This window comes from Zavarzinia marina (genome assembly GCF_021568905.1).
In the GTDB taxonomy this organism is placed as follows: Bacteria; Pseudomonadota; Alphaproteobacteria; order Zavarziniales; family Zavarziniaceae; genus Zavarzinia; species Zavarzinia marina.
Genome location: NZ_JAKGSB010000009.1, coordinates 1 through 56,810, shown reverse-complemented (window position 1 = coordinate 56,810; position 56,810 = coordinate 1). Strand labels below are relative to the sequence as shown.

Genomic DNA, 56,810 nt, shown 5'->3' with positions numbered 1-56,810 from the left:
CCATGCTGCTGCGTCCCCGCCAGAAACAGTTCGTTGAGCGCAGCGTCCGCGCGCTCGACGAACACGGAAACACCCTGGGCGTCGCCCCGACCGGAGCCGGCAAAACGATCATGCTCTCGGGCGTCGTCGGTCGCATGGTCGGCGAAACGCCGAAGAGAACGGGCGCCAAGGCCTGCGTGCTCGCCCACCGCGACGAGCTGACCGCTCAGAACCGCAGCAAGTTCGGCCGGGTGAATCCCCGCATCACGACCTCGGTTGTCGACGCGAAGGAGAAGTCCTGGGCTGGCCAGGTCACCTTCGCCATGGTGCCGACGCTGGCGCGCGCCGGTAATCTCGGCCAGCTGCCCGCGCTCGACCTCCTGGTGATCGACGAGGCGCACCACGCGGCCGCCGACAGCTATCGCCGCATCATCGACGCTGCACTGCAGCGCAATCCCGAGTGCCGGGTCTACGGCGTCACGGCGACGCCCAATCGGGGCGACAAGCGCGGTCTGCGCCCGGTGTTCTCCAACGTCGCCGATCAGATCCGGATCGGGGAGCTCATCGCGTCGGGGCATCTCGTGCCGCCGCGAACCTTCGTGATCGATGTCGGCGTCCAGGACCAGCTCACCAAGGTGCGCCGCACGGCCGACGATTTCGACATGGCCGAGGTCGACGCGATCATGAACCGGTCGCCGGTCACGGACGCCGTCATCCGCCACTGGCGGGAAAAGGCGGGCGAGCGCCAGACGGTGGTGTTCTGCTCGACCGTGGACCACGCGCGCAACGTGACAGCCGCCTTCAACGCGGCCGGTGTCGCCGCTGGGCTGATCCACGGCGACATGGCCGATACCGACCGCAAGACGACCCTCGACGGCTACGCCGCTGGAGAGCTGCGGGTCGTCGTCAATGTCGCGGTGCTGACCGAGGGCTGGGATCATCCGCCGACGGGCTGCGTCGTGCTGCTGCGGCCGAGCTCCTACAAGTCGACCATGATCCAGATGGTCGGTCGCGGCCTGCGCACGGTCTCGCCCGAGGAGCATCCCGGCTTCGTCAAGACCGACTGCATCGTGCTGGATTTCGGCACCTCGACCCTGCTGCACGGTTCGCTGGAGCAGGACGTCGACCTGGACGGTCGCGAGCCCTCCGGCGAAGCGCCCACTAAGGATTGCCCGGACTGCGGCGCCATCGTGCCGCTCGCCACCATCGAATGCCCGCTGTGCGGTCATGTCTGGGAGCGTCCCGAAGGCGGCGAAGCAGCGCTGCTCGGCGACTTCGTGATGTCCGAGATCGACCTCCTGAAGCGGTCGAGTTTCCGCTGGTGCGATCTCTTCGGCGACGATGCCGCGCTCATCGCCAACGGCTTCAATGCTTGGGGCGGTGTCTTCTTCCTGAACGGCCGGTGGTACGGCATCGGAGGCCTCCAGAAGCAGCGCCCTCATCTGTTGGCCGTGGGCGAACGCACCGTTTGCCTCGCGGCGGCCGACGACTGGCTCAACGAGCATGAGAGCGACGAGAGCGCGCACAAGACGCGCCGCTGGTTGAACCAGCCGCCCACCGACCGGCAGCTCGCATTCCTGCCGCCGGAGTATCGGCAGGACTTCGGGCTCACCCGCTACCAGGCCTCGGCGCTGCTGGCCTTCCGCTTCAACCGCGACGCCATCCGCTCCCTCGTCTTCGGGGCGGCCGATGCCGCGCCCGAAGCAGCCGTAGGGAGGGCGGCATGAGCCATGGCATTTGTTTCCCCCACCACGGCCGAGGACCGGCGGCGGCTCTGGCATCCGCATGGAACGCTCTGTGCTGTCTGCCGGCGACCCACCCGAGGCTTTGGCTGGTTCGACCCGGTGCGGTCGAAACAGCCGCGCCCCTCGGTCTGGTTCTGCTCGATGGCCTGCCAAGGCTTCTGGACGCGCTTGGCGCGGGAGCGCTGGGCCATGGTTGATCTCACCGAACAGGAGAAGGCGGCGATCCGCGCCGCCATGAAGCCGGTCGCCGAGATCATGGAGGAGATCGGCTGGCAGACGCGCTTCTCCGACCTCACGGAGGCGCAGGTGCTCACGCTCATCGAGGTCGCCGTCGGCGGCTTCCAGGACGCCATGCACGCCATGGCAGCCGACGCCGACGCGGAGGTGCCGTTCTGATGCTCGACTATAACCACCGCCCCACCTGCGCCGAACGCATCAATGCGGTGATCGACGAGGCGATCGCCGCTGAACGCGCGGCGATACCGCCGAGAACCTATCTCGGGGGCTCCCGCCTTGGACACGGCTGTGAGCGCGCTCTGCAATTCGAGTTCGCGGGTGCGCCGAAGGATGAGGGCCAGGAGTTCTCCGGGCAGACGCTGCGGATCTTCGAGATCGGACACGCGCTCGAAGATCTTGCCATCCGCTGGCTGCGCGGTGCCCGGTTCGATCTCTATACCCGCAAGGGCAACCGTCCGGACGGCGAGCAATTCGGCTTCTCGGTCGCTGGTGGCCGCATCCGCGGTCATGTCGATGGGATCATCGCCGCCGCACCTCAGCTGCTGGGCATCGGCGTTCCCGCGCTCTGGGAATGCAAGACGATGAACGCCAGGAACTGGCGCGAGACCGTGGCCAAGGGCGTGGTCGTGGCGAAGCCGGTCTATGCGGCCCAGATCGCCCTCTACCAGGCCTATATGGAAGCGCAGGTTCCCGGCATCTCCGACAATCCCGCGCTCTTCACCGCCATCAACAAGGACACCGCCGAACTGCACCACGAACTCGTGCCGTTCGACGCGGGGCTCGCCCAACGCATGAGCGACCGCGCCGTGCGGATCCTCCAGGCGACGGATGCAGGGGATCTGCTGCCGCGGATCGCCACGACACGCGATTTCCACGAGTGCCGCATGTGTCCATGGGCGGAACGCTGCTGGGGGCTGGCGGCATGAGCGAGAACAACATCGTCTCCCTCGATGCGTGGCGTGATTTCAACGACGCCGAACCCCAGGCCGATCCGTTCGACATCGAGCCGGATCCCGAGCAGATCGCCATCTTTCTCGACGTCGTCTTCGGTTACTGCGAGGGCTGGGTGCCCCTGCGCGGGTTCGTGGACAAAGGCCAAGGCATTGACGGCCGACCCCACAACGCCTGGATCGAGATCGACGACAGTTTGCTGGAGAAGGCGGTTTCCTTTGCCGGTTGGGCAGCACGCGAAGGGGCGGCCTTCTATGTGGTGCCGGGAACGGTCGCCGAGACCGGCAAGGCCAAGGCCGCCGATGTCCAGCAGATGCAGACGGTCCTGGTCGACCTCGACGCCGGAGACATTGCGGCCAAGCTCGACCACCTCATCCGGCATCTCGGCGAGCCGACACTGCTCGTCGAAAGCGGCGGCCGGACGCCGGACGGTCTCGACAAGCTGCATGTCTGGTGGCGCTTGAGCGAACCGGCCGAGGGCGAGGACATCGCGCTTCTCTGTCGGCTGCGCGGCGACATCGCAGTCAAGGTTGGCGGCGACACGCATTTCCGCTCGGCCCACCAGCCGATCCGTCTGGCCGGCTCCGTCTATCACAAGGGCGGGTTCAAGCGGCTGGTCAATATCCGCCGCCACAGCCCGCGGGTCGAGGTCCATTTGCGCGACTTCGCCGAGCTCGTCGCCGACATGCCGCCGCTTGCCGGCGTGGGATCAGAGCCAGGACCATCGAGCGACAAACCCTCGATCACGGAGATCCTGACCACCCCGGTCCGTGAAGGCGGCGAAGACGACTGGACGCGCTTCCATGGGGCGAGCGCCGCGATCGGCCACTACGTCCGCATGGCGCATGAGGGCCGCATGAGCCGCGACGACGCGTGGGAGGCAATCTGCCAGTACAACGCCGCCCAGCTCCGTCCCAGCTGGCCGCTCGAACGCCTCGCCTCGGAAGCACAGCGGCTCTGGCGGCTGCACGAAGAGCGCCATGGGCCGGCCCTCGAACGGATCGCCGTGCCGCCGATGTCCGCGCTGCCGGTTTTCACGCTCGGCGCACTGCTCGACGACGTGAGCCCGATGCCCGACGACATCATCGCGCCGCGATTGCTGACGCCCGGTGGGATGCTGGTGCTTGGCGGCGCGCCCAAAGTCGGCAAGAGCGACTTCCTGATCAGTCTGCTCGTCCACATGGCGGCGGGCGTTCCCTTCCTCGGTTTTGCGCCAAGCCGGCCCTTGCGGATCTTCTATCTGCAGGCGGAGATCCAGTACCATTACCTCCGGGAGCGCCTCCAGGCCATCCGGATCGAGCCGGCGCTCCTGGCCGCGGCGCGCGATAATCTCGTCGCTACGCCGAAGGTCCGCATGCTGCTCGACGCCGGCGGCGTGGGCCTGACCATCGCCGCGGTTCGCGCCCACTACGGCTATGGCGCGCCCGACATCCTCTGCATCGACCCGATCCGTAATCTCTTCGATGGGGGGCCGGACGGCGGCGGGGAGAACGACAACACCGCGATGCTCTTCTTCCTGCAGGAGCGGGTCGAAGCGCTGCGGGACGCCGTAGCCCCGGATGCCGGCCTGATCCTCTGCCACCACACCCGCAAGATCACCAAGAAGCAGCTCGTCGAGGACCCGTTCATGGCGCTCTCGGGCGCGGGCAGCCTCCGCAGCTTCTACACCTCCGGGGTGATCATGCACCGGCCCGACGAGGACCGACCGGAGCGGATGCTGCATTTCGAGCTCCGCAACGGCCCCGGCATCGAGCCGATGATCGTCGACAAGGCGGACGGACGCTGGATCGCCATCGACCGCTCGGAAAAAAGGCTCGTGCGTCGTGAGTTCGGCGAGAAGCTCGACGCCGAGCGCGCGCGCAAACACGACGTGATCCTTCAACTGCTCTTCGATGAGGCCGAGGCCGGCCGACTCTATACCGCGCTGCAGTTCGCCGAGAGCTTCGAGAACCAGGCTGGGCTCGGCGGCAAGGACACGATCCGCGAACGGATCAGCGTGCTGGCCACGAAGGGTTTCATCAAGTTCGTTCGCGATGGCGCGCCGTTCGGTCTGCCAACATCGCGCTCCAAGTTCGGCTATCTCTGCGTCGAGGGCATGACGTTCCCGACCGGTGAAGAGACCGCAGACCCCGACACCGGCGAGGTCGTGTCCGTCCGGATCCCGGTCCTTCCCAGCACCTACAAATGCCCGCAGAGCGGTGCGGCGCTGCCGGTCGAGAACCCCCTGGTCTGGGTCTATCAGACGGAGGAGACCTCGTGATGCGCCAGCTCATCCCGACTACGCGGACTTACGCAGGATCAAGTTGTGGCAAGTTGCGGCGAGCTGGGCGGCCAGCTTCCCAACTACTTTCGTTGCTTTTCGCGCCGCCGCGCTCCGCCCAGCCATCCCGCGCAAATTCAAGTTGGGAAAGCTCGTCCCAACTACCTTGGCTCCCGCGCGCTCCGTTGCGCGGCCTTTCGCAGATTCAAGTTGGGAACGCGACCCACGCCATGGGCTGTCCCAACTTCGATTTCTTCAAACGATTCAAAGCGTTGATGCGCTCTCGAAGTTGTGGGGGTGAAAGCCACCCCCTTCGGGGGTGGGGGAGAACCGCGCCGAGCGGGTTCTCCCACTCCCACCCCCAGGGGCTTCGCGCGCGCGGTCGCCGTGCCGTCCATCCCCTCACCGACATCAGACGAGAAGGACCCACCACCATGAGCCAGTGCCCGTCACCCCTCCCTAAGAGCGCGCCCCATCCGGCCCCGGTCATCTCGACATCCGCGGGCGGCGCCATTCTCGCCTTGGATCTCGGCACCACCACGGGCTGGGCGGGCCTGGCGGGCGGGATCGTGCACAGCGGAACCGCCAGCTTCCGCTCCGGCCGCTTCGACGGCGGTGGCATGCGGTACCTGCGTTTCCAGCACTGGCTTGGCCAGTTGGCGAACGACTGTGGCGGCCTGGCCTCGGTCTACTTCGAGGAGGTCCGGCGACATGTCGGCACTGATGCCGCCCACCTCTACGGCGGTTTCCTGGCGACGTTGACCGCCTGGTGCGAGCGTGAGGGCGTCGCCTATCAGGGCGTTCCTGTCGGCACCATCAAACGCTTCGCCACGGGCAAGGGCAACGCCGGCAAGGAAGCCGTGCTCGCCGCGATGCGCCAGCGCGGGTTCCAACCCGCCGACGACAACGAGGCTGACGCGATCGCGATCCTGCTCTGGGCGCTGGAGACCCGGGGAGGTGTGCTGTGAGGTGGACGCCACGCGGATATGGCGGCCAGCGCCGCACCCCCGATCAAATCAAGCGCGATGGCTGGCGCGAGCAGCGTGTCCTCGCGGTATCTCTCGATGACGACCGGCTGACCTGGCCCGAGCGTGAGCTCGTCCGGCAACTCGGCGAGAAGCTCTATGGCGACCGCGATCAGGCGAAGGAGGCACGTCGATGACCCAGTGGACACCGAGCCTCGTCGAGGAACGTCTCGCGGAAGCGGCCTTCGTGCTCAAGCGCCTGCCCGAACCCCGGCGGCAGGGATATTTCAGCGTCTGGCCGGAGGTCATCCATAGCTTCGCCGACAAGGTCGGACAGGAGCCAAAGCCGATGCGCGTCATCCCGTCACCCGCCGCGATCAGCCGGATGGAGGAGACGCTCAGCTGGACGGTGGGGCTCGATCCGATCGACGGCAAGATCGTCTGGCTGCGCGCCTACGGCGAGCGATGGAAAACCATCTGCTGGACCGTCGGATTGCAGCGGTCGGCGGCGCACGAGCACTGGCTCTATGCGCTCTGCGTGATCGCATTCCGGCTTAACGGTCGGCGGCTCAACCGCACCCTGTCGAAGCGCAAAGTGATTGAGCTGGCTGGCGCGTCGCAGCGGTGAGCGGTGACGAGGAAGGTGTCCGCCGGACAGTTTTCGAACGGACATAAACGGCGGATCGGACTAGGTTTTTGACTATCCTCGGGAGAGGCGCGCGCGTCGCGGCCTTGGTCCCGCTTCCAGACGAGTTCACGGGTCCTTCCTGGCGGAAATCGTATGCTGGCGGGCGAGGCGCGATGGATCGCCAGCGACAGGGCCGGATTTTTGGGAAGCCACCCGGTATCCGGATCCACGCCAATCCCGAGAAACCAACAACGAACACGCGCCTTATGGTCGGACGCCCGTCGCGCCCGCTGGACCCCGCACGGAGTCCAGCGCGGCCTCCGGAGTCCAGGACCACAGGTGTCCACTTAGATCCACGGACCCATCCGACCCATGACGCTGAGCTTCGCCCCCGAGCGGATCGAGACCTGGCCGCTTTCGCGCCTCCAGCCCTACGCCAGGAACGCGAAGGTGCACGGAGCGGACCAGGTCGCCAAGATCGCCGCCAGCATGGCCGAGTTCGGCTGGACCGTGCCCTGCCTCGTGGCCGAGGACGGGGAGCTGATCGCGGGCCACGGCCGCGTTCTGGCTGCCACGCAGCTCGGGCTGACGGAGGCGCCGGTGATCGTGCTCGGTCATCTGACCGAGGCGCAGCGCCGGGCCTACCGCATCGCGGACAACAAGCTGACGGAACTCGGAAGCTGGGACGAGGCGTTGCTGTCCGCCGAGCTGCAGGGACTGCTGGCCGAGGACTTCGATCTGTCGCTGGTTGGATTCTCCGACGGCGAACTCGACAAGCTCCTCGCGCTCGATCCGGACGGAGACGATGAAGACGGCGGGGCTGGCGGCTCGGTTCCGCCCGTGACCATCCCCGAGCCGCCGCGCAATCCGGCCTCGCGCAAGGGCGATCTATGGATCCTCGGCGATCACCGGCTGCTCTGCGGCGACAGCACGAACCATCAGGATGTACGCCGTCTGATGAACGGCGAGCGCGCCGTGCTGTTCGCGACCGACCCGCCATACCTCGTCGATTACGATGGCTCGAACCACCCGACCCGCAACAAGGACTGGTCGGCGTCCTATGGCACCACATGGGACGACAGCTCGCAGGGCGCGGAGCTCTACGATGGCTTCATCGCTGCGGCCGTGGCCGAAGCAATCACCGAGAACGCCGCGTGGTATTGCTGGCACGCGTCCCGCCGCCAGGCGATGCTGGAAGCATGCTGGGAGAAGGCTGGCGCCTTCGTCCATCAGCAGATCATCTGGGTGAAGGACCGCGGCGTCCTGACCCGGTCCCATTACCTTTGGAAACATGAGCCCTGTTTCATGGGCTGGCGCCGCCCGAACCGCCCACCGAAGGTCGCCGAGGAGACGCTGCCCTCGACCTGGGAAATGCCCAGCTTCGCGAAGGATGAGCGTCCCGACCACCCGACGCCGAAACCGCTCGAAGCGTTCGGGATCCCGATGCGCCAGCACGTGGCCCGTGGCGGGCTCTGCTACGAGCCGTTCTCTGGCTCCGGCTCGCAGATGATGGCGGGCGAGGCCAACGGCCGGCGTGTCTTCGCAATGGAGATCAGCCCGGCCTATGTCGATGTCGCCGTGGAGCGCTGGCAGGCGGAGACTGGGCGCGATGCAATCCTCGACGGCGACGGTCGAACCTTCGCCGAGGTGAAGGACGAGCGGCTGGGTGAAGCGCCGGCCGACGCCCCAGAGACGGGCACCGCTCCTGAAACCGCGCGCAAGCGCAAGACCGCCGCGTGACATGCATGACCTGGCTTTACCTTCCTCTGGAGACGCTTCCGGAGCCGGAGACGCATGCCTGTTCGGCCTCTCGCTCTGCTCCGGCGCGGGCGGGCTCGATCTCGGGCTCACCATCGCCATCCCCGGATATCGTGCTGTGGGCCATGTCGAACGGGAAACCTATGCCGCAGCCACTCTCGTGGCGCGGATGGAAGACGCGTCCCTGGATCAGGCTGTTGTCTGGGATGATGTTGCCACCTTCGACGGCCGCCCGTGGCGCGGCGCGGTGGACATCGTCACTGCGGGCTATCCGTGCCAGCCGTTCTCCGTCGCGGGCAAGCGCCGGGGTGCCGACGACCCACGCCACCTCTGGCCTCATGTCGCCCGCATCATCGGCGAGGTCGAGCCGCCCTTTGTCTTCCTTGAGAACGTCGCCCATCATCTCCGCCTCGGCTTCCCCGAAGTCGCCAGCGGACTGGTCGGCATGGGCTACAAGCTTGCGGCAGGCCTCTTCACGGCGGCGGAGGTCGGCGCGCCCCACAAGCGCGAGCGTCTGTTCATCCTCGCCATTCGCGAGGGGGATGAACTGGCCGACCCCGCGCGCTTGCTCTGGAACCCGGTCGAGTGGCGGGAACCGGACGGAACTGCTGCGGCTCTGGCCGACGCCCCGCGCCAGCGCCAACGAAAACCGGCAGACGAAACCGACGCCATCGCAGGCGGCGGGCCAGCATGGGATGAACCTTGCGACGACGGCAGCACTTTGGCCGACACCGCAGACCGACAGTTTTCGCAGTCGAGGTGGCGACAGGCGCGACGAGAAGGGTCTGGACCGGATGGCGCGGGATTGGCCGACGCCGATGGCGAGCGACGGCTGCAAGCCGAGCGCTGGCAACCGCAGGAGTGCCGACCTGACCCATGCGGCGGGGATGTGGATGACGCCGACGGCACGGGATCACAAGGACGGAGCAACGACACTCGCGAACACGCCGGTGAACGGCCTGCTTGGCCGCCAGGTCCTGGTGACGTCGATGGCTGGGCGCGATATCTCGCCATCGCCCCGGACCTTGAACCCGCTGTTCGTCGAGGCGCTGATGGGCTGGCCCACCGGGTGGACCGGCTTCGGCTCTGTGGCAACGGCGTGGTCCCGCTGGTTGCAGCGCATGCGCTGCGAACTCTGGCGGCTGAACTGCTGGGCGATGGATGAGGCAGAGGCATGAAGCAATCCCGCCTCATGTCGCTGGTCGAGGCCTTTGCGAACGTGATCGTCGGCTATGGCGTGGCGGTGGTGACCCAGATCCTGATCTTCCCGATCTTCGGGCTGTACACGACGCTGGCGCAGAACCTCATGATGGGTGCCATCTTCACGGTGGTCAGCATTGGACGTTCCTACGCGCTGCGGCGGCTGTTCGAGGAGATCAGATTGCGCCATGCCAGATGAAAACCGCCGCCCGGATCGGGCGGCGGCATCGGGTCTGGAAAACGTCGTGTCTTCAAGCCGACGGAAGCCGGTAAACCCGCCCACGGCCTTCAATCTTCTCGGAGGCCACTTCGAGACCGAGCTTTTTCTTGAGAGCGCCCGCCATTGCGCCGCGCACCGTGTGCGGCTGCCAGTCAGTTGCCGCGACAATCTCGGCGATGGTGGCGCCATCCGGCGCGCGGAGCATGGCGATCAGCGCGGCCTGCTTGGTGCCTTCTCGCGGTATCCGCGCCTTGGGCGCTTCCGTCTGCTCGGCGTGGGTGTCCGGCGCGCTTTCAGGCGCGGTGCTGGTGCCCTCGGGCTTGATGCCAATGGCGGCGAGGCCTGCGTCGGTTGCCACCAGCGTGGTGCCGTGACCGTCCCCGGTCTCGCGCCAGACAAGCTCGCCCTTGCGGACGTCGGCATCGACTTCCTCGATGAAGCCTTTTGCGATCATCGTCTCCACCACCTTGGTGGCGGCGCCTCCGCGCAGGGAACCGGGAAGCGGCAGGACATTGTAGCTGTCGCGCTGAGCGGCGGCGCTGAGAATTACGGCTTGCGTGTCGGTGAACTTGGTCATGGGGTCGTCTCCGTGGTCGGGACCGCGACCGTCGCGGCCCTTCTACGACCCCAAGCCGCGCGGCACGGCGCGGCCGGAGTTCAGGCAGGCGCAGGATTTCACCCGGCGTGTTCGCCCTCGCGGAACGCCATGTCGGTGATCTCGCGCAGCTTGTCGCGGTAGTGGCTCAGGGTGCCGACATGGCCCCAGTTGATCTCGTCGGGATTGGTCTCGAAGTGGTCGTCGCTGAGCGCCTTAAGGCGTTCCAGCATGGTGTCGATCTCCAGCTTGGCGGCGATGAAGGCGTCGAGTGCCTTCGAGTTGTCGGTGGCGCGGCGGGTCATCTCTGTGGCTCCTCGTGGCGAGTTGCAGCGTGGTCTTGAAAGCCACGTTCGCTCTGTCCGAACCGCTTATCAACTCGATAAGAACCTGAATCTGAACAATAATCGGAGAACGCCATGCAGGGGCTGAGCGAGCGCCAATACGCCGCGCGCGTCGGTCTCTCGCGGGGCGCGATCCAGAAGGCGAAGGCGGCGGGACGGCTGGTCCTCCATGAGGATGGCAGCATCGACGCAGAGGCGAGCGATACACGCCGGGCGGCGATGACGGACCCGTCCAAGACCCGGAAACCGCCCGCGCCGAAGCTGAAGCCTGTCCCCGACGCGGCCGTGTCCGCCGTTGGCGACACTCTGCGGGAACAAGGGCTTGCCGCCCCACCCGTCGGCAGCGGCACGACCTTCCTGCAGGCCAAGACCGCGAATGAGGTGCTGAAGGCCCAGGAGCGGCGCATCCGGCTTCAGAAGCTCAAGGGAGAACTCGTCGACCGCGCCCGGGCGGTTGCGGTCGTGTTCCGGCTGGCGCGCGAGGAGCGCGATGCCTGGGTGAACTGGCCGGCGCGCGCGGCGGCGCTGATGGCGGCCGAACTTGGCGTGGAGGCGGCCACCATGCAGAAGGCCTTGGAGAAACATGTACGCGCCCACCTCGACGAACTCGCCGAGGTCCGGCCCGAATTCCGGTGACGAATATGGCCTGAGGGATTTCGAAGGCGCAGCTGAGATCCTGCGCGCCTGGGGCAACGGGATCCGGCCGGATCCCGACCTCACCGTCTCGGAATGGGCGGACCGGCACCGGATGCTGGCGTCCCGCGCTTCGGCCGAACCGGGGCGCTACCGCACAATGCGAACGCCCTACATGCGGGAGATCATGGACCGGCTGTCGCCCGGCGACGCTGCGCAACGGATCGTGTTCATGAAGGCCGCGCAGGTCGGGGCGACGGAAGCCGGCAACAACTGGATCGGCTTCGCCATCCACCAGGCGCCGGGCCCCATGCTCGCGGTCCAGCCGACCGTGGAACTGGCCAAGCGCAACTCGCGCCAGCGGATCGACCCGCTTATCGACGAGAGCCCGGAGCTGCGGGAGCGGGTCAAACCGGCCCGATCCCGCGATGCTGGCAACACGATGCTGTCCAAGGAATTCGCGGGCGGCATACTGATCATGACCGGCGCGAACTCGGCGGTCGGGCTGCGCTCGACCCCGGCGCGCTACATCTTCCTCGATGAGGTCGATGCCTATCCGGCTTCGGCCGACGAGGAAGGCGACCCGGTGACCCTGGCCGAGGCGCGGTCGCTGACCTTTGCCCATCGGCGCAAGGTGTTTCTGGTCTCGACGCCGACGATCCGGGGGCTCAGCCGCATCGAGCGCGAGTTCGAGGCGTCCGACCAGCGGCGCTACTTCGTGCCGTGCCCGCATTGCGGGGCGATGCAGTGGTTGAAGTTCGATCGGCTGCGCTGGCAGAAAGGCTGCCCCGAGACGGCGGAGTATCACTGCGAGGGCTGTGATCAGCCCATCGCGGAACACCACAAGACGGCGATGCTGGAGGGCGGCGAATGGCGGGCGACCGCCGTCGCTGCTGATCCCACCACGGTCGGCTACCACCTCTCGGCGCTCTATTCGCCTGTCGGCTGGCTCAGCTGGTCACGGATCGCGCGCAGCTGGGCGGCGGCGCAAGGCGCCGACGAGGCGATCAAGGCGTTCCGCAACACCATTCTCGGCGAGACATGGGTCGAAACCGGCGAGGCGCCGGACTGGCAGCGGCTCTACGATCGACGAGAAGCGTGGCGGCCAGGCACGGTTCCCGCAGGCGGGCTGTTCCTGACGGCGGGCGCGGATGTCCAGAAGGACCGGATCGAGGTCGATGTCTGGGCCTGGGGCCGAGGGCTTGAGAGCTGGCTCGTCGATCACGTCGTGATCGAGGGCGGGCCGGATCGGCATGACGCTTGGGACCAGTTGACGGCACTCCTGGACCGGTCATGGCCGCACGAAAACGGCGCGCACCTTCGGATCGCGCGGCTCGCGATCGACACGGGCTACGAAGCCCCGGCTGTCTACGGCTGGTCGCGCAAAGTCGGCTTTGCGCAGGTCGCACCAGTCAAGGGTCTCGAAGGCTTCAATCGCTCCAGTCCGGTCTCCGGCCCCACCTTCGTCGATGCGACCGAGGGCGGGAAGCGCCTGCGCCGCGGCGCCCGGCTCTGGACGGTGGCGGTCTCGACCTTCAAGGCCGAAACCTACCGCTTCCTGCGGCTGGAGCGCCCGACGGCCGAGGAACGTGACGAGGGCGCGGCGTTCCCGCCCGGCACGATCCACCTGCCGACATGGGTCGAGAGCGAGTGGCTGAAGCAGGTCGTGGCCGAACAGCTGGTCACGGTGCGCACGAAGCGCGGCTTCGCGAAGCTCGAATGGCAGAAGCTGCGCGAGCGCAACGAGGCGCTCGATTGCCGGGTCTACGCCCGCGCGGCCGCCTGGATCGCAGGCGCCGATCGCTGGCCCGAAGAAAAATGGCGTGACCTCGAAGACCAACTCGGGGCGGCCCCTACCGACAGCGATCCCGCCGGGCAGATCCACAGGCCGGGACAGGTACCCCAAGGCAAGCGCCGTTCCGACTGGATCGGGCGGCGGGAAGGATGGTTCTGAGATGACCCACTGGACCGAAGCCGAGCTCTCGGCACTGCGCCGGGCCTATTCCAGCGGCACGACCCGCGTCAGCTATGACGGCAAGTCCGTGGACTACGGCTCGGCGCAGGATCTTCTCGCCCGCATCCGGACCATCGAACGCGCGATTGCGAGCGTGGGGCGGCCGCTTCCGGTCGCCGGACTCGCGGGCTTCTCGCGCGGGGATCGCTGATGACGGTGAACTGGTTCGACCGCGCCATCGCCTCGGTCGCACCTCGGGCCGCCGCGCGGCGGGTCCTGGCGCGACAGGCCTTCGAGACGCTCGCACGCGGCTACGAAGGTGCCGCGCGTGGTCGCCGCACGGAGGGCTGGCGTGCCCCGGGATCCTCGGCTGACACCGAGATCGGCGTGGCCGGGGCGCTCTTGCGCGACAGGATGCGCGATCTCGTCCGCAACAATCCGCATGCAGCCAAGGCCGTGGCGGTGCTGGTAAACAACATCATCGGCGCGGGCATCATGCCGCGTGCCGCCAGCGGGGACGAGGCGCTGGACCGCCGCGTCGACGCGCTGTTCGAGCGCTGGACGGCGGAGTGCGACGCCGATGGCCAGCTCGACTTCTACGGGCTTCAGACGCTGATCTGCCGTGAGATGGTCGAGGCCGGCGAAGTGTTGGTGCGCCGTCGCCTGCGTCGGGCCGTGGACGGCCTTGCCGTCCCGCTGCAATTGCAGGTGCTGGAGTCCGACTTCCTCGACGCCACCAAATCCGGCGCGCTTGGCGCCGGTCGGCTGGTGCAAGGGATCGAGTTCGATCCGCTCGGTAGGCGCCGGGCCTACTGGCTCCACGCCGAGCATCCGGGCGACGCCTATGGCGCCCTGCAAAACGGCCTGCAGAGCCGCCCGGTCCCGGCAAGCGAGATCGCGCATGTCTATGAGAAGCAGCGCACCCAGGCGCGCGGCGTCCCGTGGGGCGCGCCGGTCATCCGCGCCCTTCGTGATCTCGACGATTACGAGGTGGCCGAGATCGTCCGCAAGAAGACCGAGGCTTGCGTCACCGCCATCGTCTTCGGCGACGACGAGGCGCAGCAGGGCATCGCTCCGGCGGTGGTCGACGTCGACGGCAACCGGGTCGAGCAGTTCGAACCAGGACTGATCGCGTATGCCCGCGGCGGCAAGGACATCCGCTTCAACCAGCCAGCCGCGACGGGCGGCTATGGCGAGTACAAGCGCGCAAGCCTGCATACCATTTCGGCCGGGTTCCGGGTGCCCTACGAGCTACTCACCGGCGATCTTAGCCAGGTGAACTACTCCTCCATCCGGGCGGGGCTCGTCGAGTTCCGCCGGATGATCGACGCTGTCCAGTGGCAGCTCTTCATTCCGATGCTCTGCACCCCGGTCTGGCGCTGGTTCACCGAGGCCGCATGGGCCGCGGGACAGATCCCGACGCCGGACGTCCCGGTCGAATGGTCGCCGCCGAAGTTCGAGGCGGTCGATCCACAGAAGGATGCGATGGCGAACCTTCTGGCGATCCGCTCGGGAACGATGACACTGGCCGAGGTGATCGCCCGGCAGGGCCGCAATCCTGACGCGGTGCTGGCGGAGATCGCGGCGACCAACGCCAAGCTCGACGCTCTCGGGCTTGTGCTCGACTGCGACCCCCGCCGCGTAACCAAGACCGGCAGCGCGCAAGCGAGCGACCCGGCAACCGATCCGGAACCCGACCCGGGGCAGCCGGACACCGCCCAACAGGACTGACTTCATGGACACGATGATCGAACTGCCGGCGCTTCGCCGGTCGGCGGAGCTTGCGCCGAACACCGTCGATGCCGACGCACGCACCGTCGAGGTGATCTGGTCGGCAGGCGCGCGCGTCCGGCGGGCGAGCTTCTTTGGCGAGCCCTATGACGAGGAGCTGAGCCTCGACCCTGCCCATGTGCGCCTCGACCGGCTGAATGCGGGCGCGCCGTTCCTGAAGGTGCATGAGATCGACACGCTCGACGCCGTCATTGGCTCGGTGGTGCCCGGCTCGGCGCGGATCGAGAACGGCCGCGGCATCGCGCAGGTCCGCATCAGCGAGCGCGCCGATGTCGAGCCGATCTGGCGCGACATCCAGGCCGGGCACATCCGCGCGGTCTCCATCGGCTACCAGGTCCATCGCTTCGACATCTCCAAGCCCGACGGCGGCCGGGAGCTCTGGCGGGCGGTGGACTGGACCCCCTTCGAGATTTCAGCGGTCCCGGTCGGGGCCGACCCCGCCGCGGGCTTCCGCAGCCAGAGCCCGCTTGAAACCTGCGTCCTTCACCGCCGGGACGCGCCCTCAAACCCGCAAGGAGCATCCCCGATGACGGAGAAGACCCAGACCCCGGCCCCGACTGAAGAAGTCGTGGCCGACCAGACGAGCGAAACGGCAGCGACCGAGGAAACCACCATGACCGACACGCCCCTGAGCGCGGCCGACACGCAGACCCGCGCGCGTCCGAAGACCGCCAAGCCCGAAGCCACGGATCCCGAGGCTGTGGCGAACCGCGCCCGCGAAGCCGAACGTGAGCGTGTCTCGACCATCTACGATCTGGCCGGTCGGCTGAACCTCGAGCGCGGCTTCGCCGAGGATCTGGTCAAGCGCGGCACCGGTCTCGACGAGGCGCGTCGCCTGATCCTCGATCAGGTCGCAGCGAAGTCGGAGGAGACGCGGACCTTCGGCCAAGTCTCCGTCCCGCTCGGTGGCCGGGATGAGCGCATCACCCGCCGCGATGCAGTGGCCAATGCGCTGCTGCACCGGTACAGCCCGACGCTGTTCCCGCTTGAGGACGCCGCGCGTCAGTATCGCGGCATGACGCTGCTGGAACTCGCCCGCGAAAGCCTCGGCAATGCCGGGGTGAACACGCGCGGCCTCTCGCGTGACGAGGTCGCGACGCGCGCGCTGCATTCGACCTCGGACTTCCCCGAAATCCTCGCGGCCGTCACCAACAAGACCCTGCGCCAGGCCTACGAGGCCTATCCGCGGACCTTCGCACTCTTCTGCCGTCAGGTTCTGGCGACCGACTTCAAGGCGATGCATCGGGTGCAGCTAGGCGAGGCGCCGCAGCTCCTGGAAGTGGGCGAGAGCGGCGAGTTCAAGCGCGGAACGCTCGGCGAGAGCAAGGAAAGCTACCGCGTGAAGACCTACGGCCGGGTCGTCGCCATCACCCGGCAGGTGCTGATCAACGACGATCTGGACGCCTTCACCCGCATCCCGGCGATGTACGGCAACTCCATCGCCCAGCTGGAGTCGGACGTGGTCTGGGGCATCATCACCTCGAACCCGGCCATGGCCGATGGCAATGCGCTGTTCCACACCACCCATAAGAACCTCGCGGGCACCGGCGCGGCGCTCGACGTCACCAGCGTGGGTGCAGCCCGCGCCGCCATGGCCAAGCAGACAGGTCTCGACAAGAAGACGGTGCTCAACATCCGCCCCGCCTTCCTGATCGTGCCGGCATCTCTGGAGCTGAAGGCCGAGCAGCTGGTCGCGCAGAACCTCGTGCCCGCGTCGAGCGGCAACGTGGTGCCGCAGTCGATCCGCACGCTCGCGCCGATCAGCGAGCCGCGCCTCGACGCCGCCAGCGAGACCGCCTGGTATCTGGCCGCCAGCCCCAACCAGATAGACACGATCGAGTACGCCTATCTCGAAGGCCAACAGGGCGCCTACATCGAGACGCGCAATGGCTTCGATGTCGACGGGGTTGAGATCAAGTGCCGCCTCGACTTCGGCGCCAAGGCCATCGACTGGCGCGGCCTCTACAAGAACCCGGGCGCGTAACGCACCCATCCTGAATCCTGACATGCGGGCGGTCCTGACGGGCCGCCCTTCGTCTTTCCAAGAGGATCAAGCCCATGAAGAACTACGTCCAGCCCGGCAACACCATCTCCCTGACCGCGCCCTATGCGGTCGCCTCCGGCGACGGCCTGCTCGTCGGCTCCATCTTCGGCGTGGCGACGGGCAGCGTGGCCCTCGGCGAGACCGTCGAAGCCGCGCTCGTCGGCGTCTTCGACCTGAAGAAGGTCGCCTCGCAGGCGTGGGCCGCGGGCGACAAGGTCTACTGGGACAACACCAACAAGGAGGCGACGAAAACCGCCACCGCCAATACGCTGATCGGCATCGCGACCGAAGCGGTCGCCGGTGGTGCCGGTGACGTCATCGGGCGGGTTCGCCTGAATGGCAGCTTCTGATGTCGGCCCTCGCCGCTGCGTTCCAGTCGCTGTTTGCCGACCCAAACATGGCGCGGGACGCGACCTACACGCCAAAGGGCGGCAGTGCCGTCTCCGTCCGGGTCGTCTTGCGTCGGCCCGACCAGGTCTTCGAATTCGGCGAGACTCGGTTGCATGCCGCTACGACGCTGCTCGACATTCGCGTCGCCGATGCGCCGAGTCTCGCCGAAAGCGACGGGTTCCAGTTCGACGGTGTCTCCTATGTCGTCCAGGGGGAACCGCGCCGGGGCGCCGAGCGACTGATCTGGACGGCGGAGCTGCGCGAGGCATGAGGTTCTCGGTCAGCACGATCGGCGACCTCGGCAAGCTGATGAGCGACGAGATCAAGGCCGCCGAGAAGGCCGTCACGGCCGGGATCTCACAGGCCACCGAAGGCCTGAAGACTGATCTTCGGACGCAGGTCACCTCGGCGGGGTTGGGTCCGAGACTGGCGCGCACCTGGCGCGGACAAGTCTACCCCAAGGGCGAAGACAGCATCCGGGCGGCGGGTCTCGTCTGGTCCAAGGCGCCAAGCATCATCCGCATCTATGAAGAAGGCGCGACCATTCGCTCGAAAAGCGGCTTCTTCCTCGCGATCCCGACGGCGGCCGCTGGCCGATACGGGGATGGCGGCCGGAAGATCACGCCGGGTGGATGGGAGCGACGGACCGGGCAACGGCTGCGCTTCGTCTATCGACGCCGCGGTCCCTCTCTCCTCGTGGCCGACGGGATGCGTGCCCGGACAGGCAAGCGTGGTGGCTTCTCTCGCGCGAGCGCTTCCGCACTCCGGACGGGCCGAGGACTGGTGACCGTGCCGATGTTCATCCTGGTTCCGCAGGTCACGGTCCGGAAGCGCCTCGAAGTGGCCGGCGCTGCCGAGCGCTGGGTGAGCCGGCTACCCAGCCTGGTCGTGCGCAACTGGATTTCTGATGGGGATGGGAGCCGCTGATGTCTCGACGTGAACAGATCCTCGCCGCACTCGCGGCTGTTCTCGCGGGGCAGTTGGCGGCGCCGGTGCGGCGCAACGAGGTGCTGCCCGAGAAGGTGCCCGCTGCCGGTCTCGTCATCCTGCGCGATGGCGAACCCGGCGAACCCGACATCACCCTCAATCCCCGCACCGAGTTCTACGCGCACCGGGTCGAGCTCGAAATCTATGTGCCGCGAGATCCAAGCGGCGGCGGCGAAGCAGCGCTCGATCAGCTGCTTGGTGCGATCGGGGCCGCCCTGCGTGTCGATGAGACGCTCGGCGGCCTCGCCGAGAGCCTGACGCCGTCAGCCCCGGAAACGGGTGCGCTCGCTCTCGAAGGAGCGCCGCCGATGCTGACCGCCCGGATCATCGTCACGATCGAATACCTGGTGAGCGATCCGCTCACCGCCTGACCCAACCACGACCCAATCACGGACAAGACGGGAGTCATCCATGCCCAAGGCGCGCGCATATGGCGCGGACGCCACCCTCAAGGCGTGCCGGGAGGCAAGCTACGGGGTCGCGCCGCTCACCGGCTATCAGAGCCTCGATTTCAAATCGACCGATCTCTCCTCGGCCCAGCCGCTCGGGGACGACCCGCTGCTCGGACGCGGGCGCAACGCGCAAGATCCCTATCGCGGCCTCATCACCGACGAGGGCCAGCTCGACATCCCGCTCGACCTGCGTGGAACGGGCTTCTGGCTGACGGGCCTGTTCGGAAACCCGGTGACCACGCCCACGAGCGCCAGCGGCTCGATCGTCTTCGCCGTCAATCCCACGGCGGGCGACACGATCACCTTGAACGGTACGGTCTGGACGTTCGTCTCCGGTACGGCGGGCGCAGAGGAGACGCAGATCCAGGGAACGGCCACACAGACCGTTGATCAGCTGGTCAGCGACCTCAACGCATCGGCCGACCCCGAAATCGCCAAATGCACGTATTCGCGCCCGACTAGCACGCAGACGCTCGTGATCGTGTTCGACGCGGCAGGCCCGACCGGCAACAGCTTCACTCTTGCTGTATCCGCTGGCGCCGTCTCGGGTCCCACGCTGACCGGCGGTGGCTATGCCCATGTCTGGGAGAGCGGCGCCGACGACATCCCGAGCTACACGATCGAGGTCGGCCATCCGAAGCTCACGACGCCGGTGTTCTTCCGTCACCTCGGCACTGTGATGGAGAGCCTGAACTTCGAGATGGGTCAGGAGGGACCGGCAAATGCCCGTCTCCAGCTCGTGGCCCAAGGCGAGGAACGCTTCTCGGCGACGGTCGACGCCAATCCGACGGCCTACGCGCTCCGCCGCTTCAGCCAGGGGCGCGGCTTCATCCGACGCGGCGGTGCGGCGCTCGCAGGCGTCACTGGCGGCAGTCTGACTTTCTCCAACAATCTCGAACGCGTCCGGGTCATCCGCGAGGACGGCAAGATCGAGGCGGCCGATCCGACCTTTGCCTCGGCGGAGGGATCGATGTCGGTCCGCTTCGATGGCGCGACCCTCGTGGCTGAGGCCGCCAATGGCGATCCCGTCGCGCTCGAATACGGGTTCACCTTCCCGGAAGGCTACGCGCTTCGCTTCGAGCTGCCGCGCGTCTTCCTGCCCAAACCCAAATATGCCGTCTCCGGCCCCGGCGGGGTCGAGGCGAGCTTCGACTGGCGCGCCGCCTACGATGACAGCGAAGGCACGATGCTGCGCGCCCACCTCCTGAACGACGTCACGAGCTATACCTGAGGCCAATCCCATGATCCGCCTGAACCTGTCGCGCGAGCCGATCTGGCTCGACCTCGGACATGACGTGCGCGTGCGCGTCGCTCCCCTGACCACCTCGCTCATGGCCGCCGCCCGCAGTGATCCGGCGGTGGCTGCCTTGCCCGAAGGCGCGTCGAACGAGACCATCGCGGTCACCATGGCCAAGGCCCTGGCGCGGCTGGTCGTCTTGGAATGGGAAGGGGTGGGCGACGCCGAAGGTAATCCGGTGCCCGTCACACCGGAAGGCATCGACGCGCTGCTGGACATCCTGCCGATCTTCGAGGCCTTCCAGCTCCGCTACGTATCGAAGGGCTTGTTGCTGGAAGCGGAAAAAAACGGCTCCGCGCCCTCGCCGAATGGCATTTCAGCGGGGGCGCCCAGTATTGCCGATCCTGCCGCGGCACTTGCGGCGAATGTCCCGTCGTCCTGAACCGTCCGCAGACAGTCGAAGGCTGGCAGGTCTGGGAACTCGCCAAAAGGCTCACGGGGCAGCTGCGCGCCGTCCCTGGTGCGATCCTCGGCCTCGACATGACGGCCGCTCTCGCCTGCGCGCAGGCGCTTGGAGTGGACACCCTCGTCTGCGCGGAACTGCTGCCCGAGGTAGAGGGCATGATGGTCCGCGGACTGAACGCGCAAATCAGGACTGATCAAGATGGCTGAGAAACGCGTCTCCGTTCGCCTTGCCGTGGTCGGGGGGCGCCAGGTCCAGGCGGAGATCGCCGGTATCGGCGAGGCCGGAGCGCAGAGCTTTCGCAAGATCCGCCGGGAAGTCGATGTCACCAATGCTGCCCTTGCCCGCATCGCCGGTGTTCTGGGCGGTGTGCTCAGCATTCGCCAGATCGTTGCCTATGCCGACAGTTGGAGTGAACTGCGCTCGCGGGTGGTTCTGGCGACGGGGGCGCAAGAGACGGGTGCCGCAGTCATGCAACGGCTCGCCGAAATGGCGCGCCGAACCTACTCGAACCTGGAGCAGACGGCGGAATCCTGGCTCGCCAACGCCACTGCATTGCGTGAACTCGGTCTGACCACACGTGAATCGCTGGATTTCACCGAGGCGCTGAACAACGCCATGGTCGTCTCGGGCGCGCGGGCCGAGCGCGCGGCTTCGGTGCAGAACGCGCTCTCCAAGGCCATGGCCCTCGGCACGCTCAGCGGAGACAACCTCAACACCGTGATCCAGAGCGGCGGCCGGCTCGCAGAATTGCTGGCCGCCGAACTCGGCACCACCGTCTCAGGTTTGCGCACCCTCGGTCAGCAGGGCGCTATCACCGGCGATGTCATCCGCACGGCGCTGATCGGCAATCTCGAGCGGCTGCGCGAGGAAGCGGACTCGATGCCGGCGACCATCGGCGATGCCTTCACGCTGATTGGCAATGCCGCGCTGCAACTCGTCGGAACCTGGGACCAGATGGCGGGCGCCTCGTCCATGGTGGCCGAGGGCCTGATCCTTGTTGCCGACAATCTGGAAAGGCTCGCCGCCATCGGCATCGCCTTCGCCGGCTTCATGGCCGGACGCTGGGTTGCCGCGTTCGTCGCCGCCCGTGTCGCGACCTTCAGCCTGTCGGGTGCGCTCACGCTGCTACGCGGCGCATTGATCCGAACCGGCATCGGCGCGCTCACCGTGGCGGCGGGTGAGCTGATCTACCAGTTCGGTCGGCTGGTGCAGGCGACCGGCGGCTTCGGCGCTGCGCTCGGCCTGCTGGGTGACGTGGCAGCCGAGGTCTGGGACAGGATCGGTCTGCTGGCCGGCGTCCTGAAAGCGCGCATCGACGCCGCCTGGAGCGGCATTCAAGCGAGCATCGCCGACGCGCTGCAGGCGTCACTCGAGGCCGTCGTCACCTTCGGCAATCGCACCATCGGAACGTTTCAGGGCGCTTTCGATGCGATGGTCGTCATCTGGAGCAACCTGCCTCGGGCGATCGGCGATCTGACGATCCAGGCGGCGAACGCGCTGATCGCCGGGCTGGAGTCGATGCTGAACGGCGCGGTCGACGGCATCAACGCGCTCCTCGAAGGCGTCAATGCGGGTCTGGCGGCGATCGGCATCGAGCGGGCCATCGAACTGGTGCCGGACGTCGATCTCGGCCGGATCGAGAACGAGTTTGCGGGCGCCGCGAGCCGGGCTGGCAATGCAGCGCGTGATGCCTTCGCCGCCGCGTTCGAGACCGATACTTTCGCGACGCCGGAATTCGGGCTCTCGGCTTTCGCCGAGGATGCGCGCGCTGCCGCCGACAGTGCACGAGAGACGGCGACGGCGCTGGGAGAGCTGGCAGGCGCGCCCCTCGCGTCCATCGCGGCGCTCCGGGAGGCCATGGCGGGCGCGAATACTGAAATCGACAATGCGGCCGGCGCGACGGAGCGTCTCGATGAAGCCTTCGCAGCCATCGGCGGCACCGGAGGCGATGCCGCAGGAGATGGCGAAGGCTCGTCCGGTTCCGCCGCACGCGCCGCGGAAGCAAGCCGCGCCGCTGGTGAGGCGGCGGCAACGGCGGCCACGCAGGCGGCAACCGGCTGGGCGGCGGTTCGCGAGGAGCTGTCCCGCTATGCCAGCGAAGCGATGGACTGGGGCAAGGGTCTCGGCGGCGCTCTCACCAGCGCCTTTCGCAGCGCCGAGGACGCCATCGCCAGCTTCGTGACCGGCGGCAAGATCGACTTCAAGGCGCTCGCCGACAGCATCCTCGCTGACATCACCCGCATCGCGGTTCGTTCCGCGATCCTCGGGCCGCTGGCCAATGCACTCGGCGGAGGCAACGGAGGACTGCTCGGCGGCTTGTTCGGCAGCGGAGGCGGGCTGTTTGCCGGCATCTTCCATCAAGGCGGCGTCGCCGGTGGCCCCGCTCAGCAGCGGCTCGTCTCGGCACTCGCCTTTGCAGGTGCGCCGCGCTTCCACGACGGCGGTCTCGCGGGGCTTCGTGCCGACGAGGTGCCCGCGATCCTGCAGCGCGGTGAGATGGTGCTGTCGCGGGCTCAGCTCGCCGCCATCGGCGCCGCACGAGAAACCCGTCCACCGGTCAACGTGGTGATGAACATCTCCACCCCGGATGCTGGCAGCTTTCGCTACGCCCAGGGGCAGATCGCCGCCGACGCCGCCCGCGCCATGGAGCGGGCCCGACGTAATCTCTGAACTGGGCAATCTCTGACGGATCGACAGATGAGCGGCTTTCACGAAGTTCAGTTCCCGCCGGACATCTCCTACGGGGCGTCCGGCGGCCCCGGCTACTCGACCACCGTGGTGACGACGGTTTCGGGACACGAGCGGCGCAACGCGAACTGGGCCGCCGCGCGGGGCAAATGGAACGTGGCGCACGGCCTGAAGAAACGCGATCAGGTGGCCGCCCTCATCGCCTTCTTTCGCGCGCGACGCGGACGCGCCTACGGCTTCCGCTTCAAGGACTGGACCGACTACCAGGCGCTGGCCCAGCTGATCGGGCAAGGCGACGGCGTGACCAAGACGTTCCAGCTCGTGAAGACCTACGCCAGCGGTGGCGAGGTCGAAACCCGGGTCATCACCAAGCCCGTTCCCGGAACGGTGAAGATCTACCGCGACGGCGCCGAGGCGGTCTCTGGCTGGAGCGTCAACACGGCGACCGGGCTCGTGACCTTCACCATCGCCCCAGCATCCGCCGTTCAAGTGACGGCGGACTTCGAGTTCGACGTGCCCGTCCGCTTCGACAGCGATCAGATGGACCTCACGATCGAAACCTATCAGCTCGGCAGTTGGGGCCAGATCCCGGTGCTGGAGATCAGACCATGAAATCGACTTCGGCAGCCCTCGCGGCGCACCTCGCTGGACCGGTGACGACGCTCGCCACCTGCTGGCGCATCTCTCGCGTTGACGGCAAGGAGTTCTTCTTCACCGACCACGACCGGGATCTGTCGTTCGAGGGCAACGTCTATAAGGCGAGCTCCGGCTATTCGCGCACGGCCATCGCCAATGATGCGAGCCTGAGCGTCGACAATCTCGACGTCGAGGGCGTCTTCGACAGCGCGGCGATCACCGAGGAGGAGCTGCGCGCGGGTCTCTTCGATCAGGCAGAGGTACGGATCTTCCTGGTCAACTGGGCGGATCCCGCCATGGGCGCTCTTCGGATGCGCCGCGGCTGGTTCGGCGAGGTCGTGCTGACCGAGCAGGGCATTTTCCGGACCGAACTGCGCGGCATGACGCAAGCGCTGCAGCAACGCATCGGCGAGCTCTACAGCCCCGAATGCCGCGCCGATCTCGGAGATCATCGCTGCAAGGTGCCGGTCAATCCGCCAGAAATCGCCCGATCGACGGCGTACTCCGTCGGTGACGTGGTGCGGGTGAGAACCGCCTCCGGCTATGTTTCCGAGACGGAGACGATAGCGCTTTCTGTCGTCAATCCTGGCGCGGAGGCAGGCAACACCAACGGCTGGACGATTACCGACGGTGGCTTCACGGTTCGTTCCAGCGACCCGACCCCCTACACGGGCAGCTACTATTTCTACGGTGGTCCGAGCAACGCGCTTGCTCGCATGCACCAGGATCTCGTCATTCCAATTGCGCTGCATGAGAGCGTTGATGCAGCCCTGGTCAGAGTGGAGGCCAAATGGCAGCAGAGGACCTATGCCAGCAATAACGATCCCGGTGCGGTGGATTTCATCTTCCTTGATGACATGGGCGCGGTTCTTTCCACATCCGCTGGGACACTCGCGGCTCCCACCTCCTGGATCCTGCGCAGCCATATTGCCGATGTGCCAGCAAATACCCGATCCATCCGCCTGCGTCTGCGTTCCGAGCGGGCGGCTGGATCGAACAACGATGGCTACTTCGATGACATCAGCTGTGGCTTGCTGGTGGATCAGGAAACGCAAACCCTGACTTCTGCCGCATACGAGAACCGCGTCTATCGCTGCGTGACCGCCGGAACGACCGCGGCCGAGCCACCGATTTTCGACACCACTGTCGGCGCGCAAACCACCGATGGCGGTGCGGTCTTCGAGGCCGAGGAAGCCTGGAGCCGGTCGGGCATCGTGACCACAGTCATCGACCGGGCCGTCTTCAACGCCACGCTCGATGAACCACGAGCGGTTGATGACTGGTTTGCTGGCGGTGTGCTGACCTGGGAGACCGGCGCCAATGCCGGTCGCTCCATCGAGGTCAAAGGCTGGACCCAAGGCAACGGGCAGCTCGAGCTTTTCCTGCCGATGGGATACGCGATCGAGCCCGGCGACGCCTTCCGCGTTCATCCCGGCTGCGACAAGCGGCTCGACACCTGTATCGACCGGTTCGCCAACGTCCTGAACTTTCGCGGCGAACCCTACGTGCCGGGCCAGGACGCCATGATGAGTTATCCCGATGCACGCTGACCGCCCACCATCAGCATCCGCCAGCGCGAGCGCGGATCTGGCCGATGTGATCGTCGCCGAGGCCCGGACCTGGCTGGGTGTTCCCTGGCGGCACCAGGGACGCAGCCGCGCCGGTGTCGATTGCGCAGGGCTCGTGGTGCTGGTGGCGCGGGCGCTCGAACTCGCCGACCACGACAGCACGGCCTATGGGCGCCGCGCGCAGGGACAGGGCTTCGTCGAGCACTTTCGCGCGCACATGGACGGTGTCGCCGTCACGCAAGCGCGGCCCGGCGACGTCCTCGTCTTCGCCGATCAGGCTTATCCCTGCCACTGCGGCTTTCTGACGGAGAGGCTCGAACGGCCGCATCTCCTGCACGCGCACGCGACGCGCAGGCGGGTGATCGAGGAACCCTATGCCGGCGAATGGCTGGCCAAGATCAAGTTCGCATTTCGCTTTCGCTCTCCCGGATCCTGACCTCGGGACTTTGTGTGTCGCGTTCTCGGACGCGAAACCGGTCCCCACTTTTGCTGAGAACGCTCAATGGCCATCCTCGTGGCAGTGGGCGGAGCCGCGCTCGGCTCCGCGGTCGGCCTCGGCTGGCAAGCCGGCTGGCTCGTCGGCTCGGTGGTCGGCAGCCTCTTGTTTCCCGCCAAGGGGCAGAACGTCACCACCGAAGGCCCCCGACTCGGCGACCTGACCGTTTCCTCGTCCGCCTATGGCGCATCGATCGCCATCGGCTACGGCACCTTGCGCATGGCCGGCAACATGATCTGGTCCTCCGGCATCCGTGAGCAGCAGAACGTCACCCGGACCCGCTCGGGCGGCAAGGGCGGCGGCGGAGCCACCCAGACCTCGGTCACGTATTCCTACTTCGCGTCCTTCGCGCTCAGCTTCGGCGAAGGGCCGGCCGAGGACGTGCTTCGGGTCTGGGCGGACGGCAAACTCATCTACGACAAGACCGGCGCGAGCCCCGACGTTGCCAAACCCGATCTCAAGTTCCGTTTCCATTCGGGGACGGAGGATCAGCTGGCCGATCCGCTGATCGAAACGCACGTCGGCGCAGGCCGTGCGCCCGCCCATCGGGGTCTTGCCACCATCGTCTTCGAAGACCTGGCGCTCGCGGACTTTGGCAACCGCATCCCCAACATCACTGCCGAGATCACCTACCAGCGGGCGGCGCAGCAGCCTTACCAGCTGCTCGATTTCATCACGACGGGCGAAGGCGGATATTTCGGGACCTACCAGATCGACGACCTGGCCGTCGATTGGCGGCGCGGATACGGATACTTCCTGGACAGCGACGTCAACGCCGCCGAGGCAGGGATCCGCCGCTTCAGCCTCCGGACCATGAAGGAGGACCGCCAGGCGCGGATGACGGACATCACGGCCGTCGCGCCGAACAACTTCCCGAGCACGTTGTTCTGCGGTGAAGACGGTCACCTCTATGTCGTGACCGGATCGAGCAACTCACGCCCGATCCTGCGCATCGAACCGAATGCCATCAAGGAGGTCGGTCGCTTCGGCTCCACCAGCAACGGCCTGACCAATTCGACCCTGCGGTTCGTCGCCACGACGTGGATGGGGATGGTTTCAGCCTACGGCCCCTCTGGCCGCGTCGACTTCGTTCTAACCGGATCGCTCTTCGACGATGTCGGACTCATCCGCGCCGACACCATGAGCTATGTCTGGGGCGCCGGGCAGAGCGTCACGGAGCCTCGCGTTCGGGGCGTCATTGGTGGTGCGGTCGGAGAAGGCTTCGGGGATGGCTGGATCCTCGGCAGCGGGACGAGCACGAACCATGGAAGCCTCGGCCTCTATCGGCTGCGGGTCTCTGCGCTTGCAGGGTACGACGGCCTCACCGGCCAATCCCTCGGCGTCACCTTCGAGAAGGTTGCCACCTTCTCGCCATCGGATGTCGAGAGCGGCGCCACTGGCTTCTACGGCAGCGCGGGCGGGCTCACCTACGACACGACCGACGACAGCGTCATCTTTCAGGCGCGCATCTCGAACGGGGGATCACCCGGCGCGATCTATACGCTGAAATGGCGCAGCGACACCGGCATCGTCTGGAAGACGGTCGTTCCGATCCAGATCAACTACGAAGGGCCTTACTACGGTCAGAGCCGCTTGCGCGGGCAGCGTTGGACGCTGATGCGGGCCACGCGCGTCATCCAGCTGGACACCGCCACGGGAGCTCTCGTTCTCAATGAGATCTGGCCGGGCGCCGTCAGCGAAGGCGGCGCTCAGGTCTACGATGCCGTCACCGACACGCATCTGGTTCGCGGCAGCCAGGGCTGGGCGAAACTCTTCCTCAATCGCGGCGGTGGCGGTGGAGAGACTCTCTCCGGCATCGTCTCCGACCTTTGCGCCCGTGCCGGCCTTGGTCTGTCCGATATCGACGTCGCCGAACTCGGGGCGACGGTCCCCGGCTATGTCATCGGGCGACAGACCACCGTGCGGGGCGCGATCGAGCCGCTTGCGCAGGCCTATTTCTTCGACGCTGCGGAAAGCGACGATGCCCTGCGGTTTCGGACGCGGGGACGACCGCCCGCCACGACCATCGACGCGGATCTTCTGCTGCCGCTGGATGAGCGGACAGGCGAGAGCTGGCGTGAGCGTCGCACGCAGGAGGTCGAGCTTCCCGAGCGGGTCAGCGTCGTCTACATGGATCGCGGCGCCGACTACCAGCAGGGCACGCAGAGCGAAAAGCGCACATCCCTGCCGCTGCCGACCATGCATTCGCGCAACCAGTCCAGCGTAGAGCTGGCCCTTGCGCTGGACGCGACGACGGCCAAGCAGATCGCCGCCAAGACGCTCTACAGTGCTTGGATCGAACGCAGCGCCTACGAAGCAGAGCTGCCGGCCGACTGGCTGCGCCTCGATCCCACCGATGTCGTGGACGTGGTCTTTGCCTCGGGCTCGACCTTCCGGACCCGCATCACCCGTCTCGATGTCGGGGCCGATTTCTCGCTCGCGGTGAAAGGGGTTTCTGAGGCTGCCGCCACCTACGTCTCCAACGTGGCTGCCGATGGCGGCTCGGGCAAACCGGTCCAAATCGTCGGCAGTCAGGCCGCCACGCGGCTGATCCTGCCGGATCTTCCGCTGCTGCGCGACACCGATGACACCGGCGGGTCGGGGTCGAGGATCTATTACCTCATGGGCGGCTTCGGTGGCCCGGGCTGGCCCGGCGCATCTCTCTACCGCAGCGCCGACGGAACGGCTTGGGCACAGGTCGGGCGATCCCTGAGCGAGGTGGCTTGGGGCGCCACGGCGAACCCGCTCGGCAGTCCGACGTCTCCGTTCGCGACCGATGAGACGAACAGCCTGACGGTGTTCATGACCACCGGCGGCGAACGGCTTGAGAGCGTCACACAGGACTCGATGCTCAGCGGCGCCAACGCGGCCCTTGTCCTCAAAGCCAACGGCGAGCCCGAGATCATCCAGTTCCGCGACGTGGCGCTGAACCCGGACGGCTCCTACACCCTGTCCGGGCTTCTGCGGGGCCGACGTGGCACCGATGTCTTCGTGGAGGGGCACGAGGCCGGCGAGTTGTTTGTCCTCCTCGACCCCGACGATGTCGAGACCATGGTCACCTCGCTCGGCGATCTCGGTCTCCCCCGGTCCTGGAGAGCGGTCGGCTTCGGCACGATCTTCGAGGATGCGGAAACGTTGGTCGCCAGCCACACCGGCCGAGACCTCAAGCCCTACGCGCCCTGGAACGTGCAGGCGGCTCTGACCGGCAGTCCGGCCAACATCAGCCTTTCATGGGTCCGGCGGACGCGGATCGGCGGCGAGCTGAAGGACGACACCGGCCTCGTGCCGCTCGGCGAGACCTCCGAGGCCTACGAGGTCGACATCCTCTCCGCCCCTGGCGGCGCGGTGAAGCGGACGCTCACCGCGACGAGCCCGAACGTCGTCTACGCCAATGCCGACATCCTCGCCGACTTCGGTGTGGTCCCGTCGTCCCTGACCGTCGCCGTCTTCCAGATCAGCGCCGTCGCGGGCCGCGGCTTCCCGCGCACCGTCACATTGGAGATCAACTGATGCCCAGCCCCAATCTGGCCGTGACCCATGTCGCAGCCGCCCAGAACCAGAAAGAGGTCACGATCAACGACGCAGTCGATGCCCTCGACAACGCCATGAATCAGGCACTGTCGGTGGCGATGGCCGACGCCAACCTGACGCTGACTGGCACCCAAGCCAACCGTAACGGCCTGATTATCCTCACCGGCACGTTGACGGCCTCCCGGACCCTGACACTGCCCGCCAATCACCGGCGGCTTGCAATCCGAAATGCCACCAGCGGCGGCCAGGACGTCCGCGCCAAATATGCGGGCTCCGGCGCAGAGGTCGTCATCGTACCGAGTGCGACAGTGCTGGTTCAGGGCAATGGCGGCGACCTCTACGGGGTCGGCGGCGCCGGCGCGCTGGGGGGTCTCACCGACGTCTCCATCGCCGGTGCCGCCAATGGCGACGTGCTCCAGTTCGATGGAGCCGCGTGGGGCGCCACAGGCGTCGGCATCTTCAACCGCGCTCTGCTGCCCTTCCGGGGCGCGCTGCTGCGACGCTCGACCAATTTCAGCGTCGCGACGACCGGCGTTTACGTCGCCGTGCCATGGCAAAGCGTCGAGTACGACAGCGACGCATTCTGGGATGCGGGCCAGCCCTCCCGCCTGACCATTCCCGCCGGGGTGACGAAGGTCCGGATCGTGGGCAACATCGAGTGGCAGACCTCGCCGACCAGTCAGCTGGTCGAGGTGCGCAAGAACGGAAACAGCGTGCCGGGCGGCGGCGCCGTCATCGTCCGCGGCGACAGCGGCTACTCCAACCAGATGCGCAATCTGTCGAGCGCCGTCCTGCCGGTGTCGGCGGGTGATTGGTTCGAGCTGGCCGTCTATGTCGGCACGGCCGGGGAGCTGCGCGGCCTCGAGCGCACGTGGCTGGCGATCGAGGTTGTCGAGACTGCGGATGCGGCCGATCCCCCGGCCGACATCAGCGGCTACAAGGCCGGGCAGCCGGCCACGGACGAGGTGATCGTGCGGGTGCCGGTGGCGCGACGCACCCGGCTGAAGATTGATCTTGCCGGTAGCCATGCCAGCGCCGAGGCGGCGGCAACCGCCCAGACGGACTTCGACATTCGGGTCGATGGCGTGAGCAGCGCCGCCATGCGCTTCGCCGCCGCCAGCACGAGCGGCACCTTCATCGCCGCCAGCGAAACCGTGCTGGAGCCCGGCCAGGTGCTCAGCGTGGTCGCGCCTTCGACGCCCGACGCCACGCTCGCCGGGATCGGGTTCACGCTGGCCGGCTCGCTTGTCCTCTGATCACTCCCGAATTGCGTCATGGACAAGGAACCAGACAGCGGGGCGCTGATCGCGCTGCCGGCCGCCGAGTTTGAAGCCCTGCTGGAGCGGGCGGCCGAGACGGGTGCGCGGCGCGCCCTGCATGAGGTCGGTCTCGATGGCCAGGATGCCGCCGAGGACATCCGCGATCTTCGCTCGTTGCTCGCGGGTTTCCGCCTCGCGAAACAGACGGCCGTACAGACCGCCGTGCGGCTGATCACCACCGGCGTCCTGCTCGCCCTGATGGCCGGCATTGCTATCAAGCTGAAGCTCTTCGGGCCGACGCCTTAACCCATCCGCCCGACTTATCAGACCATCGCCCGCCCTCGCCGAGGAGCGGGCTTTTTTGCGCCTGGAGACCTGCGATGACGACCATGACCTACAAACACTGGCGCGACATGCCCGAGCGTTCGTGGCGCTGGAAGGATTTCTCCCCCGCGGAGATCGCCTGCCGGGGCAGCGGCTCCCTGCGGATCAACGAGGAGGCGCTCGACAAGCTCCAGGCGCTGCGCGACCGGCTTGGCAAGCCGCTCATCGTCCGTTCGGCCTACCGCAGTCCGGCACATAACCGCGCTGTAGGCGGCGCGCCGCGCTCGAAGCACATGGACGGCACGGCCTTCGACATCGCCATGGCCAACCACGATCCGGTCGCTTTCGAGGCTGCCGCCCGAGCCGTCGGCTTCCTCGGCTTCGGCTACTATCCGCGCTCGGGCTTCATGCACATCGATCTCGGCCCGGCTCGGCAATGGGGCGAGCGTTTCCCGGTGCGGGCGACGGCGTTCGCCGCGGAAACGGCGCCCGTGCGGGAGGTCTTGGCCGACAGTCGCACGATGAAGGGCAGCGGCGCAGCAGGCGTGGCGACGCTTGGCGCCGCTGGCGTCGAGGTGGCGCAGAACGTCCTGGCGGAGACCCAGACCGCGATCCTGCCGCTCGTGCCCTATCTCGACACCTTGCGCTGGGTGTTCATCGCCGTGGCGCTCGCGGGCCTTGCCGTGACGATCTACGCCCGCATCGACGACTGGAAGCGGGGGCGTCGATGATCGCCGCTCTGCTCACCGGGATCGCCGCCAGCCCGTGGGCCCGTGTCGCGCTGCGATACGGCGCGCTCGCCCTCACCGTCCTCCTGTTCCTGCTGTCGATCCGCCGCGCCGGCGAGCGCGCCGGGCGTTTGGCGGAACGTCTCGAAACCATGGAGAACGCCAATGACGTGCAGCGCCAGATGCTGGATGCCGCGGCTCGCCGCCCTCGCGATCGCGGCGAGCTTGCTGAGCGGATGCGCGACGGGCGTTTCTGAGCCGAGCGTCGTCACCGTCTGCCCGCCCGTGGCCGAGTATAGCCGCGAGTTCCAGGCGCGGGCAGCCGACGAGCTCGATCTGCTGCCGAAACATTCGGCCATCGCCGAGATGCTGCGTGACTACGCCGTCATGCGGGATCAGGCGCGTGTGTGTCCTCGCCCCTGATCAGGAGCGAAATTGCAGCTTCAAGGTCACGCGGCAGCGTAGCTGGTGAAGACTTCGGTCGATCCGCCGCCCCGAACGAGGAACACGTCATAGGCTTCGCGTTCGCTTTCCGGCCCCATGCTAGGCGATCCGTAGGGCATACCGGGCACTGCGAGGCCCACTGCGTCAGGGCGCTCATCCAGCAGGCGACGAATCTCGGCGACAGGGACATGGCCCTCGATCATGTAGCCCTCGACGCGGCCCGTATGGCAGGAGACCATCTCCTGCGGAATGCCGTTGTCCAGCTTGTAGCGCATCAGAAGAGTCCCGGCGCTCGGCTCGGTCGTGACGGTAAAGCCAACGTTCTCGAGGATCTCGATCCAAGCCGAGCAGCAGCTGCAATTCGGGTCCTTCATCACATGGATCGCCGGTCCGAAGCCCTGCGCGAGGGTCCTCAGCGGCGATGCAGCCAGCAATGCTGCTCCGCCGATCAGGATCGCGCGCCGAGAAAGAGCATCTGGAGTCATCTGGTTTACCTTTCCAGATTGGACGTTTTTTTATGCGGTCAGAGGTCTATCTGCCGGAGCCGCAGGGCGTTGGTGATCACCGAAACGGAGGACAGACTCATTGCCGCCGCCGCGATCATCGGCGACAGCAACATCCCGGTGACCGGGTAAAGAAGCCCCGCCGCGACCGGCACGCCGAGCGCGTTGTAGGCGAAGGCGAAAAACAGGTTCTGCCTGATGTTACGCAAGGTGGCGCGCGCTAGCTTGCGCGCGCGGACAATGCCCATCAGGTCGCCGCCCAGCAGGGTGATGCCCGCGCTTTCCATCGCCACATCGGCCCCGGTTCCCATGGCGATGCCGACATCGGCGGCGGCCAGCGCGGGCGCATCGTTCACCCCGTCGCCCGCCATCGCGATCTTGTGGCCATCGCGGCGCAACTGGTCGATCAGGTCTTTCTTGCCCTCGGGCAGGATGCCCGCGCGCACCTCGTCGATGCCGAGCTTGCCCGCCACTGCCTGCGCCGTGCGCTCGTTGTCACCCGTCGCCATGATGACGCGCAGCCCTTGGGCGTGAAGTTCCTTGATCGCTTCCGCGGTGCTGTCCTTGATTGGGTCGGCCACCGCCACGATGCCGGCAAGCGCGCCGTCGACCGACACGAACATGGCCGTCTTGCCCTCGACGCGCAGAGCGTCGGCCTTAGCTTCGGCCGCTGCCGTGTCCAGACCCATCTCCCGCATCATCGCGGCATTGCCGAGCGCCACCTCGCGTTCGCCAACCTTGCCACGTACGCCCTTGCCGGTGACGGCGTCAAAGTCCTTGGCCTCCTGACGCGGGGCGTCATGCGCCTCGGCGCCCTCGACGATCGCCTCTGCCAGGGGGTGTTCAGAGCCGCGCTCCAGGGCCGCAGCCAGCGACAGCAGGTCAATCTCAGTGACCTCCCCAAGCGCCACGGTGTCGGTCAGCTTCGGCTTGCCCATGGTCAGGGTGCCGGTCTTGTCCACGATGAGCGTATCGACACCCGCCATACGCTCCAGCGCCTCGGCGTCCTTGATCAGCACGCCCGCCTGTGCGCCTCGCCCCGCTGCCGTGGTGATGGAGATCGGCGTCGCCAACCCCAGAGCGCAGGGGCAGGCAATGATGAGGACTGAAACGGCGGATGCTATGGCGAAGACTAGCGCGGGTTCCGGGCCGAAGATCATCCAGACGATGAAGGCTATGATGGCGATGACGACCACGGTTGGCACGAAGACCGCCGACACGCGGTCGGCCAGCCCCTGGATCGGCGCGCGGGACCGCCGCGCCTTCGACACCATCGAGACGATCTGCGCCAGCACGGTATCGGACCCGACCTTGCCGGCCTCGATCACCAGAGAGCCGTTCTTGTTGATCGTGGCGCCGGTCACCGCATCCCCCGGACCTTTCTCAACCGGCATCGACTCGCCGGTCAGCATGCTTTCATCCAGCGAGGATCGCCCCTCGATCACCGTCCCGTCGACAGGGACAGCATCGCCCGGGCGCACGCGAAGCCGATCGCCCTCCATGATGTTTTCCAGCGGAGCGTCGTATTCGGTGCCGTCCGGCAGAATGCGCCGCGCGGTTTTCGGCGCGAGGTCCAGAAGTGCGCGGATCGCATCCCCGGTGCGTTCGCGCGCGCGCAGTTCGAGAACCTGGCCGACGAAGACCAGCGCCACGATCACGACCGCCGCCTCGAAGTAGGTGCCGACGCCGTGGCCCATCCGATACTCTTCGGGAAACACACCCGGCAGGAAGGTGGCGACGATCGAGTAGAGGTATGCCGCCGCCACACCGATGCTGATCAGCGTCCACATGTTGGGGCTGCGGTTCACGACCGAATCCCAGCCGCGCCGGAAGAATGGAAGCGCCGCCCAGAGGATGATCGGCGTGGCGAGCACGAACTCGAGGTAGCTGGCCATCTGGTGCCCGATCCAGTCGCGTACCGGCAGCGCCACCAGTTCGCCCATGGTCAGGATGATGAGCGGTACTGCGGCAGCCGCTGAGATCCACATCCGGCGAGTGAAATCCGTCAGCTCTTCACTTGGCTCGTCCGAAGGCACCATCGGTTCCAGCGCCATGCCGCAGATCGGGCATGAACCCGGCGCATCGCGCACGATTTCGGGATGCATCGGGCAAGTGTACTGGACGTTGGCCGGGGCTGCCTTCTTTTGACTGGCCGCGCGGCCTGAGGCATAGAACCAAGGATCGGCCTTGAACTTCGTGTGGCATTTCTCCGAGCAGAAATGGAAGGTCTTGCCCTGGAACTCGGCGCGACGTCCGTCCGGCTTGATCGCGACCGTCATCCCGCAAACCGGGTCCGTTGCAGTGTTCGCTCCCGCCGGTATGTCGGGCGCTGCGTGATGATGATCGTGCTCCATGGTCTGCCAGCCTTTCGGTAATTCGTTTCAGCTTGCGGCGTCCACTCGTTGGAAGCTCAAGCACTTTAATGGTGGTCGTGCGCACCTTCGGGGGCAGGATTGCGCGCGAGGAAAACACGCTCGAACACGAACACCGCCATCATGCCTACAATGGCAAGTACGACAATCAGCGGATCGGTCTGCCACTTCATTGCCGCAAAGGCCGCCAGAACCACCGTGTCTAGCGCGATCGCGGTCAGCAACACCCCGCCGCGTGCTCCGATGTCCTTGCGGAGCGTCCGATAGACGCCCCAGTGAATAATGATGTCCATTACGAGATAGAAGAATGCGCCGAGCGAGGCGATCCGGCTAAGGTCGAAGAACACTGTCAGGAAGCCGGCGATGACGACGGTGTAGACGAGCGTGTGGTCCTTGATCGCGCCCGACATGCCAAAGTGGCTGTGCGGGATCATCTTCATGTCCGTCAACATGGCCAACATGCGAGAGACCGCGAAGACGCTCGCAATCAGGCCAGAAGCAGTCGCCACGACGGCAAGAGCCACCGTCAGGTAAAAGCCGGTTTGCCCGAGCGCCGGCTCGGCCGCCTCGGCCAGGGCATAGTCCTTGGCCTCCACGATTCTATCGAGCGGCAGGCTCGATCCGACGGCGAACGCGACGAGCAGATAAACGACAACGCAGATCGCAATGGAAAAGACGATGGCCCGACCCACGTTGCGGTGCGGATTCGTGACCTCCGCTCCGCTGTTGGTGATCGTCGTGAACCCCTTGAAGGCAAGAATCGACAGCGCCACCGAGGCGATGAAACCGCCTTCACCCGTGTCCCCACCCGTCGCCTCGAAGGAAATGCCGCTGGCCCAGAGGCCTGCCGCGCCGAACAACGCGATGCCGCCGACCTTGAGCACAGCCATGAGGATGGACAACAGCCCGACCGATCGGTTGCCCGAGACGTTGACGAGATAGGCGAAGACGATGAGCCCGACTCCTAGCAAGGGAACCAGGAAGCTGTCCGGGTCGGCGCCGAAACCGCGCAACACGTAGGTGCCGAACGTCCGGGCGACGAGGCTTTCGTTGATGACCATCGAAAGCGCCATCAGCAGCGCCGCACCCGCCGCAACTGTCGTCGGCCCGTAGGCTTTCTTCAGGATCATCCCGATGCCGCCTGCCGACGGATAAGCGTTCGACATCTTGATGTAGGTGTAGGCGCTGAACGCGGTCACGACCGCGCCGACAACGAATGACAGCGGAAAGAGCGGTCCGGCCAGTTGCGCAATCTGTCCCGTAAGCGCGAAGATCCCCGCACCGATCATGACGCCGGTGCCCATAGCCACCGCTCCGGAAAGGCTGATGCTCTCTTTCTGGTATTCTTCTGTCATCGGCGACCCATACTCTTTGCACAGATTTCTCTTATCGGACAATCCCTTCGCACGTCGTTGGTCAGGCGAATTTTAGGGTTCCTCTTAGTTAGTGAACGTGAACGTCTGTCATAACGCGCGCATTCACAAGATCGAGTTCAAGATCGAAGACGTCCCCCGTTTCGAGCTTATTGCGTAGAGGAGACAGCTCATACCAAAGGTGCGAAGTCGTGGATCGAGTACTTCCCCTGCAGGCACGCTGATCGATTGGAGTTCAGTGGTGTCCGAGGCTCCGATTCGGGCGATGAGTCTTGAGTTTTCGGCGATCCGGGAACTCACCCCCAATAGCACGACGGTTGTGCCGCTTTCGTTTACCAGTCGGAACCGAACTTCCGTCGAACTTCCTGCAGGACCGCTTGTGGCATAGGCGGTCTCGACCTGGACCTGGTCCCCCAACGACAGCGTCGGGGCGTCGGCATAGACACTTTCAAGGCCCGCAAGAAGGTTGAGAGAAACGGTAGCGACCAACACTCTGAGGACCTGTCCCAGCCGCCGCTTGCCGGGTCGCGCACCATCCAGTGTTGGACTAACCTCCGTCGATGGAGACGGAGGGGCGCACTTTAGGCGCCCCTCCTGCTCTGTTCGGGCCACGGACATCAGGAACGCCCGACCTGTCCGAGCAGCAATTCGAGCCGCTGGCGTGCCTTAGGCGGAAGCTTTGCGATGCTCGCGCGCGCTGCCTCCGGCACCTCGACCTCGCCTACGACGATGATGCCGACCATGCCGAGCCCGACATGGGGCGTGCATTTCACGCCGTAGATGCCGGGCTTGTCGAAGGTGACCGATACCTCCTTGTTGAAGCCGACATTGATCGACTGATCGGCGCCGGTGCCAAACCCGCCGATGGAGACGGCATTGTGGCCTTTGTCGATGGGGACGAAGACGACCGTATCGCCCGGCGATACCCGGATGAAATCCGGCTCATAGACGAACCGCTCGCTTCCAGACTGATTGCGCATCTCCATGCGCACTTCGTCAGCCGCCGCCGGAGTACCGAGCAGCAGTATGGTGGCGAAAGCGAATAAATTTCTTGGCAGCATACCAATCTCCTGCTTAGAACGAGAAACGAATGCCAGTGACGAAAGAAAGGGTGTCGATATCCTCTCCTTCATCCTGCGCAATGTCAGCCGTCTCGCCGATCTTTCGCTCCCAACTTATGCCGATATAGGGCGCGAACTTCCGCTCGATTTCATAGCGGAGGCGAAGCCCGAGTTCGACATCGTTGATGCCGGAGCCGATGCCCCTCTCCCGGACGCTTTGGACTGCAAAGTTGACCTCTGTCGTTGGCTGCAGGATCAGCTTTTGTGTGATCAGGAGGTCGTACTCGGCCTCGAAACGAGCCGAAACCTCGCCTTCGTTGCTGACGAACGCGGAGGCATCGATTTCGAACCAATAAGGGGCCAGTCCCTGCAGGGCGAAGACGCCGAATCCCCGTTCGGGGCCGGGTTCGATGTCGTAGCGTACACCCGCCTGCGCATCGAAGAAGTCGGAGATCCGGCGGCTGTAGAGGAGCTGGATCTCTCCCTTCTCCAGTCGTCCATCCGTCGGTTTCTCGCCTTCGGTTTTGAGCCAGGCCTTGTGGTCGTCGTTCCCGATCCAGCCCTGGGCATCCCAGTTGAGACTGTCGTGCCCATCGTTAGCCCTGTATTCGAATTGCTCGGCCTGAAAGAAGGTGAACAGCTGACCGGGCTCGGCGGACTGGGCCGGGCCGAACAGGAACACGGCGGGGAGAAAACCGGCAAGGAACGCAAGTTCCTGCCGAGAATTGTATCGTGCAATCATCGATTTCATCGTTCTGCCTCACGCGCTTTTCGGCTCGACGATGAAACGCGTCATCATCCCAGCTTCCATGTGATAGATAAGGTGGCAATGGAACGGCCAGTCGCCCGGCTCGTTCGCCGTCAACACCGCAGAGACGGTCTTGCCGGGAGGTACCACGACAACGTGCTTGCGCGGCTTCCTGTCGGTCTGGCCGTTCTCCAGTTCGACAAACATGCCGTGCAGGTGCATTGGGTGCGCCATCATCGTCGTGTTGACGAACTTCAAGCGCACCCGGTCCCCGTAGGCCACACGGATCGGCTCGTCCTTCCCGAAGGGACGGCCGTTCAGGTTCCACATGTACCGTTCCATGATGCCTGTCAGCCGCACTTCGATCTCGTGATTCGGTTCACGGCCGTCCGGGTTCGGGGTCGACGCTTTCAGATCCGCGTAGTCCAGAGCCTTCGCCCCCGGCGGCGTGCTTGCGTCGGCCCAACCGAAGGGGCGGCGTTCTCCTCCCTCCGCCGCGGCTCCGCCATGACCCATGGCGCCGTGGTCCATGCCAGCCATGGGAGCCCCGCCCATCTTGCTATGGTCCATGCCAGCCATCGCGCCACCGGACATGGCGCCGCCCGCCATCGAGCCATGATCCATCCCCGTCATCGAACCGTGGTCCATGCCACCGTGTGCCATGCCCATGTCCGCCATGCTGAGGATCGTGCGCGGTCGCTGTTCGGGGATAGCAGCCTCCATACCCTCACGCGGCGCCAGCGTCGCCCGGGCATAGCCCGAACGATCGATCGGCTCTGCGAAGATCGTGAACGCCTTGTCATCGCGTGGAAGCACGATGACGTCGTATGTCTCGCCGACGCCAAAGCGGAACTCGTCGACCCGAACCGGCTGGACATTCTGCCCATCGGCCGAGAACACGGTCATGGGAAGGCCCGGTATGCGGACGTCGAAGAAGCTCATGGCGGATGCGTTGATGAATCTGAGGCGGACACGCTCACCGGGCTTGAAAAGAGCGGTCCAGTTGTCTTGCGGTCCACGGCCGTTGACTAGGAAGGTATATCCGGTGACATCCGCGAGGTCGGTCGGGTCCATCCGCATTTCGCCCCAATCTAGGCGGTCCTTCAGAGCGATATTGAACCCGTCGCGGCTTGCGTCTCGAAAAAAGTCGATGAGGGTTCTTTTCCCGTAATTGTAGTACCCGGCATCAGCTTTCAGGTTAGACAGCACGCGCTTTGGATCTTCCTGAGTATGGTCCGAAAGGACCACGACATAATCGCGATCCGCGCGCACCGGCTCGCGCCCGGACGGCTCGATGACGATGGCGCCGTACATGCCCTGCTGCTCCTGCATCGCGGAGTGGCTGTGGTACCAATAGGTGCCGGCTTGGCGTAGCTTGAAGCGGTAGGTGTAGGTCTCGCCGGGCTGGATGGCGACAAAGCCGTTGAAACCTGGCGCGCCGTCCATCACGCCTTCGATGAGGAGGCCGTGCCAGTGGATAGACGTGGGCACATCGAGCCGATTGGTCGCATAGACCACGACCTCGTCACCCTCCCGCCAGCGCATTGTCGGCGCCGGCACAGAACCGCCCATCAGGATGGCGTTACTGCTGACGCCATCGACGGCGATGCGGCCTGTTTCGACGTTCAGGGTGTACTCCTTCGTCGAGGACGCAAAGCTGCGACGTCCGGGATAGACCACGAGGGTACCTGCAATTCCCGCCGCTCCGGCGAGCTTGAGCGCGTCCCGTCGCGAGAAGCCAGAGATTGGTTTGTTCATCGTCTGCTCCTCCCGTTCACTTCGTAAAGTTGATGGGGCCGGCCATACCGGACTCGTAGTGACCCGGGATGTTGCAGGCGAACTCCAGTTCAGTCGGCTGCGTAAATTTCCAGACCAGTTCGGCCGTCTTGCCGGGCTCAACCAATACGCTATTGGGGTCTTCATGCTTCATATCGCCCATGTTCATGCCGCCCATCTCTGAATGGTCCATCTTCGACATATCGTGGTTCATGCCCGTCGGCGTTAGCATTCCGTGTTCCATCATCATCGCCATTTCTTCCTGGTGCTTGGCGTGCATGGCGGGGGTGCCGATGTTGAACTCATGAAGGAGCTCGCCTTCGTTCACGAGCACGAAGCGGACGATCTCGCCAGGCTTTACGGTCAGACTTTCGGGTTCGTACAGGTTGTCGCGCATGGTGATCGTCACGGTGCGCGTGGCCTGCTCGGCTTTAGCTGGCTCGCCGAACGGCAGGCTATGACCGGGAGATGCGGAAGCGGCACCGGCGGCGATAGTCGTGAAGCCAGCGAGAAGGGAAATGCGGAGGAGGTTCGGGAGTGTGTTCGACATAATCTGAGAATCCTGTTCGTTGTTGCGTTGATGTGAGAACGGTGGCCGATTAAGGGCGCAGATCTCCATAGCCCGGGAGCAAATCTCCAGGCGGCAACAGCCGATTGAAAGGAAGACGGGCCGTGCGCAAGCGCACTTCCGGACCTACTACGCTCGAACGAACGAAATTCTTGCGTCAGTAGAGACGAGAAGGTCTCGCCATGTCCGATCCCCGCCCCATCAGGGCAGCCGCGCGGAGATCAGACGCGAGCGCGGGGAGGACGGAAAAGGCCGTCCGGGGCATTCGAGCCGGCGAACCGGTCTACATGAACACCCAGCCGTATCCCGGAAAAGGTGATGACGGCGACTTCCGCAATGGCGGCGACGATAACAGTCGGAGAGCAAGCGACGACGCAGCAGTTTCCAAGGGTCCCGTGCGTCGCGGGCTGCCCTTGGTCCTGCTGTGCTGCGGTTTCGCCGCAATCCTCCACTTGCGAGACGCGCGCATGACTGTCGTCCGCATGGGGCGATGTGGTCTCGACCGGATGGTCATGGGGACCTGATGCGGGCATGGAGTGGCCAATGCCGACGCTCGCCATGAGAAATGCCACAGCGACGAGTGCGCCTAATAGGCGCCTCATACCATCACCCAGCGTGAAGAAGGTACTTCCCATGGAGCTTGGCTAGCATGATGCTTCTGGCAGGTCAACGGTTCTACCTCATCAAATCATCAAATGGATGCCGTGCCGCTGCGACGCAACCAGTTCGTCTACATGGCCGCCTGCGGGGCCAAGCTCGCGGCGCTCAATGCGCTCTACGGGAATAGTCTCGCCTAGGACGATAGCACCATGCCCTGGGTGGTGTTCGCCGACCTGCAGGTGGCGGGCGTCGGCCTGAGCGAGGCCGCGGCGAGAGCCGCCGGCCATGAGGTCAAGACATCCATCGTGCCGCTCGACCATGTGCCACGCGCACGGGCAGCCCGCGACACGCGCGGACTGATCAAGCTGGTGGCGGGCGCCAACACCGACCGTCTGCCGGACGGTCAGACCTCGCGCCCGAGGGCACCGACAGCATTCAGACGCTGGCGCTGGCGCTTAAGTTCGGCATGACCGCCAAGGCGCTGGCCGGGACCATCTTTCCATACCTGACCACGGTCGAGGGCCTTAAACTCGCCGCCCAGACCTTCGACAAGGACGTGGCCAAGCTCTTCTGCTGCGCCGGGTAAGGTCCTCAAGAAGGCGTGACACCTTGGAACTCGACAAGAATTCTGCGGCGGTCTATGAATACATGATGGTCAAGCTCGTACGGATATTCGTGTTCGCCTTGCTCACCGCATTCGCGGTGGGTTCGGTCGCGCACGCGGCGAGCACAACCACCATGTCGATCAAGATGGCGCTCGCCGATGGCGGCGCCATGGATATGGCCGACTGTCAGGGCTGCGGCTCCGAGAGTGACGGGGACGAGGGCGGGCTTGACTGTGACATGGTCTGCGTCGCTCCGGTTCTGGCCAATCTCAGTCCGGAGGGCGGTGTCCCAGCGGTGACAGGTTTAACACCGTCGGTCCGAGCCTTTTACAACCTTGTCGGACGGACAGGTCCGCCCGAACCCTACCCTCCCCGAACGCTCATCTGATCGGACGCCGGTCGGGGTGCGCTCCGACCGCTGCGCCCTGCTGCGCTTCCCGGGCAATCGCGCGGGCAGTCGCTGCTCAATGCCTGTGCAGACAGTGTCTGTACATCTGAAGCACAGCGGAAATCAGATGAGAGCGAACCATGTCACCGATGACCTTGGCGCTATCGCGCCGAACTTTACTGAAGGCGTGCGCCGCCGGCGCTGCAAGCCTGAGCATGCCTGGCCTTATGTTGCCCGCACGTGCGGCCGGCGTCCGGGAGTTCTCCTTGCGGGCCGCGCCGGGACGGGCGCGGCTCGTTCCGGAGCCGCACGGCGAGACGCCCGCCTGGTGCTATAACGAGACCGTCCCCGGACCTGAAATCCGCGTTCGTCAGGGCGAGCGTCTTCGGATTACCGTCGAGAACGGGCTTGCCGAAGAGACCACAGTCCACTGGCACGGGCTCCGGGTCCCCAACGCCATGGATGGCGTGCCGCATCTCAACCAGCCGCCGATCGCGCCGGGCGGAACCTTCGTCTACGAGTTCGACGCGGTCGATGCCGGCACCTTCTGGTATCACCCGCATCAGCGCAGCTTCGAGCAGGTCGGCCGCGGCCTGTACGGGCCGCTGATCGTCGAAGAGCCCGAACCGCCAAAAGTCGATCGGGAACTCGTCTGGGTGCTCGACGACTGGCGGCTCACGAAGTCTGCCGAGATCTCCAACGATTTCGGTAACGGCCATGACATGAGCCACAATGGCCGGATCGGCAACACCGTCACCATCAACGGTCGCGTGCCGGACGCGCGTCCGGTGCGCAGCGGCGAGCGCATCCGGCTGCGGCTCATCAATGCCGCGAACGCGCGCATCTTCAGCCTCGACTTCCAAGGCCATACACCGACGGTCATCGCGCTCGACGGCCAGCCGGTAACGCCGCACGCGCCAATGGGCGGCCTCGTCGTACTGGGACCGGCGATGCGGGCCGACATCATTCTCGACATGATGGGCGAGCCCGGCAGTCGGGTCTCGGTCATTGACCGCTTCTATCGGGACCTCGAATACCGGCTGGTCGACCTCGCCTACGGTGAGACAGCGTTTAGGGACACCATGCCTGACTGGCCGATCGTCCTGCCCGCCAATCCCTTGCGCGAACCAAATGTCGCTGCGGCGCTCCGCCACGAGGTGATCTTCAACGGCGGCATGATGGGCGGAATGGTGATGGCCGAGATGGGCGGCAGCATGGGCGAAGGAACATCAAGGGGAATGGGCGGCGGGATGATGCGCGGCATGATGGGCATGATGCACGGCAATGGCATCTGGTTCGTCAATGGCAAGGCCGCCGAAGGCCATGTGCTAGACCCGATGCTGACGCTCGAACGCGATGGTTCGCATGTGATCGCCATGACCAATGCGACGGCGTGGCACCACCCGATCCATCTGCACGGCCATTCCTTCCGGGTAATCTCGCGCAACGGCGAGCCGACGCCGCACCGCGAATGGCAGGACACGGTGCTAATGGCGCCACGGGAGAAGGTCGAGATTGCCTTCGTCGCCGACAATCCCGGCGACTGGATGTTCCACTGCCACATCCTCGAACACCAGGCTGGCGGGATGATGGGTGTCATCCGCGTTGTCTGATCTAGAGATTCAAGGAGAACCATAATGCACAAGATCATCGTCGCCGCCCTCGCCGCAGCCGTCCTCGGTGCCGGCGTCTACATCACGAACGCATCTCTCGCGGTCGCCGAGGAAGTGAGCCTCTACAAGAACCCGCAATGCGGCTGCTGCGAAAGCTATGCCGACTATCTGCGTGAGAACGGATTCACCGTGAGCGTCAAGCCGACCCATGAACTGGTCGCCATGAGCCGCGAGGCCGGCATCCCGGACGATTTCCAGGGCTGCCACCTCGCCTTCATCGACGATTATGTGGTGAGCGGCCATGTGCCTGTCGCGACCGTCAATCGCCTGCTCTCGGAGCATCCGGACATCAAGGGCGTGACCTTGCCCGGCATGCCGATGGGATCACCCGGCATGAGCGGCGCCAAGACCGAACCTTTTACGATCTACGCCGTGGGTGACGGCAAGCCGTCCGTATACGCGGTCGAATAGGGAGATTTTCCGATGAACAACGCTCCGACCGGTATGGGCATGGGGATGATGGACGGCATGGGCGGCATGATGATGTGGGGCATGGGCCTTGTCTGGCTGCTCGTGATCGTCCTGCTCGTCCTCGGGATTGCGGCGCTGGTCAAATACCTCTTCGGGGGCAAACGCTGATGAACCGCGCCATTATTGGCGCCACGATGTTGCTCGGCGGAAGCGCCGTGGCCGGGCTGCTCTGGGTCAGGTTTGATCAAAGTGGCCCGACGGAGGCATCCGCTGAACGGCTCGACCGCGGACGCGCGATCTACGCGGCGAACTGCGCTTCATGTCACGGCGCGAAGCTCGAAGGCCAGCCGGACTGGAAGAGCCGCCTGCCGTCGGGTCGCCTGCCCGCGCCGCCGCACGACGCTTCGGGACACACGTGGCACCACTCTGACGGTGTCCTGTTCCGCATCACCAAGGAAGGACCCGCCGCGGTCGTCGGCGGCGGCTATCAGAGCGACATGCCTGGATTCGCTGGCGTGTTGTCCGACGAGGATATCCACGCGGTTCTGGACTTCATCAAGAGCTCTTGGCCGGAGCGGGAGCAGCAATACCAGGCCGAGATGAGCCGCCGCGAAAGGGAGGCGAGCCAGTAAAACCCCTGCCTGCGCTCGGGTTCCTGCTGGCACTGCTCGTCTCGACCGCGACGATGGCGGACGGGCCGAATGCCGTCCCGCTGCACGACACGCCGCAGCCGCTCGCCGCAATCTCGTTCGCCGATGAGAACGGCAACGCGCTTACGCTCGACCGCTGGCGCGGCAAGGTCGTCCTTCTCAACATCTGGGCCACCTGGTGCGCCCCTTGTCGCCACGAGATGCCGACACTGGACCGCCTTCAGGCAAGTCTCGGCGGCGAGCGCTTCGAGGTCGTGGCCCTGTCGATAGATCGCGCCGGTGTGGATGTCGTCCGCCGGTTCTTCGATAAGATCGGCATCCAACATCTGGGCATCGTCATCGACGAGACGATGAAAGCATCGCGCGACATCGGGATCTACGGCCTCCCGGAGACATTGCTCATCGCCCCGGACGGGCGGGAACTCGGCCGGCTGATCGGACCGGCCGAATGGGACACGCAGGAGATGGTCGCCTTCTTCGAGAGCGTCATCTCCGACCACACAGGAAAGGAATCTAGACGATGACCACGGAACGGCCCGCCACAACTCCAACTCCGCGCGTCCCATTGTTCCTCAGGGTGCCCTGGCTGTCGAAACGTCGGATTGTCCTGCTTGTCGGCCTCGGGGCGCTCGCCGCAGGACTTGCCCTGAACTGGAACTGGCTGACGGCCGTCGGCGCGGCGCCGGTCCTGATCAGCCTCGCGCCCTGCGCCGCGATGTGCGCCCTCGGCCTGTGCATGCGCGGCGGCGGGGCAAAGTCTTGCGCGACCCATGGCGAGACGGATGCAAGCCCACTGCCGCGGAACCGACAGAAGTGATGTCGCCGACCGGCGTCATCGACCGCAGGGATGTTCGAGGAGAAGATATGAGTCTCGCACGATTAACCGCTGTTCTGATCGGTGCATTTGCCTTCGCCATGCCGGCAATGGCGCACCATCCGGGCGCCGACCTCGACCGGGTCATGGGCAGCAAAGAGCAGTTTTTTCAGCCCATCGACAGCCCGGCCCCGCCCTTCAAACTGGCCGATGCCGATGGCACTATCGTCAGGCTGTCGGACTTCGCCGACAGGATCGTCGTGCTGAACTTCGTCCTTGCCGGCTGCGCGGATGTCTGTCCCCTGCACTCCGCCCTGATCGCCGACGTTCAGTCGAAGATCAACGCCACGCCGATGAAGGACATGGTCCAGTTCATCACGGTGACGACCGATCCCGAGGTCGATACCGCGGATGTCCTGAAGAGCTATGGCGGGGCGCACGGCCTCGACCCGCGCAACTGGATGTTCCTGACCCGCCGCCCGGGCGATCCCGAGGACGCGACGCGAAAGCTCTCGGAGACCTATAACGTCAGGTTCCAGCCGCAGGATGACGGGCAGCAGTTGCATGGCGTCGTCACGCATGTGATCGACCGTGGCAGCCGGTTCGCCGCCAGGTTCCACGGCCTGCGCTTCGAGCCCTTGAACCTGGTGCTTTACATCAACGGGCTGACCAACGCCCCCTCTCGCCCATCCAAGCCGACAGAGGCTGGCTGGTGGGACAGCGTGAAGGGGCTGTTCCGATGACCGGCGTCCATTCGGACATGGACCGAGTGCGCGGTGAAAGATCTATCGGTTGGCTTTCGGCGCTGCGCCGCTACATGGCCTTTGTCGCCGCCGCGAACCTGGTCTGGGAGTTCGCCCACATGCCGCTCTATACGCTGTGGGAAACCGGCTCGGCGGGGGAAATCGTTTTCGCTGCAGCTCACTGCACCGGTGGCGATATTCTCATCGCCCTGAGCGCGCTCATGCTTTCCCTGTTCCTTCTCGGGAATGGGGCATGGCCAACCGAACGCCGGCTTCCGGTCGTCGCGGGGACTGTGGCCTTCGGGCTTGCCTACACGATTTTCAGCGAATGGCTAAATATCGAGGTGCGCCAGGCATGGGCCTATCGCGACCTGATGCCGGTGATCCCCGTTCTCGGCGCCGGCGTCAGCCCGGTCCTGCAATGGATCGTCGTTCCGCTCGCCAGCTTTCATTTTGCCATGGCATTCCCGGCAACCTCTCAAAGGAGCGAGCCCCTCGACCCTCCGGCATCGGCCTGACGGCCCCATTTCTGGCCGGCGCGGTGTCGTTCGTCTCGCCCTGAGTCCTGCCTTTGATGCCGGGCTATGTCGCCGGACACACGGCGGGCGCGATCGATATCGAGTCTGCCCACCGTCGACGACTGGCATTGAGCATGGGCCTCTACTTTGTCGTCGGGTTCTCCACCCATTTTCAGGGCTCTTGGCGCGAGCGCGACCGCGCTCGGTTAGATGCTGTTGAGCTACCGGTACGAGCTCAATTTCGTTGGCGGCGCCAGTGTCATCCTGTTTGAGGGCGACACCTTCCGGGATGGTGGCGGATACCGCGCTGGCTGTTAAGGGATGGAACGCCTATCGGCTTCGACCGAAGGCGGAGGCATCCTGGATCGTCTCGCGCTCAGAGAACGTTGGACCCCTGTCTCTCTCCCTCCAAGATTTACGAAGCAATTCGCCACGATTCTCCTGGATTCACTCGTGAGCGCTATTCTTTGCACAAACCAGTCAGATTGTTGCGCAATGGTGAGCAGGGCTACGTGAAATGTCCGCATTAGCGCGGCTGGCCACTCGCGTTTGCGAACTGCGTAATGGTGCGCATACGAGGAAATGCTTGGAAGTGGGCGGGTGTTGTGGGCGATTCGCCATGGCTTATCAGAGAGTTAGAGGGTGAGTTCTTTCCCTCCGCCATTGGCCGCCGATTGCCGCACAAATAGTCCCATCTTTTAGATAGCCTCTTGCCGTGCCGCTGCATTTCGGGCCAAACTTCTCGCATGCATTGCAACATAGGTAGCCTTTCGTAATGGCCACCGGTCTTGCAGCATAGTCAGCTTTGTATTTGCGCTCGCGTGATCGGGACTGGGCCGGTTGGAAACCGTCCGCTCTTAACTTTCCACCGATAAGAGTGGACGTTAAAAAGGCGCCTGAGAGCACTCGTTCTCTAACGTATCAAATTGGGGAACTGTTCGAGGGTTTCCATTTCTATCGCAAATGATCTCATAGATGCTACTTTCACCGCATTCTGCGAAAGTACGGACTTGGTTGTATGCGCCAATCTGACAGTGACGAGATCAAGGGGGATCTTTTCCGCATTATCCATATCGACGAAGAATTTAGCACAATTTTCGTCAGATATGCTGATGGAAAAACTGCTCGTCTGACGAATACTGAACTTTCCAAGTTGAAGAAAAATAGTGTCATCTTGTCCAATAACGAAAAATGGACAGTATTACCGGAAGAAGTTTGGCCTCGCTCTCTACATATTTCCGTTATCAGAGCGATTCTGAACGACGGAACTATACTCGGAGAATCTGGAAACACCCTTCTGGTCTTGGGAAATCCGAGTAATTTAGAAGTGAAGCCCGACTTTACCGTCGAAATCGACGGTCCGACGTCGGAAATCTGCCGCGTGGTCGCGCAGGAGCCGATCCGGGTTCTTCAACATCCTGCGGACGAACAAATTTCCCCGGCTTCGTTTTTGGTCAGACCTCAAAGCGGTGATTTAACGTTCGATGATTTTGGCGGGTACCGGAATGTGGTCATTCGAGCAAAGGAACTCATCGAGACCCAGCTTGAACGTCACGCCGAACTCGAAAAGATTGGAGCCCGCCCAGTCAAGGGCATTCTCTTCACCGGCCCCCCAGGAACCGGGAAAACACATCTTGCTCGGATCATCGCAAACCAGGCCGGTGCGAATTTTTACGATATAAGCGGCCCATCGATCGTCAGCAAATGGGTTGGCGATACCGAAGATTTGCTCCGAAAAATCTTCTATCACGCAAAACACTCGGACTCGGGGAAATCGATCATCTTCTTTGATGAAATAGACAGTATTGCGGAAAGCAGAACCGGAGCCTCACACGAAGCATCTCGTCGACTCGTAGCGCAGTTTCTAACTCTAATGGATGGCTTCGACTCCAGCCAAAACGCAACAGTTGTCATAGCCGCCACGAACAGAGCCGACGCCCTCGATCCAGCTCTGACTCGACCTGGCCGCTTCGACTGGGAAATCGAGTTCGGACTTCCAACTCTTTCAGATCGCCTTGAAATTCTCAAAATCGGCGCTCGTAGAATCCAATGTTCTGAAGACCTTCCATTCCTCGATATTGCCCGACGATCGCATGATTGGTCGGCAGCTCGCCTAACATCAATATGGACGGAAGCCGCCATCATAGCCGCATCAGATAGGCGCACGCGGATAGCTGGCGAAGATATGGCCCAAGCTTACGAACGGGTTGCCCGCCGCCCCGATCGCAAAACGGAAAGCCCCTCGTAGATGTTTAGGTTCAAGCTTAAATTTCCGTGTATCGGACGCAAGAAATTTAAGTCTGGAAGAAATATTGAAGAAACGCCGGAGCCTTTAAGAGAATTTGTTTATCTGGACGAAGTCAGTCTTGGCAGTCTTTTGGCTTCGCAGAAGGGCGAAATAACCGAGAATATCACCTCGCAGATAGAGAATGAGCGAATCGCTGAAATCGGAGGAAAAATTTCGGCGAGCGGCCCGGTTCTGCCTTCTGCCGAGATCAACTCCCGATTTCAGACCATCAATAGTAACGCCCTGCAAACGCTGCGGAAGGCGACCGCTCAATCGCTCTTCCGCGAACTGCATAAGCTGCCCAATCTCCGAAAAATACACCCAATAGAAGTCGATGAAGTGGCTGAATCATTTGAAAATCTATTTTCAGGTAATTTCCCGAAGGCGATTTACAATGCTGGAGACTTGACGAGAGGCGATCTGGTAGAATTTAGAGTCAAATTGTCGGCGTCGTGGATTTTTCAGATCAGCTCCATGGTAGCCGAATTTTCCGACATGTTCGATGAAAGCCCTACGCTTTTCATGGGACATGTTAAATTTACCGATTTATATCAAGCAAAAAACGCTAACAAAATAGTGAATAAATTATTAGCCGGACTAGTGCCAGTAGATGGGGTCGTTTCCGACTATCTTGTTATACGGCATGGTGGTGAGAAATTTATAGTACATAAAGATATAACTAAAAAACTAAAGGCCGATTTTTCACCTCTCAGGATCGTTGGCGTTACAGAACACCTAGCATATTGGAAAGACATTCGCAGAATATTGTTCGCCGATAACGAGTTCACCATGCTGTGTCGGCTATCAAAAAACGGCATTCAAACCGATTGGAACCCGATCAAGGTCGCAGACGTCTTCAAGGAGCTCGCGCCAAATTTAGCCAAGCAGATAGAAATCGCTGGTAGAACCGCGATGTTGCAATCGGCAAGCAGCCAAAGTGAAAAAAGCATAGAATCAGCGACAGCAAAGCTGACTCTTGCCTTGGCTAGATACCAAGACAAATTGCTTGGAAAAATTAATCATTGCCTCACCGGTGAGCAACTCTCCGAACTGGATCGGGAGATCGCAAGCCTCCCTGTCAACGGTTTCACCGCTGAGGGGCAAAGGGCGGCGTTCGCAGCTGCCAGGGCGATGATCGAAAGCAGCACGGGTCTGACAATAGAGTCATCTACCGACTTAGAACTGCGCGAGAGCATTCGAAAACGCTTTGAAATCCCGCTACTCCCGGAGTCCTCTCCAGAAAGGCGGCGCGCGGCAGAAGAGAGCGATATTGGAGCTCAAGTTGAAGACGCAAATCTTCTCGATGTTGAAGTAGTTGCGATATACTGGTGAGATCCCTGCAGGAAACCTCGCTAGCGCGGATTATATATCGAATTTTGCCGACAGAAGGTCAGCGCATCCAAATCGTGAGCCAAGTTATGCTTGCGCTCCTGGCATAGAGGTTGAGTTTTCGTCCCCCCCCGAACCCCAACCGTCACGAGATCATCGCGAAACCGTAAGCTCCGCAGGGTACGAGTCCAGCGTCGAAACGATGCTCACTCGGGAGATTTCGGATGAAGACTGTCGCCCTCATGCTGGCGCTGGGCGCCGGCACCGCCCTTGCCCTGCCTGCACTCGCCGACATGACCGACGTCATCGAGGTCGGTGTTCGCCCGCTCTATCTGATCGATCGCATGGCCGAGGGGCCGCTGAAGGCGAAGCTTGCGGCCTGTGCCGGGCAGCCGGTGAAGCGGACCCTCTTCTCGATCGGCCATCGCGGGGCCCAGATGCAGTTTCCCGAGCATTCGGCCGAGGCCAATGTGGCCGCCGCGCGCCAGGGCGCCGGGATCCTGGAATGCGACGTGACCTTCACCAAGGACAAGGAGCTGGTCTGCCGTCACGCCCAGAACGACCTGCACACCACCACCAACATCCTGGCGACGCCGCTGGCGGCGACCTGCGTCACGCCCTTCGCGCCGGCGGCGGGCGATGAGCCGGCCAAGGCCGAATGCCGGACGTCCGAACTGACGCTCGCGGAATTCAGGACCCTCGTTCCGAAGATGGACGCCAAGAACGCGGCGGCGACCACGGTCGAGGACTATATGGATGCCACGGCGGGCTGGCGCACCGATCTCTATGCCGTCGAGCCGACGACGCTGATGAGCCATGCCGAGTCGATCCAATTGTTCAAGAGCCTGGGCGCCAGGTTCACGCCCGAACTGAAGGCGCCGTCGGTCGAGATGCCCTTCGACGGCTTCTCCCAGGAAGACTACGCCCAGAAACTGATCGACGAATACAAGGCGGCCGGCATCCCGGCGGCGGACGTCTTCGCCCAGTCGTTCAACCTCGCGGATGTTCTCTATTGGATCGAGGCGGAGCCGGATTTCGGCGCCAATGCCGTCTATCTGGTCGAGATGGCGGACGGTTTCGACGGTCAGGACCCCAAGACCTGGGCGGAGGATTTCGCCGGTCTGAAGGCCAAGGGGGTCAATTATCTGGCGCCTTCGATGAACATGCTGGTCACCGCCGAGGACGGCCGTATCGTCGCCAGCGCCTATGCCGAGGCGGCCAAGGCGGCCGGCCTGAAGCTGATCACCTGGTCGCTGGAACGCTCCGGCCCGCTGGCGGCGCCGGGCGGCGGCGGCTGGTATTACGCCCCCCTGAACGACATCATCGAGAGCGACGGCCAGATGTATGAACTGCTGAACACGCTGGCGATGGATGTCGGCGTGGTCGGCGTGTTTTCCGACTGGCCGGCGACGGTCAGCTATTACGCGTCGTGCATGGGGCTGGACTGAACGTTCGCGCGGGAATGCGACGGGGCGCCCTTCGGGGCGCTCCGTCGCCATCCGACGCCCCCCGCTTCCGTTCGCCCCTTGCTGCCTCTAAACTCAGGGCCCAGCCGTCCCGAGCCGAGAGCCCATGACCGTCGTTCCGTTCCAGCAATCCTTCAACGATACCCAGCAGCGGATCCTGGAAGCCGCGATGGAATGCGTGCGGCAATGGGGGATCGAGAAGACCAATCTGAACGACATCGCCAAGCAGGCGGGGGTCACGCGGCCCACGGTCTATCGCTATTTCGCCAGCCGCAACGAAGTGCTGAGCGCGGCCATGCTGCAGTCGGCGGCGAACCTCAGCCAGCGTATGCTGGCCCATGTCGAGGGCATCGCCGATCCCTCGGCGCGGGTCGTGGAGGCGTTGTTGTTCGGGCTTTCGGAACTGCCGAAGGAAGCCTATCTCGGCATCATCATGCAGACCGATCTCAACGCCTTCGTCTCGCAGGATGCCATGAGCAATGACCAGGGCTGGGCGCTCTCCGTCCTCCTCATGCGGGCGATCCTGTCGGATCTGGCGATCCCGGACGCCGACCTCGAGGAAATCACCGAGGTCGCGATCCGCATGATCCTGTCGCTCCTGCTGATCAAGGGGCCCAAGGCCCGGCAGGAAGAGGAATGGCGGGGTTTCCTGACGCGCCGGCTCCTGCCCATGCTGGGGCTGGAGCACTACGCCAGGAAGCCCGCCTGATCAGGGTCAGACGCCGCGGCGCTTGAGTTCCTGGGGCGTGTAGTCGTCGCCCTTTCGCCCGCCCTCGTTATAGGCCATGCGGTCGTTCACCTCGTTCGACAGGCGATCGGCCATATAGGCGCCCGAGATCAGGTCGTGATAGACGACGACGCGGGCCTGGGTCATGCGACTGCCATAGTCGTAGGACGTGGTCATCATGGCCATGCGGTAGAGTTCGCCACGCGCGTCATACATGTCGGCCAGCATGGGGTTCAGGCTGTCCTCGTCGATATAGATCGTGCGCGCGGCATAGACGTGGCGCAGCCCCGCCTTCAGTTTCGCCTTCAGGACCCAGACCCGGTGCAACTCCCAGCGTACCACGTCGGGATTGAGGTGCGAGGTCGCCAGCATGTCCTTGTATTTGATCGCGGGATCGTCGATGCCGAAATTGTTGTAGGGGATGAAGATCTCCTTCCGGCCGACCAGTTCCCAGTCGTAGCGCTTGGGCGACTGGGTCCAGAGGTTGGTGTCATCGACCGTATGGAAACCGCCGGGGCCGAGGGGATAATCGCCCGCGATCTCGGGCACCTGCTTCACCCGGCGCGTGCCGGGGATGTACTGCCAGGCCTGGCTCGGCCGATTGCCGTAATCCCACCATTCCCGGACCAGGGTGATTTCGCCCTGGTTACGCGCGGGCTTCAGTGTCGAGCGGAAGACGAAGGCGGAAGCGCCGTCGAATTCGCCACGCGCGATCGAGGGATCGTAGGAGGCGGCATAGATGTCCCACTTCTGGGCGCCCCAGGCGATATTGCCGTCGGGATAGACTACCGCCTCGTCCATGATGCCACGCTGGGTGAAGCCGCGCGGCACGGTGATGGCGTTCCAGATCATCTCCAGCCCGGTCTTGGCGAAGGGAAAGGCCGGGGCGGCGAAGACGCCTGTCACCCCCTCGCCGTCCGGCGTCACCGCCGCTTCGGCCGCGTTCAGCTTCAGGTTCGAGAGCACGAAATCGGAGGGGCGGAAATCCCGGTGGCAGGGATAGACGTTCATGCGGAACGTGCCGCCGTTCCGCGCGAACATCGCCTTCTGGCCGTCGGTCAGGCGATCGGCATATTGCTGCATGTTCTGCGCCGTGATGGTGAACAGCGGCTGTTCGGCGGCATAGGGATCGGGCTGGGGCTTGCCGAAGCCGCCCCACGAGAGCCCGGTCGGCACGTCGTTCCACTTGCCGGTCCAGGGCGTGATCATGCCGTCGGCGCTGCCTTCCTTGACCGAACCCATGGGCGTCAGCGAGGTGCCGAGGCTGGCGATCTCCTGCGGTGTCGGCTTGGCGAAGGCCACGCGGGGCATGGCGGCGAGCAATGCCGCCCCGCCCACGCCCTTGACGAAACTCCTGCGATCCATGGTGTTGTTCCTCCCTTGTCTTGCCCGCGTTCCGGGGCCGGTTTTCACCATGTGTATTTGACCGTGGCGACCGCATAGTCGCGATCGGTCATCGGCCGTTCGATCCGGTGGTACGAACCGAAGAAGGCGTTGTACATCAGGCTGATTTCGAGATTGCCGAGGCGCTTGAACTTCACCCCGGAAGCGATACGGACATCGCCCGAGCCCGACAGCGCGCCGAGCGAGCCGGCGGCGGCGGGCGTGCCGAAGGCGATGCCGAAGACGACGGGAACCGACATGTCCCAGCCGCCCGGAAAGACGTCGGTATAGCCGAATTCCGCCAGGCCCTGGACGCCCCAGGATGTGGCGTCGCCCGTCAGCTTGCGGAATTCGTTGATGTTGTTGCCGTTGCCGTCCTGCAGCGGATCGCCGTTGACGTCGTAGAGGTAGAGCGTGTCGTGGCGCGCGACGTGGTTGAGGCTGGCCTCGACCACCAGATTGACGGAATCATACCATTTCGTCGTGCCGCCGACATAGAGACCCGACAGGTTCACCTGCCAGTAGTCGCCGCGCACCGGCTGCGGCGCCGTGATGCCGGCCAGATTGCCGTCGACCAGCATGGGCGCGCCCTGGCGATAGGCGAATTCGAAGCCGACGTTGACCGGGCCGAGGGTGGTGGTCGCGCTGGCGCCATAGAGCTTCACATTGTCGAAATAGCGGATGTTGTAGGTATAGGGCAGATAAAGCGGCGCCACCGTGGCGATCAGATTGTCGGCCACGCCCGTCACCGCATCCTCGATCCCGGAGCAATCGACCCCGAGCCCGCCGCAGAGATCGGAGACCACGCCGAGCACGGTCTCGTCCCGGAAGGGGTTCGACAGGATGGTCGAGATGTTGAAGACCGGCGCCGGGTTCTTGTCGTGGTAATTCAGGAAATAGAGACCGGCGGTCAGATTGTCCGTCAGGTCATAGAGCATGCCGAAGCCGTATTGGCCCGAGTTCGGCTTGATGTCGCCGGCGTAGGCGACGTCGAAACGATGGCTCTGGTCGTCGGCGATGCCGAGAACGTTGTAACTCAGGATGTCCGACAGGATCTGCGAGAGCTGGCTGGGCAGGGCAAGCTGGTCGCAGCTCGGGATCGCGGCGCTGAGAGTGCAGGCGGAGGCGAGCTGAGAGATGATGTCCGGGAAGGGGTTGATGGCGCCATAGGCGAATTCCCGGCCCGGCCCGATAATGTCGGAACGGCTGAAATAGGAGCCCGGCCCGTCCTGCTGATTATATTCGAACATGGGCTGGTAATAGGCCATGACCGACATCCGGGGCGTCACACCCCAGTTCATGGAGATCTGCGGCTGGGGCAGCAGGATGTCCTTCACCTCGGCGCCCGGCGTATTGGCGCGGGTGACGTCCACCACGCCCTGGGACAGCGAGATATTGCCGAAGAACAGGCTTTCGCCCCAGGCCACCACCTGGTTGCCGACGCGCACGGAAAGATCGGTGTCGAAAATCTCGAAATTGCCGTAGGCGAAGGCATTCAGCAGGCGGAAGCGGCCGCCGTTGGCATAGCGCGTACCGCCCGGGAAATGGTCCGGCGGCCCGCCCATCTTGTTGATGCCGTCCGGAAATTCCGTCTCGTTCGAATTGGCCGAGTGATAGACCCAGTCGTAGAAGACATTGCCGCTGAAGTTGAAGCCGTAATCCTGATAGCGGTAATTGGCCTCCAATAGGGCGCTGACCGCATTGGTGACCAGGTCGCCCTTCTCGAAATTCAGGTTGGGATCGTCGAAATTGTAGGAACGCGGCACGCCGGTCGAGACATAGACAACGGGCAGCACCGGTATCTGCTGCAACAGGCCGACCTCGACCGTGTCGGTCTCGGGCGAGAACGATTTGGGGCTGGGGTCCTCGGCCCTGATGCCGATCTGATAGGTCGTGGTCAGGCCGACCGTCAGGGTCGAGCCGTTCTCGAAATCATAGACTTCCGAAAGCGCCGAACCGGCGCCGCCGACCAGCGCGCCGATCACGCCGGCGCGCAGCAGCGGGCCGCGAAGATCGTGGCGGCGCTTTCGCCGGACATTCCTGTTCCCTGCCATCCCCGCCAATTCCCCCTTCATGCGGGCAGCCCCCGGGCGCCCCATTTTTCGATGATCCCGGCCGTTACATCCGGGAAACGCAAAGCAACGAAGACGAAAGCCTCAGCAGAAGTGATCTGTGCTGGGGAGTCCGAGCATGGTGCCGCCCCAGTTTCGGCCGATGGTGTCGGCCTGATTGGCGGCATGGGCCTTGCCGGTCATGAGGTCGGCATAGATGCGTCCGAAGGGCAGGCGGTCGAACACGGCGGCGC

The 56,810-nt window shown here is 64.7% G+C and carries 55 protein-coding genes; 44 read left to right on the top strand and 11 right to left on the bottom strand.

Features of this window, described 5'->3' with window-relative positions:
• The first annotated feature begins 2 nt into the window (after positions 1-2).
• The 10 genes from L2U69_RS18185 (at position 3) to L2U69_RS18140 (ending at position 9,922) form a co-directional block, all read left to right on the top strand.
• Positions 3-1,706, top strand: coding sequence for a DEAD/DEAH box helicase (locus tag L2U69_RS18185; RefSeq protein WP_236108552.1), 1,704 nt, complete (start codon positions 3-5; stop codon positions 1,704-1,706).
• 3 nt (positions 1,707-1,709) lie between these two features.
• Positions 1,710-2,120 carry a DUF6511 domain-containing protein gene (locus tag L2U69_RS18180; protein ID WP_236108551.1) on the top strand — a complete coding sequence of 137 codons (411 nt, stop codon included), beginning with the start codon at positions 1,710-1,712 and terminating at the stop codon, positions 2,118-2,120.
• Entirely contained in the window at positions 2,120-2,887 is a 768-nt protein-coding gene (locus L2U69_RS18175) for a PD-(D/E)XK nuclease family protein (protein ID WP_236108550.1), read from the top strand. Before L2U69_RS18180 ends, L2U69_RS18175 begins: the two co-directional genes overlap by 1 nt.
• Positions 2,884-5,172, top strand: coding sequence for an AAA family ATPase (locus tag L2U69_RS18170; RefSeq protein ID WP_236108549.1), 2,289 nt, complete (start codon positions 2,884-2,886; stop codon positions 5,170-5,172). Before L2U69_RS18175 ends, L2U69_RS18170 begins: the two co-directional genes overlap by 4 nt.
• Before the next feature lie 434 nt (positions 5,173-5,606).
• Positions 5,607-6,140 (top strand): crossover junction endodeoxyribonuclease RuvC, encoded by a 534-nt coding sequence (locus tag L2U69_RS18165; protein ID WP_236108548.1) that lies wholly within the window; start codon positions 5,607-5,609, stop codon positions 6,138-6,140.
• Complete coding sequence (locus L2U69_RS18160) at positions 6,137-6,334, top strand: hypothetical protein (protein ID WP_236108547.1); 198 nt, start codon at positions 6,137-6,139, stop codon at positions 6,332-6,334. Before L2U69_RS18165 ends, L2U69_RS18160 begins: the two co-directional genes overlap by 4 nt.
• A complete protein-coding gene (locus L2U69_RS18155; RefSeq protein WP_206553499.1) occupies positions 6,331-6,765 on the top strand; it encodes a DUF6362 family protein in 435 nt (144 codons plus the stop codon). Before L2U69_RS18160 ends, L2U69_RS18155 begins: the two co-directional genes overlap by 4 nt.
• A gap of 372 nt (positions 6,766-7,137) precedes the next feature.
• Positions 7,138-8,505, top strand: a complete 1,368-nt coding sequence (locus L2U69_RS18150; RefSeq protein ID WP_236108546.1) for a site-specific DNA-methyltransferase — start codon at positions 7,138-7,140, stop codon at positions 8,503-8,505.
• A gap of 1 nt (position 8,506) precedes the next feature.
• The gene (locus tag L2U69_RS18145) at positions 8,507-9,688 is read left to right on the top strand and encodes a DNA cytosine methyltransferase (RefSeq protein WP_236108545.1); all 1,182 of its coding nucleotides are present in this window, start codon (positions 8,507-8,509) and stop codon (positions 9,686-9,688) included.
• Positions 9,689-9,697: 9 nt separating this feature from the next.
• Complete coding sequence (locus L2U69_RS18140) at positions 9,698-9,922, top strand: DUF7220 family protein (RefSeq protein ID WP_236108544.1); 225 nt, start codon at positions 9,698-9,700, stop codon at positions 9,920-9,922.
• 52 nt (positions 9,923-9,974) lie between these two features.
• On the opposite strand, the gene L2U69_RS18135 is transcribed toward L2U69_RS18140, so the two are convergent.
• Together L2U69_RS18135 and L2U69_RS18130 are read right to left on the bottom strand one after the other, a co-directional pair.
• Positions 9,975-10,520 (bottom strand): DUF3489 domain-containing protein, encoded by a 546-nt coding sequence (locus L2U69_RS18135; protein WP_236108543.1) that lies wholly within the window; start codon positions 10,518-10,520, stop codon positions 9,975-9,977.
• A 98-nt stretch (positions 10,521-10,618) separates the two neighbouring features.
• The gene (locus L2U69_RS18130; protein ID WP_236108542.1) at positions 10,619-10,843 is read right to left on the bottom strand and encodes a hypothetical protein; all 225 of its coding nucleotides are present in this window, start codon (positions 10,841-10,843) and stop codon (positions 10,619-10,621) included.
• A 114-nt stretch (positions 10,844-10,957) separates the two neighbouring features.
• Between L2U69_RS18130 and L2U69_RS18125 the strand changes: the two genes are divergently transcribed.
• The 21 genes from L2U69_RS18125 (at position 10,958) to L2U69_RS18030 (ending at position 32,323) form a co-directional block, all read left to right on the top strand.
• Complete coding sequence (locus L2U69_RS18125) at positions 10,958-11,518, top strand: elements of external origin (RefSeq protein WP_236108541.1); 561 nt, start codon at positions 10,958-10,960, stop codon at positions 11,516-11,518.
• Positions 11,466-13,469 carry a phage terminase large subunit family protein gene (locus L2U69_RS18120; RefSeq protein WP_236108540.1) on the top strand — a complete coding sequence of 668 codons (2,004 nt, stop codon included), beginning with the start codon at positions 11,466-11,468 and terminating at the stop codon, positions 13,467-13,469. Before L2U69_RS18125 ends, L2U69_RS18120 begins: the two co-directional genes overlap by 53 nt.
• Position 13,470: 1 nt before the next feature.
• Positions 13,471-13,680, top strand: coding sequence for a phage head-tail joining protein (locus L2U69_RS18115; RefSeq protein ID WP_236108539.1), 210 nt, complete (start codon positions 13,471-13,473; stop codon positions 13,678-13,680).
• Complete coding sequence (locus L2U69_RS18110; protein WP_236108538.1) at positions 13,680-15,200, top strand: phage portal protein; 1,521 nt, start codon at positions 13,680-13,682, stop codon at positions 15,198-15,200. Before L2U69_RS18115 ends, L2U69_RS18110 begins: the two co-directional genes overlap by 1 nt.
• Positions 15,201-15,204: 4 nt before the next feature.
• On the top strand, positions 15,205-17,244 hold the full coding sequence (locus tag L2U69_RS18105) for a prohead protease/major capsid protein fusion protein (protein WP_236108537.1): 2,040 nt from the start codon (positions 15,205-15,207) through the stop codon (positions 17,242-17,244).
• Positions 17,245-17,318: 74 nt separating this feature from the next.
• On the top strand, positions 17,319-17,654 hold the full coding sequence (locus L2U69_RS18100) for a DUF2190 family protein (RefSeq protein ID WP_206553506.1): 336 nt from the start codon (positions 17,319-17,321) through the stop codon (positions 17,652-17,654).
• Positions 17,654-17,965 carry a head-tail joining protein gene (locus L2U69_RS18095; RefSeq protein WP_236108536.1) on the top strand — a complete coding sequence of 104 codons (312 nt, stop codon included), beginning with the start codon at positions 17,654-17,656 and terminating at the stop codon, positions 17,963-17,965. Before L2U69_RS18100 ends, L2U69_RS18095 begins: the two co-directional genes overlap by 1 nt.
• Positions 17,962-18,621, top strand: a complete 660-nt coding sequence (locus tag L2U69_RS18090) for a DUF6441 family protein (RefSeq protein WP_206553508.1) — start codon at positions 17,962-17,964, stop codon at positions 18,619-18,621. Before L2U69_RS18095 ends, L2U69_RS18090 begins: the two co-directional genes overlap by 4 nt.
• On the top strand, positions 18,621-19,052 hold the full coding sequence (locus L2U69_RS18085) for a hypothetical protein (RefSeq protein WP_206553509.1): 432 nt from the start codon (positions 18,621-18,623) through the stop codon (positions 19,050-19,052). The genes L2U69_RS18090 and L2U69_RS18085 overlap by 1 nt, the downstream gene beginning before the upstream one ends.
• A 40-nt stretch (positions 19,053-19,092) precedes the next feature.
• On the top strand, positions 19,093-20,364 hold the full coding sequence (locus L2U69_RS18080) for a phage tail tube protein (RefSeq protein WP_236108535.1): 1,272 nt from the start codon (positions 19,093-19,095) through the stop codon (positions 20,362-20,364).
• Positions 20,365-20,374: 10 nt separating this feature from the next.
• Positions 20,375-20,812, top strand: coding sequence for a hypothetical protein (locus L2U69_RS18075; RefSeq protein WP_206553511.1), 438 nt, complete (start codon positions 20,375-20,377; stop codon positions 20,810-20,812).
• A 98-nt stretch (positions 20,813-20,910) separates the two neighbouring features.
• Positions 20,911-21,042, top strand: coding sequence for a DUF7697 family protein (locus L2U69_RS19330; RefSeq protein WP_432443005.1), 132 nt, complete (start codon positions 20,911-20,913; stop codon positions 21,040-21,042).
• Positions 21,035-23,506 carry a tape measure protein gene (locus L2U69_RS18070; RefSeq protein WP_236108534.1) on the top strand — a complete coding sequence of 824 codons (2,472 nt, stop codon included), beginning with the start codon at positions 21,035-21,037 and terminating at the stop codon, positions 23,504-23,506. The genes L2U69_RS19330 and L2U69_RS18070 overlap by 8 nt, the downstream gene beginning before the upstream one ends.
• Before the next feature lie 27 nt (positions 23,507-23,533).
• The gene (locus L2U69_RS18065) at positions 23,534-24,136 is read left to right on the top strand and encodes a DUF2460 domain-containing protein (RefSeq protein WP_236108533.1); all 603 of its coding nucleotides are present in this window, start codon (positions 23,534-23,536) and stop codon (positions 24,134-24,136) included.
• Positions 24,133-25,710 (top strand): DUF2163 domain-containing protein, encoded by a 1,578-nt coding sequence (locus L2U69_RS18060; RefSeq protein WP_236108532.1) that lies wholly within the window; start codon positions 24,133-24,135, stop codon positions 25,708-25,710. The genes L2U69_RS18065 and L2U69_RS18060 overlap by 4 nt, the downstream gene beginning before the upstream one ends.
• The gene (locus L2U69_RS18055) at positions 25,700-26,164 is read left to right on the top strand and encodes a C40 family peptidase (protein ID WP_236108531.1); all 465 of its coding nucleotides are present in this window, start codon (positions 25,700-25,702) and stop codon (positions 26,162-26,164) included. The genes L2U69_RS18060 and L2U69_RS18055 overlap by 11 nt, the downstream gene beginning before the upstream one ends.
• Before the next feature lie 66 nt (positions 26,165-26,230).
• Positions 26,231-29,734: a phage tail protein gene (locus L2U69_RS18050; RefSeq protein ID WP_236108530.1), complete on the top strand. Its 3,504-nt coding sequence runs from the start codon at positions 26,231-26,233 to the stop codon at positions 29,732-29,734.
• Entirely contained in the window at positions 29,734-31,011 is a 1,278-nt protein-coding gene (locus tag L2U69_RS18045) for a hypothetical protein (RefSeq protein WP_236108529.1), read from the top strand. Before L2U69_RS18050 ends, L2U69_RS18045 begins: the two co-directional genes overlap by 1 nt.
• An 18-nt stretch (positions 31,012-31,029) precedes the next feature.
• Complete coding sequence (locus L2U69_RS18040) at positions 31,030-31,320, top strand: DUF6127 family protein (protein WP_094462850.1); 291 nt, start codon at positions 31,030-31,032, stop codon at positions 31,318-31,320.
• A gap of 74 nt (positions 31,321-31,394) precedes the next feature.
• A complete protein-coding gene (locus tag L2U69_RS18035) occupies positions 31,395-32,069 on the top strand; it encodes a YcbK family protein (RefSeq protein ID WP_236108528.1) in 675 nt (224 codons plus the stop codon).
• Complete coding sequence (locus tag L2U69_RS18030) at positions 32,066-32,323, top strand: hypothetical protein (RefSeq protein WP_236108527.1); 258 nt, start codon at positions 32,066-32,068, stop codon at positions 32,321-32,323. The genes L2U69_RS18035 and L2U69_RS18030 overlap by 4 nt, the downstream gene beginning before the upstream one ends.
• A 192-nt stretch (positions 32,324-32,515) precedes the next feature.
• Here the strand turns inward: L2U69_RS18030 and L2U69_RS18025 are convergent, their stop codons facing one another.
• The 7 genes from L2U69_RS18025 to L2U69_RS17995 all read right to left on the bottom strand — a co-directional run bounded on the left by L2U69_RS18025 (position 32,516) and on the right by L2U69_RS17995 (position 40,893).
• Positions 32,516-32,995 (bottom strand): DUF411 domain-containing protein, encoded by a 480-nt coding sequence (locus L2U69_RS18025; RefSeq protein WP_236108526.1) that lies wholly within the window; start codon positions 32,993-32,995, stop codon positions 32,516-32,518.
• Between the two features lie 38 nt (positions 32,996-33,033).
• A complete protein-coding gene (locus tag L2U69_RS18020; protein WP_268967454.1) occupies positions 33,034-35,367 on the bottom strand; it encodes a heavy metal translocating P-type ATPase in 2,334 nt (777 codons plus the stop codon).
• 65 nt (positions 35,368-35,432) lie between these two features.
• Complete coding sequence (locus L2U69_RS18015; protein WP_236108524.1) at positions 35,433-36,740, bottom strand: APC family permease; 1,308 nt, start codon at positions 36,738-36,740, stop codon at positions 35,433-35,435.
• Positions 36,741-37,375: 635 nt separating this feature from the next.
• Complete coding sequence (locus L2U69_RS18010) at positions 37,376-37,819, bottom strand: pseudoazurin (protein WP_236108523.1); 444 nt, start codon at positions 37,817-37,819, stop codon at positions 37,376-37,378.
• 13 nt (positions 37,820-37,832) lie between these two features.
• Positions 37,833-38,570, bottom strand: a complete 738-nt coding sequence (locus L2U69_RS18005) for a copper resistance protein B (protein ID WP_236108522.1) — start codon at positions 38,568-38,570, stop codon at positions 37,833-37,835.
• A gap of 9 nt (positions 38,571-38,579) precedes the next feature.
• Positions 38,580-40,325, bottom strand: coding sequence for a copper resistance system multicopper oxidase (locus tag L2U69_RS18000; RefSeq protein WP_236108521.1), 1,746 nt, complete (start codon positions 40,323-40,325; stop codon positions 38,580-38,582).
• A 16-nt stretch (positions 40,326-40,341) separates the two neighbouring features.
• The gene (locus L2U69_RS17995; RefSeq protein ID WP_236108520.1) at positions 40,342-40,893 is read right to left on the bottom strand and encodes a cupredoxin domain-containing protein; all 552 of its coding nucleotides are present in this window, start codon (positions 40,891-40,893) and stop codon (positions 40,342-40,344) included.
• Positions 40,894-41,720: 827 nt separating this feature from the next.
• Here L2U69_RS17995 and L2U69_RS19325 point away from each other — a divergent pair.
• The 13 genes from L2U69_RS19325 (at position 41,721) to L2U69_RS17930 (ending at position 53,104) form a co-directional block, all read left to right on the top strand.
• Positions 41,721-41,981, top strand: coding sequence for a hypothetical protein (locus tag L2U69_RS19325; protein WP_291055957.1), 261 nt, complete (start codon positions 41,721-41,723; stop codon positions 41,979-41,981).
• 139 nt (positions 41,982-42,120) lie between these two features.
• Positions 42,121-42,504 carry a hypothetical protein gene (locus L2U69_RS17985; protein WP_236108519.1) on the top strand — a complete coding sequence of 128 codons (384 nt, stop codon included), beginning with the start codon at positions 42,121-42,123 and terminating at the stop codon, positions 42,502-42,504.
• Between the two features lie 140 nt (positions 42,505-42,644).
• Positions 42,645-44,117: a multicopper oxidase family protein gene (locus L2U69_RS17980; RefSeq protein WP_236108518.1), complete on the top strand. Its 1,473-nt coding sequence runs from the start codon at positions 42,645-42,647 to the stop codon at positions 44,115-44,117.
• A 24-nt stretch (positions 44,118-44,141) separates the two neighbouring features.
• Positions 44,142-44,588: a DUF411 domain-containing protein gene (locus L2U69_RS17975; protein WP_236108517.1), complete on the top strand. Its 447-nt coding sequence runs from the start codon at positions 44,142-44,144 to the stop codon at positions 44,586-44,588.
• 12 nt (positions 44,589-44,600) lie between these two features.
• Positions 44,601-44,756 (top strand): hypothetical protein, encoded by a 156-nt coding sequence (locus L2U69_RS17970; RefSeq protein ID WP_236108516.1) that lies wholly within the window; start codon positions 44,601-44,603, stop codon positions 44,754-44,756.
• Positions 44,756-45,220: a c-type cytochrome gene (locus L2U69_RS17965; protein WP_236108515.1), complete on the top strand. Its 465-nt coding sequence runs from the start codon at positions 44,756-44,758 to the stop codon at positions 45,218-45,220. The genes L2U69_RS17970 and L2U69_RS17965 overlap by 1 nt, the downstream gene beginning before the upstream one ends.
• Positions 45,221-45,273: 53 nt before the next feature.
• Entirely contained in the window at positions 45,274-45,762 is a 489-nt protein-coding gene (locus tag L2U69_RS17960) for a TlpA family protein disulfide reductase (RefSeq protein WP_236108514.1), read from the top strand.
• A 292-nt stretch (positions 45,763-46,054) separates the two neighbouring features.
• The gene (locus L2U69_RS17955; protein WP_236108513.1) at positions 46,055-46,795 is read left to right on the top strand and encodes an SCO family protein; all 741 of its coding nucleotides are present in this window, start codon (positions 46,055-46,057) and stop codon (positions 46,793-46,795) included.
• Positions 46,792-47,313 (top strand): hypothetical protein, encoded by a 522-nt coding sequence (locus L2U69_RS17950; protein ID WP_236108512.1) that lies wholly within the window; start codon positions 46,792-46,794, stop codon positions 47,311-47,313. The genes L2U69_RS17955 and L2U69_RS17950 overlap by 4 nt, the downstream gene beginning before the upstream one ends.
• A gap of 1,018 nt (positions 47,314-48,331) precedes the next feature.
• Positions 48,332-49,561, top strand: coding sequence for an ATP-binding protein (locus L2U69_RS17945; protein ID WP_236108511.1), 1,230 nt, complete (start codon positions 48,332-48,334; stop codon positions 49,559-49,561).
• Positions 49,562-50,932 (top strand): DUF6414 family protein, encoded by a 1,371-nt coding sequence (locus tag L2U69_RS17940; RefSeq protein ID WP_236108510.1) that lies wholly within the window; start codon positions 49,562-49,564, stop codon positions 50,930-50,932.
• Between the two features lie 221 nt (positions 50,933-51,153).
• Positions 51,154-52,377 (top strand): glycerophosphodiester phosphodiesterase family protein, encoded by a 1,224-nt coding sequence (locus L2U69_RS17935; protein ID WP_236108509.1) that lies wholly within the window; start codon positions 51,154-51,156, stop codon positions 52,375-52,377.
• Between the two features lie 124 nt (positions 52,378-52,501).
• Positions 52,502-53,104, top strand: a complete 603-nt coding sequence (locus tag L2U69_RS17930) for a TetR/AcrR family transcriptional regulator (RefSeq protein ID WP_236108508.1) — start codon at positions 52,502-52,504, stop codon at positions 53,102-53,104.
• Positions 53,105-53,110: 6 nt separating this feature from the next.
• Here L2U69_RS17930 and L2U69_RS17925 read toward each other — a convergent pair whose 3' ends face one another.
• Positions 53,111-54,487: a DUF1329 domain-containing protein gene (locus tag L2U69_RS17925; protein WP_236108507.1), complete on the bottom strand. Its 1,377-nt coding sequence runs from the start codon at positions 54,485-54,487 to the stop codon at positions 53,111-53,113.
• 44 nt (positions 54,488-54,531) lie between these two features.
• Positions 54,532-56,559, bottom strand: coding sequence for a DUF1302 domain-containing protein (locus tag L2U69_RS17920; RefSeq protein WP_236108506.1), 2,028 nt, complete (start codon positions 56,557-56,559; stop codon positions 54,532-54,534).
• Positions 56,560-56,810: the final 251 nt, after the last annotated feature.

Coding starts and splice junctions, on each gene's coding strand:
- L2U69_RS18075 (WP_206553511.1), top strand. CDS start 20,375: ATGATCCGCCTGAACCTGTCGCGCGAGCCGATCTGGCTCGACCTCGGA.
- L2U69_RS18120 (WP_236108540.1), top strand. CDS start 11,466: ATGTACGCGCCCACCTCGACGAACTCGCCGAGGTCCGGCCCGAATTCC.
- L2U69_RS18035 (WP_236108528.1), top strand. CDS start 31,395: ATGACGACCATGACCTACAAACACTGGCGCGACATGCCCGAGCGTTCG.
- L2U69_RS18030 (WP_236108527.1), top strand. CDS start 32,066: ATGATCGCCGCTCTGCTCACCGGGATCGCCGCCAGCCCGTGGGCCCGT.
- L2U69_RS18055 (WP_236108531.1), top strand. CDS start 25,700: ATGCACGCTGACCGCCCACCATCAGCATCCGCCAGCGCGAGCGCGGAT.
- L2U69_RS18045 (WP_236108529.1), top strand. CDS start 29,734: ATGCCCAGCCCCAATCTGGCCGTGACCCATGTCGCAGCCGCCCAGAAC.
- L2U69_RS18060 (WP_236108532.1), top strand. CDS start 24,133: ATGAAATCGACTTCGGCAGCCCTCGCGGCGCACCTCGCTGGACCGGTG.
- L2U69_RS18090 (WP_206553508.1), top strand. CDS start 17,962: ATGAGGTTCTCGGTCAGCACGATCGGCGACCTCGGCAAGCTGATGAGC.
- L2U69_RS17945 (WP_236108511.1), top strand. CDS start 48,332: ATGCGCCAATCTGACAGTGACGAGATCAAGGGGGATCTTTTCCGCATT.
- L2U69_RS18000 (WP_236108521.1), bottom strand. CDS start 40,325: ATGAACAAACCAATCTCTGGCTTCTCGCGACGGGACGCGCTCAAGCTC.
- L2U69_RS17955 (WP_236108513.1), top strand. CDS start 46,055: ATGTCGCCGACCGGCGTCATCGACCGCAGGGATGTTCGAGGAGAAGAT.
- L2U69_RS17930 (WP_236108508.1), top strand. CDS start 52,502: ATGACCGTCGTTCCGTTCCAGCAATCCTTCAACGATACCCAGCAGCGG.
- L2U69_RS17920 (WP_236108506.1), bottom strand. CDS start 56,559: ATGGCAGGGAACAGGAATGTCCGGCGAAAGCGCCGCCACGATCTTCGC.
- L2U69_RS18135 (WP_236108543.1), bottom strand. CDS start 10,520: ATGACCAAGTTCACCGACACGCAAGCCGTAATTCTCAGCGCCGCCGCT.
- L2U69_RS17960 (WP_236108514.1), top strand. CDS start 45,274: ATGGCGGACGGGCCGAATGCCGTCCCGCTGCACGACACGCCGCAGCCG.
- L2U69_RS17965 (WP_236108515.1), top strand. CDS start 44,756: ATGAACCGCGCCATTATTGGCGCCACGATGTTGCTCGGCGGAAGCGCC.
- L2U69_RS18095 (WP_236108536.1), top strand. CDS start 17,654: ATGTCGGCCCTCGCCGCTGCGTTCCAGTCGCTGTTTGCCGACCCAAAC.
- L2U69_RS18005 (WP_236108522.1), bottom strand. CDS start 38,570: ATGAAATCGATGATTGCACGATACAATTCTCGGCAGGAACTTGCGTTC.
- L2U69_RS17995 (WP_236108520.1), bottom strand. CDS start 40,893: ATGTCGAACACACTCCCGAACCTCCTCCGCATTTCCCTTCTCGCTGGC.
- L2U69_RS18050 (WP_236108530.1), top strand. CDS start 26,231: ATGGCCATCCTCGTGGCAGTGGGCGGAGCCGCGCTCGGCTCCGCGGTC.
- L2U69_RS18185 (WP_236108552.1), top strand. CDS start 3: ATGCTGCTGCGTCCCCGCCAGAAACAGTTCGTTGAGCGCAGCGTCCGC.
- L2U69_RS18020 (WP_268967454.1), bottom strand. CDS start 35,367: ATGGAGCACGATCATCATCACGCAGCGCCCGACATACCGGCGGGAGCG.
- L2U69_RS18025 (WP_236108526.1), bottom strand. CDS start 32,995: ATGACTCCAGATGCTCTTTCTCGGCGCGCGATCCTGATCGGCGGAGCA.
- L2U69_RS17950 (WP_236108512.1), top strand. CDS start 46,792: ATGACCGGCGTCCATTCGGACATGGACCGAGTGCGCGGTGAAAGATCT.
- L2U69_RS18115 (WP_236108539.1), top strand. CDS start 13,471: ATGACCCACTGGACCGAAGCCGAGCTCTCGGCACTGCGCCGGGCCTAT.
- L2U69_RS18140 (WP_236108544.1), top strand. CDS start 9,698: ATGAAGCAATCCCGCCTCATGTCGCTGGTCGAGGCCTTTGCGAACGTG.
- L2U69_RS18130 (WP_236108542.1), bottom strand. CDS start 10,843: ATGACCCGCCGCGCCACCGACAACTCGAAGGCACTCGACGCCTTCATC.
- L2U69_RS18170 (WP_236108549.1), top strand. CDS start 2,884: ATGAGCGAGAACAACATCGTCTCCCTCGATGCGTGGCGTGATTTCAAC.
- L2U69_RS19330 (WP_432443005.1), top strand. CDS start 20,911: ATGACGGCCGCTCTCGCCTGCGCGCAGGCGCTTGGAGTGGACACCCTC.
- L2U69_RS17935 (WP_236108509.1), top strand. CDS start 51,154: ATGAAGACTGTCGCCCTCATGCTGGCGCTGGGCGCCGGCACCGCCCTT.
- L2U69_RS18150 (WP_236108546.1), top strand. CDS start 7,138: ATGACGCTGAGCTTCGCCCCCGAGCGGATCGAGACCTGGCCGCTTTCG.
- L2U69_RS17970 (WP_236108516.1), top strand. CDS start 44,601: ATGAACAACGCTCCGACCGGTATGGGCATGGGGATGATGGACGGCATG.
- L2U69_RS18145 (WP_236108545.1), top strand. CDS start 8,507: ATGCATGACCTGGCTTTACCTTCCTCTGGAGACGCTTCCGGAGCCGGA.
- L2U69_RS18155 (WP_206553499.1), top strand. CDS start 6,331: ATGACCCAGTGGACACCGAGCCTCGTCGAGGAACGTCTCGCGGAAGCG.
- L2U69_RS18125 (WP_236108541.1), top strand. CDS start 10,958: ATGCAGGGGCTGAGCGAGCGCCAATACGCCGCGCGCGTCGGTCTCTCG.
- L2U69_RS17940 (WP_236108510.1), top strand. CDS start 49,562: ATGTTTAGGTTCAAGCTTAAATTTCCGTGTATCGGACGCAAGAAATTT.
- L2U69_RS18110 (WP_236108538.1), top strand. CDS start 13,680: ATGACGGTGAACTGGTTCGACCGCGCCATCGCCTCGGTCGCACCTCGG.
- L2U69_RS18070 (WP_236108534.1), top strand. CDS start 21,035: ATGGCTGAGAAACGCGTCTCCGTTCGCCTTGCCGTGGTCGGGGGGCGC.
- L2U69_RS17980 (WP_236108518.1), top strand. CDS start 42,645: ATGTCACCGATGACCTTGGCGCTATCGCGCCGAACTTTACTGAAGGCG.
- L2U69_RS19325 (WP_291055957.1), top strand. CDS start 41,721: ATGCCCTGGGTGGTGTTCGCCGACCTGCAGGTGGCGGGCGTCGGCCTG.
- L2U69_RS18065 (WP_236108533.1), top strand. CDS start 23,534: ATGAGCGGCTTTCACGAAGTTCAGTTCCCGCCGGACATCTCCTACGGG.
- L2U69_RS18085 (WP_206553509.1), top strand. CDS start 18,621: ATGTCTCGACGTGAACAGATCCTCGCCGCACTCGCGGCTGTTCTCGCG.
- L2U69_RS18040 (WP_094462850.1), top strand. CDS start 31,030: ATGGACAAGGAACCAGACAGCGGGGCGCTGATCGCGCTGCCGGCCGCC.
- L2U69_RS18010 (WP_236108523.1), bottom strand. CDS start 37,819: ATGCTGCCAAGAAATTTATTCGCTTTCGCCACCATACTGCTGCTCGGT.
- L2U69_RS18180 (WP_236108551.1), top strand. CDS start 1,710: ATGGCATTTGTTTCCCCCACCACGGCCGAGGACCGGCGGCGGCTCTGG.
- L2U69_RS17925 (WP_236108507.1), bottom strand. CDS start 54,487: ATGGATCGCAGGAGTTTCGTCAAGGGCGTGGGCGGGGCGGCATTGCTC.
- L2U69_RS18175 (WP_236108550.1), top strand. CDS start 2,120: ATGCTCGACTATAACCACCGCCCCACCTGCGCCGAACGCATCAATGCG.
- L2U69_RS18080 (WP_236108535.1), top strand. CDS start 19,093: ATGCCCAAGGCGCGCGCATATGGCGCGGACGCCACCCTCAAGGCGTGC.
- L2U69_RS17975 (WP_236108517.1), top strand. CDS start 44,142: ATGCACAAGATCATCGTCGCCGCCCTCGCCGCAGCCGTCCTCGGTGCC.
- L2U69_RS18105 (WP_236108537.1), top strand. CDS start 15,205: ATGGACACGATGATCGAACTGCCGGCGCTTCGCCGGTCGGCGGAGCTT.
- L2U69_RS18015 (WP_236108524.1), bottom strand. CDS start 36,740: ATGACAGAAGAATACCAGAAAGAGAGCATCAGCCTTTCCGGAGCGGTG.
- L2U69_RS18100 (WP_206553506.1), top strand. CDS start 17,319: ATGAAGAACTACGTCCAGCCCGGCAACACCATCTCCCTGACCGCGCCC.
- L2U69_RS18165 (WP_236108548.1), top strand. CDS start 5,607: ATGAGCCAGTGCCCGTCACCCCTCCCTAAGAGCGCGCCCCATCCGGCC.